The organism is Paraburkholderia piptadeniae, assembly GCF_900007165.1.
GTDB lineage: Bacteria > Pseudomonadota > Gammaproteobacteria > Burkholderiales > Burkholderiaceae > Paraburkholderia > Paraburkholderia piptadeniae.
The window spans coordinates 113,631-171,301 of the sequence record NZ_CYGY02000017.1 but is presented as its reverse complement, the minus strand read 5'-3'; the positions used below and the strand labels follow the sequence as shown (position 1 = coordinate 171,301).

The following is a 57,671-nucleotide window of genomic DNA, read 5'->3' as shown; positions in this document are numbered from 1 at the left end:
TCCGTCGCGTATCCGGAACTGCCCACGCACCCGGACCATGCGCTCGCTCAACGTCTGCTGCCGCGCGGCGCAGGCGCCGTGTTCAGCTTCAACCTGCGCGGCGACCGGGCCGCCGGCCGCTCGTTCATCGAAGCGCTCTCGCTGTTCTCGCATCTGGCGAATGTCGGCGATGCCCGCTCGCTCGTCATCCACCCGGCATCGACGACGCATTTCCGCATGGACGCCGCCGCCCTCGCCGCGGCCGGCATCGCGGAGGGCACGATCCGTCTGTCGATCGGCCTCGAAGACCCCGACGATCTGATCGACGACCTCAAGCGCGCGCTGAAGGCCGCGCAGAAGTCCGCGGGCGGCTCCCCCGGTCAATCCGCCCCGCGATCCGCCAACAAGCCGGCGGGCGCCGGACGCAAGGAGTCCGCATGATCGTCGACGTGAACGGCAAACCGGCCTATGCATACACGGGCGGCAAGGCATTCGATGCCGCACTGCCCACGGCCGTCTTCATACATGGCGCCGAGCACGACCACAGCGTGTGGGCGCTGCAGACGCGCTACTTCGCGCACCACGGCTTCGGCGTGCTCGCCGTCGATCTGCCCGGCCATCATCGCAGCGCCGGCCCCGCGCTGACCAGCATCGGCGCGATGGCCGACTGGCTGGCCGCGTTGCTCGACGCGCTGGGCGTCGCGCGCGCGTTCGTCGCCGGACACAGTATGGGTTCGCTCGTTGCGCTAGATTTCGCGGCCCGTTACCCGTCGCGCGCGACGCACCTTGCCCTCGTCGCGACGGCCGTGCCGATGGCCGTCTCCGACACACTGCTCGACGCCGCCCGCGAGCGCGAGCCGGACGCGATCGAAATGGTGAACCAGTGGTCGCATTCGACCATCACCGCGAAGCCCTCGTGCCCCGCACCCGGCTTCTGGCTGCACGGCATGAACCAGCGGTTGATGGAGCGCGTGTCGGCTACGGGCGAGCCGCAGCTCTTTCACACCGACTTCAGCGTCTGCAACGCATACACGGATGGCCTCGTCCGCGCTGCGCAAGTGACGTGCCCAGTGCGCCTGATCGTCGGCCGGCGCGACCTGATGACGCCGCCGCGCGCAGCCAGGGCGCTCGCCGACGCGCTGCGCGAAGCGAACGTGCCCGTCGACACGATCACGCTCGACGCCGGCCACGCGCTGATGTCCGAGCAGCCCGACGCGACGCTCGACGCGCTCTATACGTTTGCGGCCGCACGCGCTTCGAAACGTCCACCTGCGTCACATTAGCCGCGCCGGAAAGCGCGCACCATATGCCGGATGGCCAGGTTGCACGTGCCTTGCGATAGCAGCACAATGAATCCATGCCTGCGCGGGTCGGCGGCACCTGCGCCGGCGCGGGCAGGCAATGGAGGCGATCATGAGCCATCAGACAACGCACGACGCGCACTTCGCGAGCTTCGCGGAGTTCTACCCGTACTATCTGACCGAGCATCGCAACACGATGTCGCGCCGGCTGCATTTCATCGGATCGCTGGGCGTGATCGGCTGCGTCGCGATGGCCGTCGCGACGGGCGACTGGCTATGGCTGCCCGTTGCCGTCGTGTGCGGCTATGGGTTCGCCTGGGTCGGGCATTTCTTCTTCGAGAAGAACAGGCCCGCGACATTCCGGCATCCCGTCTACAGCCTGATGGGCGACTGGGTGATGTTCAAGGACATCTGCACGGGGCGAATTTCGCTCTAGCGTCGGCGCCGGATGAAATGCGCAAGATAGTGCGGACGAGTCAAAGGCAAGGAGTTAAAAGCAGGCGTTGAACGCAAGCAGCTTCAAGCCGTCTGCTGCGGCAGCGCGGGCGTGCCGTTTGCGCCCGCCTGAGGAGGCTGCGCAATTCCCCGAGAAGCCTCCCGCGCCGCCAGCAAGCTCGCAAGCGACACGTTGAGCCGCTCGGTATCGAGCGCGGCGAGCAGCATCGTGCTATCGACGCGCGTCGAATCGAGTTTCAGCTGATAAGCTAGCTCGTCACGGTCTATCACGAACAGGTCGAAGAGCCGCTTGACCGTGATCTGATTCGGATTCGCGACCAGCAGGAAATGCGGCCGCTGGCCGTTCTCGTCGAGCTGGACGATCCAGTCGATCGCCTCTAGTTGCTGCAACAGCCGCACGGTCGTCGCGAGATCGCGCCGCAGTGCGCGAGCGAGTTCGGGCACCGTGTAGCCGTGCGTGCCCGCGTCGCGCGCTTCGGCGAGGCGCGCAAGCAGTTCGAGCGAATCGAGCAGGTCGCTGCCCGGAAAGTCCCGGCGATGAAACTGCCCGATGCGTATCGCGGGCAGCGCCGACGCGATCATCGCGCCCGCAAGCGTGATGAACCAGCTGAGATACATCCACAGCAGAAAGAGCGGCACGACGGCAAACGCGCCATACACGGCCGTATAAGTGGGAATGCGCCGGATATAGAAACCGAAGCCGCGCTTCGCGAACTCGAACGCGATCGCAGCCGTCACGCCGCCGACAATCGCGTCGCGCCACTCGACGCGGCAGTTCGGCAAAAACACGTAGAGCATCGTGAACGCAAGCACCGTCAACGGCAGCGCCGCGCCGGCCAGTGCCCATTCGATCAGCGGCGTGATGCGCTGCGCGGCCGTATAGCTCATCGACTGCGTGAACAGATACGACGAGATCGACAGGCTCACGCCGATCAGAATCGGCCCGAGCGTCAGGATCGCCCAGTAGACCAGCACGCGCTGCGCGAACGGCCGCGCCTTGCGCACGCGCCAGATCACGTTGAATGCGGATTCGACCGTCATCATCGTCATCACGGACGTGACGAACAGCACGATCATCCCCAGCGTCGTCAGCCCCTTCGCCTTCGACGCGAACTGATTCAGATACTTGAAGATCTGGCTGCTGACCTGATCGGGCATCAGGTGTTCGGCGAGAAAGGTCTGCAGCGACGCCTGGAATTGCGCAAAGATCGGGAACGCCGTAAAGAGCGCGAACGCGACCGTCGCGAGCGGCACCAGCGACAGCATCGTCGTGAACGTCAGACTGCCAGCCACCTGCGGGATGCGATCCTCGCCGCTGCGCTTCGCGGCGAATTCCGCGAGACGCTTGAGCGCGTCGAGATCGAGACGCAACCTGGACAACAAGACAACCTCCTCCGACTTTCGACTTTCGACTTCGATACACGCGCCCGCATGCGCGTGACGGCCGACGCATCATCAGGCGTTCGACGAACCCACGGTTGATTCATCCGAAAGCAGTCACCCGAAAGCGGACCGCAAGCAAGAGAGATGAACGCCGACGGACTCGCAGCACCGTCAGTGGACCCACCCCTATAATACCCGTTCACTGCAAATGCCTATGAAAGACATCCTCGTGCTTTACTACAGCCGGCACGGCGCCACGCGCGAACTCGCGCTGGCGATCGCGCATGGCATCGACAGCGTTCCCGGCATGCAGGCGCGCGTGCGCACGGTGCCGCCCGTCTCGACCGTCTGCGAGGCCACGCAGCCCGATATTCCGGAAGAAGGCCCGCCCTACGCGGAACTGCGCGATCTCGAAGAATGCGCGGGCCTCGCGCTCGGCTCGCCGACCCGCTTCGGCAACATGGCGGCGCCCCTCAAATACTTTCTCGACGGCACCACGCCGCAGTGGCTCTCGGGCGCGCTCGCGGGCAAGCCCGCTTGCGTGTTCACGTCGACGGGCAGTCTGCACGGCGGCCAGGAGACGACGCTGCTGTCGATGATGCTGCCGCTCCTGCATCACGGCATGATGATCCTCGGCATTCCGTACACCGAAAGCACGCTGACCACGACGCTCACGGGCGGCACGCCGTACGGAGCGTCGCATTTCGCGCGCGCGGATTCGGCGGGCCACGGCATTTCCGCCGACGAGAAGACGCTCGCGATCGCGCTGGGCGCGCGCATCGCCCGCGCGGCGGCGTCGATGCGCGAGCGGCCGTGAACATGCCGCGCGACGCAGCCATCACGGGCACGCAGGGCAATCGCGCCGCAGCAGCGGGCGCGGCGCTTGCGCTCATTGCATTGATCGCGCTGTGCGTCGCGTGGGAATGGTGGCTCGCGCCGTTGCGCGCGGGCGGCTCGCTGCTGGTGCTCAAGGCCGTGCCGCTGCTGCTCGCTCTGCCGGGCGTGTTCCGCAAGCGGCTCTATACGCTGCAATGGGCGTCGATGCTGAGCCTGCTGTATCTGATGGAAGGCATCGTGCGCGGCATGTCCGACCGCGGCCTGAGCGCTCGCCTCGGCTGGTGCGAAGTGCTGCTTTCCGCGACGTTCTTCGTCTGTGCGCTCGTCTATGTCGCGCCGTTCAAGCGGGCTGCGAAACGGCATGCGCGCGAGAATGGACCTGCAAGCGGACCAGCAAGCGGTTCGACCTGAATTGCCCGCCGCCGCGCGACGCCAGCCCCGCCGCGCAGCGCTCCGACGACCCGGTGGCCACCATAGCCACAGCCGCCCAACCCGCGCGAGCGCGATTCGCGCACGAGCCGACCCCGCCCTACCCGTTCTGACCGACCAACATGAATTCCGCCGCTACTTCGCCCTTCGTCGCCGCGTGCATCGATGCCATCGGCGCCGCGCACGTCCTCACCGATCCGCACGACACCGCGCCTTTTCTGACCGACTGGCGCCGCCGCTACACGGGCATCGCGTGCGCGGTGCTGTGCCCGTCGACGGCTGAGGAGGTCGCCGCGCTCGTGCGGCTCGCGAACGAGCACCGCGTCGCGATCGTGCCGCAAGGCGGCAATACGGGCCTCGCCGGCGGCGCCACGCCCGATGCGAGCGGCGCACAAGCCGTGCTGAGTCTCAAGCGCCTGAACCGCGTGCGCGACGTCGATCCGCACAACAACACGATCACCGTCGAAGCGGGTGTCGTGCTCGCGGACATGCAGGCGCGCGCCGAAGCGGCGGGACGCCTGTTCCCGCTGAGCCTCGCGGCGGAAGGCAGTTGCTCGATCGGCGGCAATCTGTCCACGAACGCGGGCGGCACGGGCGTGCTGCGCTACGGCAACACACGCGAGCTGTGTCTCGGCCTCGAAGTGGTGACGCCGCAAGGCGAGCTGTGGGACGGGCTGCGCGGACTGCGCAAGGACAATACGGGCTACGATCTGCGCGATCTCTTCATCGGCGCGGAAGGCACGCTCGGCATCATCACGGCTGCCGTGATGAAGCTGCATCCGCAACCGGCCGCGCGCGTGACCGCGCTCGCCGCGCTGCCGTCGCCGCATGCCGCGCTGGATTTTCTGTCGCTCGCGCAGCGTCACGCCGGGCCGCTGCTGACGGGCTTCGAGCTGATGTCGGATTTCTGCCTGCAACTCGTGGGCAAGCATTTCCCGCAGATGCGCTATCCGTTCGCGCAACGGCACGCGCAGATCGTGCTGCTCGAACTGTCGGACAGCGAGAGCGAGGAGCACGCGCGCGCCCTCTTCGAGCGGCTGATGGAAACGGCGCTCGAAGACAATCTCGTCGAAGATGCCATCGTCGCGGAAAATCTCGCGCAGTCGAAGGCATTCTGGAATCTGCGCGAGCACATTCCCCTTGCGCAGGCCGAAGAAGGATTGAACATCAAGCACGATATCGCCGTGCCGATTTCGCGCATCGGCCACTTCATCGACGAAACCGACGCCGCGATCGCGAAGGCCGTGCCGGGCGCGCGCATGGTCACGTTCGGCCATCTCGGCGACGGCAATCTGCACTACAACGTGCAGGCGCCGGAAGGCGTCGATGCGAAAGCGTTTCTTGCCCAGTACCAGAGCACGATGAATCAGATCGTCTACGACAGCGTGCATCGGCATCGCGGCAGCATCAGCGCGGAGCACGGAGTCGGACAGCTGAAAATCGACGAAGCCGCGCATTACAAGTCGGACGTCGAAGTGCGTCTGATGAAGACACTGAAAACAGCATTCGATCCGCTCAACCTGATGAATCCCGGCAAGGTGCTACGCTAACGGCATCGGTATCGACGAGAGGCGTTTATGAAGATTCGCGTGCTGTCCGACCTGCATCTCGAGTGCGACGAGCCGGAAGTGATCCCGCATGCCAACGCCGATCTCGTCGTGCTGGCAGGCGATATTCACAACCACGCCGAAGGGTTGCGCTGGGCTGCTGAAACATTCGACGGCACGGTACCCGTCGTCTACGTGCCGGGCAATCACGAGTATTACGACGGCGAGTTCGGCGCGCTCGAAGCGGCGATGCACGACGCGGCCGCGAGCGTCGACAACGTGCACTTCCTCAACAACGCGACGCTCGTCGATCCGGATGGCGGCTGGCGTGTGCTCGGCACGACGCTGTGGACCGACTTCGACCTGTATGGCGCCGATGAAGACTCGCGCGCAACATCGATCGCGGCCGCCGAGCGCGTGATGCTCGACTATCGGGGATTGATTCAGGTGACGTGGACGGCGGGCAGCGATGCCGACGATGCGCCGGCCCCGCGCCGCGAGAACGGCGTACAGGACAACACGCCGCGCAACCTGACCGCCGCCGACACGCTCGCGCTTCATCGGCAGGCGCGCGCGTGGCTCGAAGCGGAACTGGCCAAACCGTTCGACGGCAAGACGATCGTCGTCACGCATCACGCGCCGCATCGGCGCAGTCTCGCCGAGCGTTACGCGGACGATCGCGTTTCGGCGGGCTTCGTGAATCACCTGCCGTCGCTCGTGCGCGCGCCTGTCGCGCTGTGGGTCCACGGACACACGCACACGGCCTTCGATTACGTGGAGAACGGCACGCGCGTTGTCTGCAATCCGCGCGGCTATATCGACCGCCGCACGCGTCAGCGCGAAAACACCGAGTTCGCGTGGGACAAGGTCGTGGAACTCTGAAGGTCTGCCTGAAAACTGCCTAAAGGTCTGTTATCTGCCGACTACATGCTGCTGGCATCGCGCCGGCGCTGCGCGGACTGATCGGCACGCACGGGCGCAAGCCGCGGCTGCGGCCGCAGCCGTCTGAGAATGTCGCGCGACGCCGCGATTCCAATCAGTCCGAGCATGACGGCGACGCCGATCATCAGATGCGTATCCATGATTTCCTCTTCGTTTCAGATGTGCCTGCGTGCCGGAAGATCTCGGCCTTGACGAAACGTTAGCAAACCCGCTGCCGCGAGGAAGTAAGGAAGTGTTGCGGCGCAACGGCGGGATGTAACAGAGCGTCAAAGGTCTTTGCTGCATCACGCAGTACATCGCATGGCCGCGGCCAGCCGGTTTTACGTCCGCGCGAATTTGCGCAGTTCGGCCTGATCGGCGGCAAGCGTCGCGGGCAGTTCGTCGCGCAGGAATTCGACCCACGTGCGGATCTTCGCGTCCAGATACTGCCGCGACGGATACAGCGCGTACACGTTCATCTCCTGCGAGATGTACTCGGGGAGAATCCACACGAGCTGGCCGCTGCGCAAGCCCGCAATCGCCGAATAGATCGGCAGCACCGCGACGCCCATCCCTTCGCGCACAGCCACGGCCATCGCTTCCGCGACGTTGATCTGGAACGTGGTCGCGCCGAGATGCAGCGTTTCCTGGCCGTTCGGACCGTCGAACGTCCATTCGTCGGCGGGCATGACAGGCGTGATCATCTGCAGGCAGGTATGGCCGCGCAGATCGGCAAGCGTCTGCGGCACGCCGTTGCGCTCCAGATAATCGGGCGATGCGCACGCGATGCTGAACGCGCTGCCGAGGCGCTGTGACACGAGCCCCGAGTCCGGCAGGCTCTGCGCGAGCACGAGCGCGACGTCATAGCCTTCGTCGAGCAGATCGGGCATGCGCTGCGCGAGCGTCAGTTCGAGATGGACGTCCGGATAACGCTGCTGATAGCGGCCGACGGCGGGCACCACGTAGTGCTGGCCGAAGCTCGTCATCGCATGGACTTTCAGCTTGCCGGAGGGACGCGCGTGCGCGTCGCTGGCTTCCGCTTCCGCCTGATCGACGTACGCGAGGATCTGCTCGCAGCGCTGCAGATAGCGCTCGCCCGCTTCCGTCAGCGCGATGCGGCGCGTCGTGCGGTTCAACAGACGCGTGCGCAGATGCGCCTCCAGATCGGATACGGCACGCGACGCATAGGCCGTCGTCGTGTTGAGGTGCTGTGCCGCGCCCGTAAAGCTGCCCGCTTCGACGACGCGGACAAATACGCGCATGTTCTGAAGCGTATCCATAATTCGAATCCAGTCTCTGTGTACAGATGGATTGTTGCACGATTTGGAAAGACGATTATCTCATTCTCCGTAAGTATGCGTTGCGCCCTTACGGGTTATTCCTTAATTATCCGAAAAATATAATGACACCCTAAGTTATATAGTCTCTTGGAGAGCAAATCGTGCAGTTTCCGGTAAGAAAAGGGATCGCCGCACTGTCGGTTCTTACGATCTCGTTGATAATCGCCGGCTGTGCGAGCACTGGGCACATTGCTCCCGAATCCGCCCGCACCGATCCCGCCACGCTCGACGCCGGCGCCGCGATCCGCGCCGCCAATGCCGACGCCCAATGGCCCGCCGCCGACTGGTGGCGCGCCTATAACGATCCGCAGCTGAACGCGTGGATCGAAGCGGCGCAGGCGGGCAATCCGTCACTCGCCGCCGCGCAGGCACGCGTGCGCGAGGCGCAGTCGATGGCGGGCGTCGCCAAGTCCGCGCTGCTGCCGCAGGTCAACGGCGGCATGCAGATCCAGCGCAAGCAATGGCCGGACAACGTCTTTTACGGCCCCGGGCCGCTCGCCGGCCAGGAATCGTGGAACAACACGGCCGAACTCGGCCTGTCGTACCACCTCGACCTGTGGGGCAAGGACAAGAACGCCGCCGAACAGGCACTCGATGTCGCGCACGCCCGCGCCGCCGAATACCGCGCCGCGCGGCTCGAACTCGAATCGAACATCGTGCGCGCCTATATCGGGATGTCGCTGAACTACGCGCTGCTCGATATCGCGAAGTCGACGCTCGAACAGCAGCAGCAGGTCGCCGCGCTGGCGAACCGCCGTCTGAAGGGCAGCATCGGCACGCAGCTCGAAGTGGCGCAGGCGGAAGCGCCGCTGCCCGAATACGAACGCCAGATCGACGCGATCGAGGAATCGATCGCACTCGGCCGCAACCAGCTTGCCGCGCTCGCGGGCAAGGGTCCCGGCGCGGGCGACTCGATCACGCGCCCGCAGCTGTCGCTATCCGCGTTCGCCGGCCTGCCGTCGACGCTGCCCGCCGAGCTGATCGGCCATCGCCCCGACATCGTCGCCGCGCGCTGGACGGTCGCCGCGCAGGCACGCGGCATCGACGTCGCGAAGGCCGACTTCTATCCGAACATCGACCTGCTCGCGTCCGTCGGCGGCTATGCGGCGATGGGGCCGCTGTTCGGCTTTCTGAAGTCGGCGTCGGGCGGCTGGACGGCGGGCCCCGCGCTGTCGCTGCCCATCTTCACGGGAGGACGTCTGCGCTCGCAACTGGGCGCGGCATCGGCGGGCTACGACGTGGCCGTCGAGCAATACAACCAGACGATCGTCACCGCGCTCAAGGAAATCGCCGACGAGGTCGTGCGCATGCGCTCGCTCGATACGCAGCTGAAGGACGCGCAGCGTTCCGTCGCGACGGCGAGCAAGAGCTACCAGCTCGCGCGCGAAGGCTACCGGCGCGGCCTGACCGACTACGTGAACGTGCTGATCGCGCAGACGCAATTGTTGCGCGCGCAGGAAGGCGTCGCGAAGGTGCAGGCCGAGCAGCTGTCGGCGCACGCGACGCTCGTCACCGCGCTCGGCGGCGGCCTGATCGATCCCGCCGATGGCCCGACGGAAAAGGACGTGCTGCCCGCGCACGGCAAGGGCAAGGGCAAGGACAGGACAGCGGACGGCAAGGCCGCCTCCACGGCTGACGGGTCGAAGGGTGCATTGAAGGGTGCATCGAATGGCGCGACGACGGGCGCGTCCGCCGTCCGCTAACGGGAGAAGCCGCCGATGTCCACCAACCATTCTGTTTCCCGCACGCCCCAGGCGCCCGGCGTGCTCTACGCCGCGTTCGTCGACTGGGCGCGCACCGACGGCCGCACGTGGATCTACCTCTTGAAGGCGCTCGCCGCGTGTTTCCTCGCGCTAGGCATCGCGATGAAGCTCGACCTGCCGCAGCCGCGCACCGCGATGACGACCGTTTTCATCGTGATGCAGCCGCAAAGCGGGATGGTGTTCGCCAAGAGCTTCTACCGGATCTGCGGCACGCTGATCGGTCTCGTCGTGATGCTCGCGCTGATCGGCCTGTTCGCGCAGCAGCCGGAACTTTTCATCGTGTCGACGGCGATCTGGGTCGGCATCTGCACGGCGGGCGCTGCGCGCAACCGCAACTTCCGCTCGTACGGCTTCGTGCTGGCGGGCTACACGGCGGCGCTGATCGGCATTCCCGCCTCGCAGCATCCCGATGGCGCGTTCATGACGGCGCTCACGCGGGTCGCGGAAGTCGTGGTCGGCATCATCTGTTCGGGCGTCGTGAGCGCGCTCGTGTTTCCGGAGCACGCGGGCGAGCAGATGCGCGGCACGGTGCGCGCGCGCTTCTCGTCGTTCGTCGACTATGTGTGCGCGGCGCTGTCGGGCAAGGCCGATCGCGCGCGCATCGAGGACACCAATGCGAAGTTCGTCGCCGACATCGTGGGCTTCGAAGCCGTGCGCAGCGTCGCCGTGTTCGAGAGCCCCGATTCGCGGATGCGCAACGGCCGCCTGTCGCGTCTGAACAGCGAGTTCATGACGGCATCGACGCGCTTTCACGCGCTGCATCAGCTGATGAACCGACTGCGCGCGGCGGGTGCGACGGCTGCCGTGGCCGCGCTCGAACCGTACTTCCGCGAGATCGCGCCGTTGCTGAGCAAATCGGGCGAGCCCGTGCTCACGGCCGCCGACGCCGCGCACGCCGCCGCGCAGCTCGAAACCTACAAGGCCGAACTGCCGAAGCGCGTGCGGGCGACGCGCGCCGAACTCGAAGGCGACGCCGATGTGCCCTTGCTCGATTTCGACACGGGCGCGGAACTGCTGTACCGCTTCGTCGACGATCTGCACGCGTATGCGGCGACCTACGCGTCGCTCGCCGTCGCGACGCATGAACGCGAGCGCTGGATCGAGCGCTACGAGCCGAAGACGAATGGCATCGCGGCGGGCGTCGCGGGTCTGCGCGCGGCGATCGTGATGTCGATACTCGGCGCCTTCTGGATCGCCACCGCCTGGCCGAGCGGCGCGACGCTCACGCTGGACGCGGCCGCCGTCTGCGCGCTCGCGTCGTCGTCGCCGAATCCGACGCGCACCGTGTTCCAGATGGCGGCCGGCACGACGCTGTCGTCGCTGCTGGCGATGGTGCTGACGTTCGGCATCTATCCGCATATCGACGGCTTTCCGCTGCTGTGCGTGGCGCTCACGCCATTCCTCGCGCTCGGCGTGTGGATGACGACGCGCCCGAAGCTGGCCGGCTATGGCGTCGGCTATTGCATTTTCTTCTGCTACCTTGCGGGCCCCGACAACGTGATTCATTACGACCCGAGCAGCGTCATCAACGATGCGCTCGCGCTCGTGATCTCGATGCTGGTCGCGTCGATCGCGTTCGCCGTGCTGTTGCCGCCGTCGACGCCATGGCTGCGCAACCGTCTGCTGAACGACCTGCGCGCTCAGGTGGTGCTCGCGTGCCGTGGTCACATCGGGCCCCGGTGGGAACGTCTTTGGCGTCTGCGCACGCGCTTCGAGAGCGGCACGCGCGACCTGATGCACCAGATCAACGCGCTCGCGCCGAACGAGCCCGACGTGAAGCGCGACACGATGCGCTGGATGTTCGCGGTGCTGGAAACCGGCAACGCGGCGATCGACTTGCGCAGCGAAATCGCGACGCTGCCGCGCGATGCGCGCTACGGGCCGTCGATGCCGTGGCGCGTGACGCTGCGCGCGACGTGCGACGCAATTGCGCGTCTCTTCGCGCGGCCGCGCCCCGAGCGCCTCGACCACGCGCTCGCCGCGACGGCCGATGCGATCGCCGCCGTCCAGCAGACGCTCGCGACGTTCAAGCCACCGCGCGAAGAGCGTCATCAGTTGCAACGCATCTTGAGTCATCTGCATTTCATCCGAAGCGCGCTGCTCGATCCGCAATCGCCGCTGGGGCAACTCGGCACCGATGCAGACGCGAGCGGCGACGCGTCACAAGGAGTTCGCCATGCCACGTGAGATCGCCGTCCTCGACGCGTACATGCCCGCGATCGTGCTGCTGTTCATTGCGGGCGCCGCGATCACGTGGGTGCTGGACCGCGTGATCGCCTATACGGGCGTGTATCGCGTCGTATGGCACCCGTCCCTGTTCCGCGCGAGCCTGCTCGTGTGTGTGTGCGGCGTATTGGGCCTCGCCGTTTATCGTTGACCAGAGTCGAATCATGACTATCAGAAACATCATTGGGTTTATCGCGACGCTCGTTGTGTTCATCATCGCGATCTTGATCGGGCGTACGCTGTGGGTGCACTACATGGACGAGCCGTGGACGCGCGACGGCCGCGTGCGCGCCGAGGTCGTGAACATCGCGCCCGACGTGTCGGGCGCCGTCGTCGAGTTGCCGGTGCGCGACAACCAGTTCGTGCACAAGGGCGACCTGCTGATGCAGATCGATCCGTCGCACTATCAGATCGCCGTCGAGCAGGCCCAGGCGGCCGTCGCCGCGCGCAAGGCCGAGTTGCAGATGCGCCGTGACGATGCACAGCGTCGCGCGGATATGGACAGCCTCGTCGTATCGAAGGAAAGCCGCGAGAACGCGACGCACACCGCAACGGCCGCCGAGGCGCAGTATCAGCAGGCGCTCGCCGCGCTCGATGCGGCGAAGCTCAACCTCGAGCGGACTCGCGTCGTGTCGCCCGTCGATGGTTACGTCACCAACCTGAACGTCTATCGCGGCGACTATGCGGTTGCGGGATCAGCGAAGCTCGCCATCGTCGATAGCCACTCGTTCTGGGTCTATGGATACTTCGAGGAGACGAAGCTGCCTCACGTGAAGGTCGGCGACAAGGCCGATATCCGGCTGATGAGCGGCGGCACGCTGAAAGGCCACGTCGAGAGCATCTCGCGAGGGATTTACGACCGGGACAATCCGGAAAGCCGTGAATTGCTGGCCGATGTGAATCCGACGTTCAACTGGGTAAGGCTGGCGCAGCGCGTGCCCGTGCGGGTGAAGATCGATTCCGTGCCGGACGGTGTGCTGCTTTCCGCGGGAACGACCTGTACCGTGGTGGTGACCCCTTCCTTGTGAGCCATGCCCCTTCAAGGCTCGGCCATGAAACCGTCACGGAACGCCTCGACGTCTGTCTCCAGCTTGTCTGCAAAGCCCTCTTCGAATGGCACGGCGGCCGCGCGTGCCAGGAGGTCTCTCACAAGCGTCTGGTAGGTGCGTTCGTCACCGAGCAGCGAGCGAATCTTGTCACGCGTCGACGGCAACGCAAGATTGCGCGCATCGCGTCCGAGCAGGGCGCATGAAGCGGTCGAGTCGTTAAACGCATAGGCTTCCATCAGATCGGCTGCCTCGGTCCACACGCGCTCTTCGTTACCCGCCCACAGATAACTTCGCAGAATGAGCAGCAGGTCGGAGGCGTCCTTGTTTTCCTGTCGTCTGCGGTCTTCCCAGGCCAGCAGTTTCAGCAGCGTCAGTGCCGGGAGCGTGACGACGGGCACCACCAGGCCGGCGTCGATCTCGATCTGGGACGCCGTGTCGACGGCCTCGCTGAAGCCGAGCACGGTGAGGACGAACTCCCCCTCGGGCGGCCACGCGATCGAACCCTTCGGGACTTCGATGTCGCCGAAAGGCACCAGGTCGAGCGGGATCGTCATGCCCGTGTCGGCGTGCGCGAACAACAGGCGCTGCGGAGCGCGAGGGTCCTGACGGAAGCCCTCCACGTTCACGAGTTCGCCGATCAGCACCTCGTACGATGCCCAGCTGACTGCGCAGACGGCCACATCGACGTCTCGCGTGGCTCGCCCGGCTCGAATGCCGTACACATGCCAGAGAACGATGTCGCGCGCCGTTGCCCCCGCTACGACGAACGGCGTGCCCAAGCGCTTCGTCGCTTCGCAGACTCGCCTGAGCAGCGCCGAAGTCGCGGGGTGCATGGGACGTTCTTCGCTGACTCTAAGCATGAAGATTTCCGATGTAGCGCTCGTACAGCTGTTTCGCGACGGACAGATTCCGGCTATCTCCTGACGCGATCAGATCGGCGTACACAAGCAATGGATGCACGACGGGGAGTGACGGCGACGTGTCCCACCCATAATCGGCCGGTTCGCGCCAGAAGGATGCAAGAACCTCCACTTCGCCGTCGGGACTCGGGCGCAGCCGCGCCTCCTTCAGGAAGTCCGCACCCGGGTTCTGACGTGCGTAGATCGTCACACGAGCAGCCTTGAGCTGTTGCGTGACGAGATCCGCCGCGGCCTCGCCGCCAAGCCGGGCGTCGAACTTGAGGAAGTCGAACGCACGCCACCAGTCCGGCGACGTGGCCGTGTACGTCGACAATGCCAGCTTCGGCCTCAGGCGCGTCGGGTACAGGCTCACCCATTCATCGACATATTTCCGCCAGTCAGGGAATATCCGCTCGCCGTTTCGGCGCGTGACGAGCAGACCACGCGCCAGCAGATCGTCGACGACCTGATTCACCGTGCTCAAGGCCGCGCCGGAAGCTTCCGCGACCTTGCGGTATGGCTCGCTCGCGAGACCCGGTTGCGTGGCAAGCGCGAACATGACCTGCAAGCCTTTGCTGGTCGTGGACCGGGAAGTCTGTGTGCCAGGCGACCATGTCAGTCGAGGGCGACCCACGATCATGATCGTGGCCTCGGGCTCGCGGATGAACGTGTTACCGACCGCATCGAGAAAGGGGATGTTGCGATCGATCAGATCCATCGCGAGGTCGGGATCGACATAGGGCGCGACCAGCATGAGCGGACGGCCGTCGACACTGGCGGATTGCAGGCGGCCGGAGACGAGAAGAACGTTGGCGCGGTTGGCACGGGATGCCACATGAACGGGCATCACCAGCTTCTTGCCGTCAATATCGAACTGGATGGCGCCGTCGGCCTCCAGGCTGATTCTGGAGGCGGCAACCGGTTTAGCCTTGTAAATGCGCGTCGAGGACTGGAACGCACTACACGCTCCAGCCAGAATTTGCTGCCCTGTTATCGACAGAACGTCGGGTCGCGAAATCATCCGGCACCTTTTGTACGATTTCTGAGTAGTGTACGAAAAAATCGTACAGAGTCAAGAAATCGTACAAAACGGATGTAGCTCATTGAAAAGAAAATATATTTAAAATTACTTGTATGTTTTTCTGACTCTGTACGAAAAAATCATACCCTGTGTTTTTTCCGTACACACCGCTTCGGCGTCACTCCCGCAGTGAAAACTTCGCCACCGCCGCCTTCAACGCCTGCGCCTGATCATCGAGCGCCCGAGCCGCCGCCGTCGCCTGCTCGACGAGCGCGGCATTCTGCTGGGTTCCCGCATCCATTTGCGAAACGGCGAGATTAATCTCTTCAATTCCGGAACTCTGCTCGGCAGAAGCCGCTGAGATTTCCCCCATGATGTCGGTGACGCGCTTCACGGCCTTGACGACTTCGTCCATCGTCTGCCCCGCGTCCTGCGCAAGCTGCGAGCCGTTGCTCGCGCGCTCGACCGACGTGCTGATCAAGCCCTTGATCTCCTTCGCCGCGGCGGCGCTGCGCTGCGCGAGGTTGCGCACTTCGCCCGCCACCACCGAGAACCCGCGGCCTTCTTCGCCGGCGCGCGCCGCTTCGACGGCGGCATTGAGCGCGAGGATGTTCGTCTGGAACGCGATCCCTTCGATCACGCCGATGATGTCGCCGATGCTCTTCGCGCTGTCGTTGATCTCGCCCATCGTCGACACGACGCGGCTCACCACTTCGCCGCCCTTCTCCGCGATCGCCGATGCATTGTCGGCCAGCGTGCGCGCCTGCTTCGCGTTGTCCGCGTTCTGACGCACCGTCGACGTCAGCTCTTCCATGCTGCTCGCCGTGCGCTCGAGCGCCATCGCCTGCTGCTCGGTACGCTGCGACAGATCGAGATTGCCCATCGAAATCTCACCCGATGCGGACGCAATCGCCTCCGCGCTCGCCGCGATATGCGCGACCGTCGACGAAAGGCCGTCCTGCATGTCGCGCAACGCGAACAGCATGCTCGACTTGTCACGCTTGCCGAGCACGATGTCGTTCGACAGATCGCCCGCCGCGATGCGGCTCGCGATCTCCTTCGCGTACACAGGCTCGCCGCCCAGCTGGCGCGCGAGACGCCGCACCACCCATTCGCTGATCACGAACGCGAGCACGATCAGCGCGACCGTCATCACGGCCATCATCACGAACGAGGATTGATAGATGAACGACGACGCGTCGATGGTCGCCTTCGCCGCCTTGCCGCGCTGCGCGACGAGTTCGTCGACGAGCTTTTCGAGCTTGCCCGTCTCGACGAGCAGCGACACATCCTGCGTGCCGACCTGCCAGTTCATCTGCGACAGGTCGAGCGGCTGCGCCTTCACGAGCGTCACGAAATCGCGCAGATGTCCGCTCCAGGCGCCGATCGCGTCGGCGAACTTCTTCTGCTGCGCGGCGACGTCGGCGGAATCGGCATATTGCTGGAGCGTGTCGAGTTCGGCCGACAGACCCGCCAGGCCCTTGTCGATGTCGGCGCCGAGCTCGTCGCGTTCCTTCGCGGTCGTCGCCGTCAGCAGCATCTTCTGGGCGCGGCTCGCGCGCAGCAGGTAGCCGCGCGCTTCCTCGGCGGCCCGGCTCGCGACGTGGCCCTGCTCGTAGATCGAGCGCATCTGGCCGTTGAGCCGGCTGATCTGCGTCAGCGAGAACACGCCGATCGCCAGTGTGCCGACGAGCAGCACGGCAAAGGCGAAGCGCAACGTCGTCTTCACGGACCATCCGCGCGGCTTGCCACCCGCTGCCCGCTGCCCCGAACGCGCCGGCCCACCCGCCGCTTCGCCATCCGGTGCGAACCCCACGCCCGGCTGGCCACCCAGCGAAACTGCTTTCATATTTCCTGCCCCCACATGACTAACAACAGCCGGAAAGGTCGGTTCCGGCATGCCTTCTTATCTCTCCGGGTTGACGGCATCGTCGGCGGTGTTCTTGAGGCCCGCCGTCCCGCATCCCCCGGTCCCCGGCGCGCCGCTTCGTGGGCCGCGCGCCGCGCCGGATTTATACACGGTCAAAATTCGCCCGGCGCGCTTTCCGACGCTTTGCGAAGACCTCGCTCATCGGCTGATGCCAGTATCGGCGCCTTGAATGGCGCTCCGCGATAGTGCTCCACGGAAGCCGCCCGCACCGGAAGCATGCATCCTCACCCGCATTGCGCGTCCGATTCGCGACAAAACTTGGCCGGACAATTGGCGGGAGACACACTACACTTCATCAAACGCTAAAAACATCAGCCGCCACCGACGGTTCCCCCCGACCGCCGGCGCTGGCATCCCGAGTCACTCTCTCCAGACCGACCACATGGAATCCAGCCTCGACAAAGGCGCCCTGGCTGGCGCCGCCGGCGCTTCCGGCGCCACCGCTTCAGCTTCCGCCGCGGCAGGCAAGCCGCAGGCGCGCACCGTCTATTCGATTCTCGGCGCGATCAGCTTCTCGCATCTGATGAACGACATGATCCAGTCGTTGATCCTCGCGATCTATCCGATGCTGAAGGACAACTTCTCGCTGTCGTTCGGACAGATCGGCCTGATCACGCTCACCTATCAGATCACGGCGTCGCTGCTGCAGCCGCTCGTCGGCATCTATACGGACAAACATCCGAAGCCTTACTCGCTGCCCGTCGGCATGGGCTTCACGCTGTCGGGCTTGCTGCTGATGTCGGTCGCGCCGAATTTCGGCGTGCTGCTCGTCGCCGCGGCGCTGGTCGGCTGCGGGTCGTCGGTATTCCATCCGGAGTCGTCGCGCGTCGCGCGGATGGCGTCGGGCGGCAAGCATGGTCTCGCGCAGTCGCTGTTCCAGGTGGGCGGCAACGCGGGCTCGTCGCTCGGGCCGCTGCTCGCCGCGCTGATCGTGATTCCGCACGGACAGCGCAGCATCGCGTGGTTCTCGGCGGCGGCGCTCGTCGGCATTTTCGTGCTCACGCACATCGGCCGCTGGTACAAGCAGCATCCAGCGACGAAGAAAGCGCGCGCGGGCCACGTTCCGCACGCGACGCTCTCGCGCGGCAAGGTTGCGTTCGCGATGGGCATCCTCGTGCTGCTGGTGTTCTCGAAGTACTTCTACCTGACGAGCATCAACAGCTACTTCACGTTCTATCTGATCGACAGGTTCCACGTGCCCGTGCAGGCCGCGCAGGTGCATCTGTTCGTGTTCCTCGCGGCCGTCGCGGCGGGCACGGTGATCGGCGGCCCCGTCGGCGACCGGATCGGCCGCAAGTATGTGATCTGGGTATCGATTCTCGGTGTCGCGCCGTTCACGCTGCTACTGCCGTACGCGAACCTGTTCTGGACGGGCGTGCTGACGGTGATCATCGGCATCGTGCTCGCGTCGGCGTTCTCGGCGATCCTCGTCTACGCGCAGGAGCTGATTCCGGGCAAGGTCGGCATGGTGGCCGGATTGTTCTTTGGCTTTGCGTTCGGCCTGGGCGGCATCGGCGCTGCAGTGCTCGGCCAGCTCGCCGACTCGACGAGCATCGCGTATGTGTACAAGGTCTGCTCGTTCCTGCCGCTGCTGGGCATCCTCACGGTGTTTCTGCCGGATATCGAGGGGAAGCGGGTGAAGGGCTAGTGGGCGCGGACTGCCACGCACACCCAGAAACCGGTGTGCGTGGCCAACGCAACACGCGTGCCGCCGGAAGTTGCGGCTCAGTCGTTTGCAGGTGGCATCAAATTGGTCATCGTCGGAACAGGCTGCGCAAGCGTAGCGAAGATATTCGCGAGGTCGGGATAGTCGAGCGCGCCCTGTGCCACATCGACCATGACCTCCTCCAACGCGGGCGTACGCTGCACCTGAAACCCTTCCACAGATAGGAGAGCGCTGAAACAAGCGCAGTACTCTTGTTCGCGTCGGAAAACGCATGCCCTCTCGCTATCGCTTCCGCTTACATTCCCGCAATTTCGAAGATGTCGTCGAGCTCCTGGTAATAGCGACGACTCTCAATACGACCAAGGGCGCCCTCAAGAGCGCCCCTGTTGATGCCCGCCAGGCCGGGCTCGTTCTGAAGAATGAAGTCGTGAATCAGGACGACCAGATCCGGGTCGAGCTTCATCGATTCGCCAGTGCGCGGATGACATCCTTGTGCTGTTCGTAGACCTTCTTCGCCGCGCGCAGCAATTCGCTTCGATCAGTGGCAGACGCCGTCAGTATCTGCACCGTCGGCTCCTGAACGTGGTCGCGCGGCTTGACCTCGATTCCATGAATTTTGCCTGTCTTGCCCTTGCCGATCATTTGGCGCGCCATTGATGCAAAAGTGCTGGATGTTCGACGGGATTTTAACCGGGGAATTCCGCCGAGCCGAAATACCCGCGCCCATTCTGTAACGGGCGCGACGGCCATTGCATAGTTTGAAGCGCTCATGGAGAACCCGCGTTGTCCGCCAAGGCATGGCTGCTCTATCCTGCGGACGTACGCACGTACAGGCCAGCCGTGTCACCCCCACAGCCGTTCATTCGCCCGCTCACCCACGCAGTCCGAAGGATCGCCGCCGATGACCACCTACCGCGAATTCCACCGCCGCTCGATCGAGGCCCCCGAAGACTTCTGGCGCGACGAAGCGCGGCGCATCCATTGGGAAACGCCGTTCGATACCGTGCTCGACCGCTCGAATCCGCCGTTTGCGCGCTGGTTCGTCGGCGGACGGACGAACCTCTGCCACAATGCGGTCGACCGGCATCTCGCGCAGCGCGCGCAGCAGAACGCGCTGATCTACGTGTCGACGGAAACGGGCATCGAGCGTCGCTACACGTATGCCGACCTGCACGCGGAAGTGAACCGGATGGCGGCCGTGATGCGCTCGCTCGGCGTCGGGCGCAGCGACCGCGTGCTGATCTATCTGCCCATGATTCCCGAAGCCGTGTTCGCGATGCTCGCGTGCGCGCGGCTCGGCGCGATCCACTCGGTCGTGTTCGGCGGCTTCGCCGCGCCGAATCTCGCCGCGCGCATCGACGACGCGAAGCCCGTGCTAATCGTGACGGCCGACGCCGGCGCGCGCGCAGGCAAGGTGATCGACTACACGCCGCTCGTCGACGAAGCGCTGGCGCGCGCGACGCACAAGACGCCGAAGGTGCTGCTGATCGACCGGCAACTCACGCCCGAGAAGCTCAACGCGCCCTATCTCGTCGCGTACGAGCCGCTGCGCGAGCAGTTCTTCAATGCGCACGTGCAATGCGAATGGCTCGAATCGACGGAACCTTCGTATGTGCTGTACACGTCGGGCACGACGGGCAAGCCGAAGGGCGTGCAGCGCGATGTCGGCGGCTATGCGGTGGCGCTCGCGTCATCGATGGAATACATCTTCGAAGGCAAGGCCGGCGACACAATGTTCACGGCGTCCGACGTCGGCTGGGTGGTCGGCCACAGCTATATCGTCTACGCGCCGCTGATCGCGGGCCTCACGACCGTGATGTACGAAGGCACGCCGATCCGTCCCGACGGCGGCATCTGGTGGCGGCTCGTCGAGCAGTACAAGATCAACCTGATGTTCACCGCGCCGACCGCGATCCGCGTGCTCAAGAAGCAGGACCCGGCATTGCTGAAGCAGGCCGATCTGTCGAGCCTGCGCACGCTCTTCCTGGCAGGCGAGCCGCTCGACGAACCGACGGCCGCATGGATCGCCGATTCGCTCGGCAAGCCCGTCGTCGACAACTTCTGGCAGACGGAAACCGGCTGGCCGATTCTCGCGATCCAGCGCGGCGTCGAGGCGCTGCCGCAAAAGCTCGGCTCGCCTGGCGTGCCCTGCTACGGCTATAACCTGACGCTGCGCAACGAGCACACGGGCGAGCCCTGCGCGACGGGCGAGAAAGGCGTGATCACGCTCGGCTATCCGCTGCCGCCCGGCTGCATGTCGACGGTATGGGGCGACGACACGCGCTTCGTGAAGACGTACTGGGAAAGCGTGCCGAACCAGCAGGTGTACTCGACGTTCGACTGGGGCATTCAGGACGAGGACGGCTACGTGACGATCCTCGGCCGCACCGACGACGTGATCAACGTCGCGGGCCATCGCCTCGGCACGCGCGAAATCGAAGAGGCCTTGTCGAGCCACAAGGCTGTCGCGGAAGTCGCCGTTGTCGGCGTAACGGATCAGGTGAAGGGACAGGCCGCGATTGCGTTCGTCGTCGTACGCGATGCGCCCGCGTACGAGTCCGACGATGCGCGCGCGAAGCTCTCAGCCGAGCTGTGCGCGACCGTCGATCGCCATCTCGGCGCGATCGCGCGGCCGGCTCATGTCGTGCTCGTATCGATGCTGCCGAAGACGCGCTCCGGCAAGCTGCTGCGCCGCGCGATTGCGGCGCTCGCCGAAGGCCGCGACCCGGGCGATCTGCCGACGATCGAAGATCCGTCGGCGTTGCAGCAGATCCGCGATGCCGTCGTCCTCGGTGGATTTAGCGTGCGGGGAGGCTGAGCGTCGCGAGAAAGACGGCTCGGGTTTTGTTAACCGCGAGCCGAGAGAAACCGCCTGAGAATCCCGCTCGAATACGTGCCCGCGATCTCGGTGAGGAACGACACGAACGACGTGGGCGCATGCGCGTCCGCGGTGTCGGAAATCGTTCGCACGATCGCGCACGGCACGCCGTATTCGTAGCAGACTTGCGCGATCGCCGCGCCTTCCATCTCGACGGCGAGCGCGTCGGGCAACGCGGCGCGCAGCAGATCGACGGAAGTCGCGCTCGCAACGAACTGGTCGCCGCTGATGATCAGGCCGCGATGCACGGTCGGCAGCGCCTCGGTCAGGAAACGCTGCGACAGCGCGGCGCCCTCTTCGTCGATGAAATGCTCGCACGCGGCCGCCAGCTCGGTCGTCAAAGGCGCATCGGCGGCGAAGCGCGACATGCCGAGCAGCGGCACCTCGAAGCGTGGAAACAGCGGCGACGCATCCATATCGTGTTGCATCAGCGATTCGGCCACGACGATATCGCCGATCCGCACCGCCCGCCCGACGCCGCCCGCGACGCCCGTGAACAGGACGGCTTCGACATCGAACGCATGAATCAGCGCGCTTACGGTGGCGGCCGCCGCGACCTTGCCGACGCGCGCAAGCGTCACGACGCACGGCGCGCCGTGCACCGTGCCGATGTGATAGTCGCGCTTGCCGTGCGTGACGGTTTCGACGGCGCCTTCAGCGCGCATCGCCGCGACGAGATCGCCGAGTTCCTGGGGCAGCGCCGCCATCACGGCGAGCGGACGGCGCGGAACCGTCGCTTCGAAAGCCAGCGCGCTCATTCGACCGCCTGCAGCTTTGCAACGGCCAGCGCGAGCCATTTCTCGCCGTGCCGCTTGAACTTGACCTGCGCCTTCGCGTCTGCGCCGCCGCCTTCGAGCGCCGTGATCGTGCCTTCGCCGAACTTGGTGTGGAACACCTGCTGGCCGATCCGGAAGCCCGCTTCCGCCGCGCGTTGCTGGTTCGCGAACGCGGGCAGCGGCGCGCTCGATGCCGTCGATGCGCCGCCGCCATAACCTTGCTGACGGTCGGGCCGCGCGAACCAGTCGCGTCCCCAGCCTGCGTTGTCGGAGCGGCCGCCCCAGCGCGCGCCCGCTTCGACTTTCGGCGTGAGCCACTTGAGCGTCTCTTGCGGCAGTTCGTCGAAGAAACGCGAGCGGATGTTGTAGCGCGTCTGACCATGCAGCATCCGGCTCTGCGCGAACGACAGATACAGGCGCTCCTTCGCGCGCGTGATCGCGACGTACATCAGGCGTCGCTCTTCTTCGAGCCCGTCCGCTTCGATCGCGCTGTTCTCATGCGGAAAGAGCCCCTCTTCGAGACCGGTGATGAAGACCGCGGTGAATTCGAGGCCCTTCGCCGCGTGCACCGTCATCAGTTGCACCGCTTCCTGGCCGGCCTGCGCCTGGTTGTCGCCCGCTTCGAGCGACGCGTGCGACAGGAAGCCTGCGAGCGGCGTCATCGTGTCCGGGTTCTGCGCGGGGTCGGCGGGATTCGCGGCGCCGAGCACGTCGACGCCGGGATCGTCGGTTGCGACCACGAGCTCCGGTGAGGCCGTCGCGCCCGGACGCAGCGGAATCGAGCGCGCGGGCGTGTCAAGCCCGTAGCCTTCCTCGCTGACGAAGGCCGTGGCCGCGTTCACCAGTTCCTGCAGGTTCTCCAGCCGCTCCTGCCCTTCGCGCTCGTTCTGATAGAACTCGGACAGCCCGCTTGCGCGCACCACGTGCTCGACCGTTTCAGGCAGGCTCATCTGCGCCGTTTCGGCGCGCATCCTCGCAATCAGGTTCGCGAATCCGCCGAGGCTCGTGCCCGCCTTGCCCGTCACGTATGGAATCGCCGCCGCCATCGAGCAGTTGTACAGGCGCGACGCGTCCGCCAGCTGTTCGATCGAGCGCGCGCCGATGCCGCGCGCCGGGAAATTGACGACGCGCGCGAACGCGGTGTCGTCGTTCGGGTTGTCGATCAGGCGCAGATACGCAAGCGCGTGCTTCACTTCCTGGCGCTCGAAGAATCGCAGGCCGCCATACACGCGATACGGAATGCCGACGTTCACGAGCGTATGTTCGATCGTGCGCGACTGCGCGTTGCTTCGATACAGCACGGCGATCTCGCTGCGCGACAGGCCCGTGTTGATCAGCGCGCGAATCTCTTCGACGATCCAGCCTGCTTCCTGCGAATCCGTCGCGGCTTCGTAGACGCGCACGGGTTCGCCATGGCCCGCATCCGTTCGCAGGTTCTTGCCGAGACGCCGCGCGTTGTGCGCGATCAGCTGGTTCGCCGCATCGAGAATATGGCCATGCGAACGGTAGTTCTGCTCGAGCTTGATCAGATGCCTGACCTTGAACTCGTGCTCGAAGTCGCGCATGTTGCCGACGTTCGCGCCGCGAAACGCGTAGATCGACTGGTCGTCGTCGCCGACCGCGAAGATCGCGTTGTGCTCGCCCGCGAGCAGCTTCAGCCACGCGTATTGCAGCTTGTTCGTGTCCTGGAACTCGTCGACGAGAATGTGGCGGAAGCGCGCCTGATAGTGCGCGCGCAGCGGCGGGTTGTACGACAGCAGTTCGTAGCAGCGCAACAGCAGTTCCGGAAAATCGACGACGCCTTCGCGCTGGCATTGCTGGTCGTACGCTTCGTACAGTTCGACGAACTTGCGGTTGAAGTTGTCGGAAGCGTCGACATCCTTCGGACGCAGCCCCTGCTCCTTCGCGTTGTTGATGAAGTACTGCAGGTTCTTCGCCGGATATTTCTCGTCATCGATATTCAGGCCCTTCATCAGGCGCTTGATCGCCGAGAGCTGATCCGACGTGTCGAGAATCTGGAACGTCTGCGGCAGGCCCGCGTCGCGGTGATGCGCGCGCAGCATCCGGTTGCACAGACCGTGGAATGTGCCGATCCACATGCCGCGCGTATCGATCGGCAACAGCGCCGACAGGCGCGACATCATTTCGCGCGCGGCCTTGTTCGTGAAGGTGACGCCGAGCAGGGTCGCAGGCGTCGCGAGACCGTGCTGAATCAGCCACGCGATCCGCGTGATCAGCACGCGTGTCTTGCCGCTGCCTGCCCCCGCCAGAATGAGCGCCGGTTCGTTCGGCAGCGTGACGGCGGCGTGTTGTTCGGGGTTCAGGTTCGCGAGCAGTTCGGGCATGGATGACGAGAAGAAACTACGATTGCGGCGGGTGGTCCGTCATTATAAGACCGCGACGCCCGGAGCCTGGTGCGCCGCTGACGCGCGTGGGACTGTCGATCCCCGATTCCGCCGGGATCGCGCGCTGTCTCGCTCGATGTCTTACGTGCTGTCTTGCGCCCCACCCCGCGCCCGTCTTGCCTCGACTTGCGCGCGAGCAACGGCCGGCGCGGACCGCCGCCTCGCGCCACACTTTATAATTCAAGGTTTCGAGCATCTTTCCACGTATTTTCCGGCAGATTTTGACGATGACGACAAGCGACAGCACGCTGGCCAAGAGTTTCGAGCCGCAGACGATCGAGGCCCAGTGGGGCCCCGAATGGGAAAAACGCGGCTACGCCGCTCCGCCGTTCGAACCGGGCCGCAAGAACTTCTCGATTCAACTGCCGCCGCCCAACGTCACGGGCACGCTGCACATGGGCCATGCGTTCAACCAGACGATCATGGACGGCCTGACCCGCTATCACCGCATGCTCGGCGAAAACACGCTGTGGGTGCCGGGCACGGACCACGCGGGCATCGCGACGCAGATCGTCGTCGAACGGCAACTGGACGCGCAAGGCATTTCGCGTCACGACCTCGGCCGCGAGAAGTTCGTCGAGCGCGTGTGGGAATGGAAGCAGCAGTCCGGCTCGACGATCACGAACCAGGTGCGGCGCCTCGGCGCATCGATCGACTGGTCGCGCGAATACTTCACGATGGACGACAAGATGTCGGCCGCCGTGCGCGACGTGTTCGTGCGCCTGTATGAACAGGGCCTGATCTATCGCGGCAAGCGCCTCGTCAACTGGGACCCGGTGCTGCTCACGGCCGTGTCCGACCTCGAAGTGGTCAGCGAGGAAGAGAACGGCCATCTGTGGCACATCCAGTACCCGCTCGCCGACGGCTCGGGCCATCTGACCGTCGCGACGACGCGTCCCGAAACGATGCTCGGCGACGTCGCCGCGATGGTGCATCCGGAAGACGAGCGCTACGCGCACCTGATCGGCAAGACCGTCAGGCTGCCGCTGACGGACCGCGAAATTCCCATCATCGCCGACGACTACGTGGACCGCGAATTCGGCACGGGCGTCGTGAAGGTCACGCCCGCGCACGATTTCAACGACTATCAGATCGGCCAGCGCCACAAGCTGCCGCAGATCGAAATCCTCACGCTCGACGCAAAGATCAACGACAACGCGCCCGAAAAATATCGCGGCATGGATCGTTTCGATGCGCGCAAGCAGGTCGTCGCGGATCTCGAAGCACTCGGGCTGCTCGAATCGGTGAAGCCGCACAAGCTGATGGTGCCGCGCGGCGACCGCACGGGCGTCGTGATCGAGCCGATGCTCACCGACCAGTGGTTCGTCGCGATGAGCAAGCCGGCCCCCGAAGGCACGTTCAATCCGGGCAAGTCGATCGCCGACACGGCGCTCGACGTGGTCCGCAACGGCCAGATCAAATTCGTGCCGGAAAACTGGACGACCACGTACTACCAGTGGCTCGAAAACATCCAGGACTGGTGCATCTCGCGTCAATTGTGGTGGGGTCATCAGATTCCCGCGTGGTACGGCGAGAACGGCGAGATATTCGTCGCGAAGACGGAAGAGGACGCACGCGCGCAAGCCGATGCGAAGGGCTACAAGGGCGCGCTCAAGCGCGACGAAGACGTGCTCGATACATGGTTCTCGTCGGCGCTCGTGCCGTTCTCGTCGCTCGGATGGCCCAACGAGACACCGGAGCTGGAAGCGTTTCTGCCGTCGTCGGTGCTCGTCACCGGCTTCGACATCATCTTCTTCTGGGTCGCGCGCATGGTCATGATGACCACGCACTTCACCGGCAAGGTGCCGTTCGACACCGTTTATGTGCACGGTCTCGTGCGCGATGCCGAGGGTCAGAAGATGTCGAAGAGCAAGGGCAATACGCTCGACCCGATCGACATCGTCGACGGCATCGGCCTCGACGCGCTGGTCGCGAAGCGCACCACAGGGCTGATGAATCCGAAGCAGGCCGCGTCGATTGAAAAGAAGACGCGCAAGGAATTCCCCGAAGGCATCCCCGCGTTCGGCACGGATGCGCTGCGCTTCACGATGGCGTCGATGGCGACGCTCGGCCGCAACGTGAACTTCGACCTCGCGCGCTGCGAAGGCTATCGCAACTTCTGCAACAAGCTGTGGAACGCAACGCGCTTCGTGCTGATGAACTGCGAAGGCCACGACTGCGGCTTCTCGAAGCCGGGCCCGTGCGAACCTGGCGATTGCGGACCGGGCGGCTACACGGACTTCTCGCAGGCCGACCGCTGGATCGTGTCGCTGCTTCAGCGCGTCGAAGCCGAAATCGAAAAAGGCTTCGCGGATTATCGTTTTGACAATGTGGCGAACGCCCTATACAAGTTCGTGTGGGACGAATACTGTGACTGGTATCTCGAACTCGCGAAGGTGCAGATCCAGACGGGCACGCCGGAACAGCAGCGCGCCACGCGACGCACGCTGTTGCGTGTGCTCGAGACGGTGCTGCGCCTCGCGCATCCTGTGATTCCTTTCATCACGGAAGCGCTGTGGCAGAAGGTGGCGCCGCTTACGGAGAAGTACCCTGAAGGCAAGGCGGAAGGCGAGGCATCGATCATGACGCAGCCCTACCCGATCGCGGAGCCGCGCAAGATCGACGAAAAGGCCGAGCAGTGGGCCGCCGATCTGAAGGCCGTGATCGACGCATGCCGTAATCTGCGTGGCGAGATGAACCTGTCGCCGGCGACGAAGGTGCCGCTGCTCGTGACGGGCAATGCCGGGCGGCTCACGTCGTTCGCGCCCTACGCTCAGGCGTTGGCGCGTTTGTCCGAGGTGCAGATCATCGCGGACGAGGCAACGCTCGATGCACAGGCACATGGCGCGCCGATTGCTATCGTAGGAACGGACAAGCTCGTGTTGAAGGTGGAAATCGATGTCGCCGCCGAACGCGAACGCCTGTCAAAGGAAATCGCCAGATTGAATGCAGAGGTTTTGAAATGTAACGCCAAGCTCCAGAACGAGAGCTTTGTTGCAAAAGCACCGCCGGCGGTCGTTGAGCAGGAGCAAAGAAGGCTGGCAGAATACCAGACCACGATTGGCAAGCTGACGGCACAACTGTCGCGCTTGCCGGCCTGATTTACGCCCCATGCGTGACGCGCCACGCGGCGCCTCCACGCATTCCAAACCAGAGGACGTAGGGTACACACATGCTAAAAGTTACTAAGGCAGTTTTTCCGGTCGCGGGTCTCGGTACGCGCTTTCTTCCTGCCACGAAGGCGAGCCCGAAGGAGATGCTGCCTATCGTGGACAAGCCGCTGATCCAGTACGCAGTCGAAGAGGCAATGGCGGCGGGCATCACCGAAATGATCTTCGTGACGGGCCGCAGCAAGCGCGCGATCGAAGACCATTTCGACAAGTCGTACGAAATCGAAGCCGAGCTGGAAGCGCGCGGCAAGGCGAAGCTGCTCGAACTGGTTCGCAGCATCAAGCCGAGCCACGTCGACTGCTTCTACGTGCGTCAGCCGGAGGCGCTGGGTCTGGGCCACGCGGTGCTGTGCGCGGAAAAGCTGGTCGGCGACAACCCGTTCGCCGTGATCCTCGCGGACGACCTGCTGTACGGCAAGCCGCCCGTCATGCAGCAGATGATCGAGGTGTTCGATCACTATCACAGCTCGGTGATCGGCGTCGAAGAGATTCCGCCGTCGGAGACGAAGTCGTACGGTATCGTCGACGGCAAGGAGTGGGAAGAAGCGATCATCAAGATGTCGGGCATCGTCGAGAAGCCGGCGCCCGAAGTCGCGCCGTCGAATCTCGGCGTGGTCGGCCGTTATGTGCTGAAGCCGCGCATCTTCGATCACATCCGCGCGCTGAAACCGGGCGCGGGCGGCGAACTGCAACTGACCGACGCGATCCAGTCGCTGCTCGCCGACGAGCAGGTGCTCGCATACAGGTATCACGGCACGCGTTTCGACTGCGGCAGCAAGCTCGGCTATCTGAAGGCGACCGTCGAATTCGCGCTGCGCCACCCGGAAGTGGCCGCTGACTTCGAAGAGTATCTGCGTACGCGTTCGCCCGTGCTGGAAGGCTGATCGAACGTTCGGCCCGCGTGTGCGAGAGCACTGCGGGCCGTCATGTAAGCAAAAAGCAAAAAGGCGCTGCACCCCGTCGAGGGCGCAGCGCCTTTTTTATTTAACTTGCGACGCAGCCGCAAAACCTCAGCGCCGCCGCATCAGGAACACGAACACTTTGTCCGGTAGTGTCGACGACTCGACGATCTCGTTGCCCGTCTGCTTCGAGAACGCGGCGAAATCGCGCTGCGAGCCGGGATCGGTGGCGAGCACCTTGAGAATCTGGCCGCTTTCCATATCGGCCAGTGCTTTCTTCGCGCGCAGAATGGGCAGCGGGCACTTCAAGCCGCGCGCATCGACTTCCTTGTGAATCTGAATTTCCATCGACGATGACCTTCGTGAGGCGGCACCCGTGTTCCGCTCGAATAATCACGGAAAGCGGCGCCATGCAGAGGGTCAAATTCTAACGCATGCGCTTCGAGCGCGCCCGGGCCGCGACAGTCCGGACGCGCGCTTCGCTTACAGATCGACAGCCTGTCCGCTTGCGAGCGATTCGCGCAGCGCATAGCCGATGCGCGTCGCCTCCATCGCGTCCGCGAGCGTCGCCCCGCTCTGCCGCCCTTCTTTCACAGCAGCGACGAACGCCTGAGCTTCGCACAGGAACGCCTCTTCGAAGCGATCGAAGAAAGTCGGCGCGCACTCGTTGCGGATGCCGCTTGCGTCGGCGATCTCGACGCGGTTCGCGCGCGGATTGCGCCCGATATACAACGCGCCCGCCGTGCCGATCACTTCGCTGCCTGTGTCGTTGCCGTGCGCAAGCGTGCGCGACGCGTAGAACATCGCGATGCGTCCGCCTTCGAACTCGCAGATCGCCACGCCGTTATCGACGTCGCCGAATTCACGCAGGCCCTCGTGCAGCGCAACCACGCCGCTCGCATAGACTCGCTTCGCTTTCGGCATGCCGAGCAGCCAGCGCGCGACGTCGATGTCGTGCACCGTGCAGTCGAGAAAGATACCGCCCGAGGTCGGCGCAAAGCGCACGAAGAAGCCCTCGGGATCGTTCTGATCGCAGGTCTGCGAGCGCACCATGAACGGCCGCCCAATCGCGCCCGCCTCGATCTTCTCGAACGCATTGCGATAGCTCGGATCGAAGCGGCGCATGAAGCCGATCGTCGCCTGCAACTGCGGATGACGCTGCGCCTCTTCAATCACGCGCTCGCATTCGGCGAGATCGAGCGACAGCGGCTTTTCGCAGAACACGTGCTTGCCCGCGCGCAACGCATCGATGATCTGCTGCGCGTGCAGCGCGGACGGCGTGACGAGCCACACGGCATCGACGTCGGAATCGTCGAGCAACGCGTGATAGTCGTCGTAGACGCGCGGCGCGGGTAGCGCCTCGCGCGCCCACGTCCGCTCTGCTTCGACGGGACTGCACGCGGCCACGAGCGCCGCGCCCGACACGCGATACGCGAGATTCTCCGCGTGCCGCTTGCCGAGCCGGCCCAGACCGACGACACCAATGCGCAACGGCCCCGCGCTCATCACAGCGCCTCATTGAGCTTGACAGCGCGCCCTTCGCGCCACGAACGCGTCGCGGCCTCCGCGAGTTCGAGCGCCTTCATGCCGTCGGCGACCGTCGTGCGCACCGGCTTGCCTTGCGTGACGGCCTCGAAGAAATGCGCGATTTCGAGCGCATACGCGGCGCGATAGCGCTCGAGGAAAAAGTGCTCGGGCACGTCGCTGGAGACGGCGGTCTTCGAGTACGCGGACACTTGCGTCGGACGCACGTTGCCTGCCTGCAGCATGCCGTCGCTGCCGAGCACTTCGAAGCGCTGGTCATAACCATACGCGGCGCGCCGCGCCGTATTGATCTGGCACAGACGCCCGCGCTTCGTGCGGATCGTCACGGCCGTCGAATCGATATCGCCTGCATCGGCGATCGCGGGATCGGACAGACAGCTGCCCGTCGCGTGCAGCGTGTCGGCTTCGTCGTCGAGAATCCAGCGGAAGATGTCGAAGTCGTGAATCAGCATGTCCTTGAAGATGCCGCCCGAGTGCCTGATGTACTCGACGGGCGGCGCGCCCGGATCGCGGCTCGTCACGACGAGCATTTCGGGCGTGCCGATCTCGCCCGCATCGAGGCGCGCCTTCAGCGCGGCGAACGTCGGATCGAAGCGCCGCTGAAAGCCGATCATGCACACGACGCCCGCTTTCGCGACGGCATCGGCACAGGCGCGCGCGCGTTCCAGCGTCAGGTCGACGGGCTTTTCGCAGAACACGTGCTTCTTTTGCGCGGCCGATTGCAGAATCAGCTCGGCGTGCGTATCGGTGCTCGAACAGATGACAGTCGCGCCGACCGATGCATCGCCCATCGCGCCGTCGACATCCGCGACCTGCGCGCCGAATTGCGCGGCAAGCGCGGCCGCCGCGTCGCGATTCACGTCGACCACATACTTGAGCCGCACGCCCGGCTGCCGCGCGAGATTCGACGCATGAATCTTGCCGATGCGTCCCGCGCCGAACACGGCCACGTCGATCGTCTTGCCTGCCACATCAGTCATCGTATCCTCCAGTGTCTGTCGACTCTTCTACGTTCAGTTCCAGCTTGTACGCGAGCGCGATGAACAGCGCCTGGCACAGGCAGATCGTGCTGGTCAGCGAGCGGAATGCGAACGCGCTGCCCTCTTTCACATACAGCTGCGTCGTCGCATAGCGCGCGAGCGGCGACAGCTGGCTATCCGAAATCACGAGTGTCTTCGCCTGATGGTGATGCGCGACGCGCAGGCAGTACTGCGTCTCCTTGCCATAGGGCGCGAAGCTGATCGCGATCACGACGTCGCCCTTCTTCACGCTGCGAATCTGCTCGCGATACATCCCGCCGAAACCCGATACGAGATGCACGCGCTTCGGCGTGTGCTGCAACGCATAGACGATGTAGCTCGCGACGGGAAACGAGCGCCGCACGCCGACCACGTAGATGTTCTCGGCCTGTTGCAGCATCTTCACGGCGGCGTCGAACTGCGCGTCGTCGAGCGAGCGTTCCAGTTCGTCGAGACCGTCGCGGCACGCGGCCATGAATTCACGCGCGACGCTGCCGCCCGACAGCCGCCCCGGCTTCTCGTCGATCAGCTTGCGAATGCGTTGCTGATAGCTCTGCGACGACGCGCCCTGCGTCGTGTACGCCTGGCGGAACACCGCCTGCAGATCGGAGAAACCCGAAAACCCGAAACGCTGCGCAAAGCGCACGACGGCAGACGGATGCACGCCGCAACTCAACGCGATGTCACTCGTGCGATCGACCATCACGCTCGACCGGTGCTGCTCGATATACGTCGCCACGCTCTTCAACTGCCGCGGCAGCGACTCGTAGTTCTCCGCGATGCGTTGCATCAATTCATCGACGCTCGGCAATTCTTCTGTGCTGTCTTCCGCCATGGTCCCGACCTCTGTGCTTTTTGCAGCGCAAAACCGCGTGCCGCAAGCGTTCACGTCGACGTCGACGCGCTGTCCCGACGATGCCGAGTATAGGCATAACCGAAAGCAAATGGAATGGATTTTCCATTTTTCTTTGACATGAAATTTTCATTGCAACTCTCGAAAAGTTGGCCTACTCTTGGTCCTGAGCGATGACGCTACGGCGAGCCGGCATCACCTCGCAAAGCGTCAGACGCTCACCTCAAAAACGAACAGACCGAGAAAGGTGGAGACAATGAGACTTTGCAAGGGCAAGGCTTCGTTCAAGGTTCTGGCAGCCGCCATCACGCTGGCGGCGGGTATCGGCGCGATGACGGCGCCGGCGGCACAGGCGGCCGACGCACACTTCGTGCTGATCAGCCACGCGCCGGATTCCGATTCGTGGTGGAACACGATCAAGAATGCGATCAAGCAGGCCGACGAGGATTTCAACGTCGAAACCGACTACCGCAATCCCCCCAACGGCGACATCGCCGACATGTCGCGTCTGATCGAGCAATCGGCGGCGCGCAACTACGACGGCGTGATCGTCACCATCGCCGACTTCGACGTGTTGAAGAGCTCGATCGGCAAGGTCACGGCGAAGAAGATCCCCCTCGTCACGATCAACTCCGGAACGGAAGAGCAAAGCGAGAAGCTCGGCGCGATCATGCACATCGGCCAGCCCGAATACGTGGCGGGCAAGGCGGCGGGCGAGAAGGCGAAGGCAGCGGGCGTGAAGTCGTTCCTGTGCGTGAACCACTTCGCGACCAACGCCGTTTCGTTCGAGCGCTGCCGTGGCTTTGCCGATGCGCTCGGCGTGAACTACAAGACATCGACGATCGATTCCGGCCAGGACCCGACCGAAATCCAGTCGAAGGTGAGCGCGTATCTGCGCAACCATCCGAACACGGGCGCGATCCTGACGCTCGGCCCGACGCCCGCGTCGGCGTCGCTGAAGGCGGTGCAGCAGATGGGCCTCGCGGGCAAGATCTACTTCTGCACGTTCGACTTCTCGGATGACATCGCGAAGGGCATCCAGGACGGCACGATTGCATTTGCGATCGACCAGCAACCGTATCTGCAGGGCTATATCCCCGTCGCCGTACTCGCGATCGTGAAGAAGGAACACACGACCGACCCGGCGAAGATCAAGCAGATTCTGGAGGCCAATCCGAAGTTCAAGGCGCGCATGCAAACGTACGGCCTCGAGCCGTCGTATGGACCGAAGAACATCCGTTCCGGCCCGGGTTTCATCACGAAGGCGAATATCGACACGGTCGTCAAGTACGCGGGCCAGTACCGCTAACCGACTGACCTTTTTATCTGGTCATACGCGGTACCGGGCGCGCCAGCCAATGCGCGACCCCGGCGGCGTACTGCATTCGCGCTTTCGCGTGCGAGCAGCAGCCGCCATCGTCGGGCGCCCGACCGCGAGATTGACCGGCCTTCTGCGCACCTCTCGCCACTCTCACGAGTGAACCGCGCAGCGAGGCCGGGCGTCAGCAACTATCGTGCATGTGACGGGAGCAGGCGCTCACGCTCCGACTCCCGTCCCGCAATTGCTTGCATGGAACCTGGGCAACGCGCGAAAGCGCCGACTCGGGTCCGCAAAGGAGACATCATGGGCGTAGCCGGCAAACACTTTCCTTCGCATGGTCACGACGCGGCGGGCAACGACACACAATCGTCGCAGTCGTCACAGTCGGTCCAGGCGCCGGCAGGCGACGAGCGAATCAGAAAGGAATCGTTCTTCGGACATCTGCTGAACAGGCCGGAATTCGCCGCGATTTCCGGCACCGTGCTCGTGTTCCTCGTGTTCGCGATCGGTGCGAGCGGCTCGGGCATGTTCAACCTCGATGGCGTGATGAACTGGTCGCAGGTGTCCGCGTATCTGGGCATTCTCGCCGTCGGCGCCTGTCTGCTGATGATCGCGGGCGAGTTCGATCTGTCCATCGGTTCGATGATCGGTTTCGCCGGCATGATGGTTGCGATACCCGCTGTCTATTTTCACTGGCCAATCTGGGCCGCGATTATCTTCGCGTTCGCCGGATCGATGGCGCTCGGCGCATTGAACGGCTACCTGGTGATGCGCACGCGACTGCCGTCGTTCATCGTGACGCTCGCGTTCCTGTTCATCCTGCGCGGCCTGACACTAGCGCTGTCGATCATGGTCGCGGACCGCACGATCATCTCTGGCGTCGGCGATCTTGCGCAGGCCGACCCTGTGACGAACTTCCTGTTCCATGGCGTCGCACTGCACGGCCTCTTCACGAATCTCGCGCACATGGGCATCGGCTCGCTGCTCGACAACGGCCAGCCGCTCGTGCCGGGCATTCCGAAAGTGCTGCTGTGGTGGTTCGGGCTCGCTGCCATCTGCGCATTCGTGCTCGCGAAAACGCGTTACGGCAACTGGATGCTCGCAGTCGGCGGCGATGCGAACGCCGCGAAGAATGTCGGTGTCCCCGTGCGCCGCGTGAAGATTTCGCTGTTCGTGCTGACGGCCTTCTGCTCGTGCCTGTTCGCCGTGCTGCAAGTGTGCGACATCGGCTCGGCCGCCGCCGACCGAGGTCTGCAAAAGGAATTCGAAGCGATCATCGCCGCGGTGATCGGCGGCACGCTGCTGACGGGCGGCTACGGCTCGGTGGTGGGCGCCTGCTTCGGCGCGCTGATCTTCGGCGTCGTGCAGATCGGCATCACCTATACGAATGTCAGTTCCGACTGGTTCCGCGTGTTCCTCGGCGTGATGCTGCTGATCGCGGTGCTGTTCAACCACTATGTGCGCCGCCGCGTATCACAATCGTGACCCGGCCGTGACCTTGTAATCGTAATCACGCCATCGCATCAGACACGAGGAAACGGCCATGTCCGACACTCTCCAGCAAGACGACACCATCCTCTCGCTCGAAAACGTCAGCAAGTATTTCGGCAAGGTGATCGCGCTCTCGGGCGTCACGCTGCGGTTGAAGCGCGGCGAAGTGCACTGCCTGCTCGGCGACAACGGCGCAGGGAAGTCGACGCTCATCAAGACGCTCGCGGGCGTGCATCAGCCCTCTTCCGGCGACTACCTGGTGGACGGCAAGAAGGTGGTGTTCGAATCGCCGAGCGACGCGCTCGACCTCGGCATCGCGACCGTGTATCAGGACCTCGCGCTTGTGCCGCTGCTCTCGGTGGCGCGCAACTTCTTCATGGGACGCGAGCCGCAGAAGAAACTCTTCGGCCTCGTCAACGTGATGGACCTCGACACGAGCGCGCGCATCGCACGCGACAAGCTCGCCGAAATGGGCATCATGGTGCGCGACCCGCATCAGCCGATCGGCACGATGTCGGGCGGCGAGCGGCAATGCCTGGCGATTGCGCGCGCGATTCACTTCGGCGCGCGCGTGCTGATTCTCGACGAACCGACCGCGGCGCTCGGCGTGAAGCAGAGCTTCAATGTACTGAAGCTGATCCACAAGGCGCGCGCGAAAGGCATCTCTGTGATCTTCATCACTCACAACGTGCACCACGCGTATCCGATCGGCGATTCGTTCACGCTGCTCAATCGCGGCAAGTCGATGGGCACCTTCACGAAGGAAACCATCACGAAGGACCAGGTGCTCGACATGATGGCAGGCGGCGCCGAAATGCAGAAGATGATCAGCGAGCTCGAAGGCGCGACGATCTGATTCACGCGGCTTGCCGCTGCATCCCTACGCCCTTCTCGCTGTGTGCAGCATACTCAGGACATACCTATGGCTCTCACCAGCAAACCCAACGCTAACAGCGCGAGCCGCTTCGCGGCGTGCCGCAGCCGCGACATCGTCTGCCTCGGTCGGCTCGCCGTCGATCTGTACGCGCAGCAGGTCGGCGCGCGGCTCGAAGATGTCGCGAGCTTCGCGAAATATCTGGGCGGCTCGTCGGCGAACATCGCGTTCGGCTGCGCGCGGCTCGGCCTGAACGCATCGATGCTCGCGCGCGTCGGCAACGACCACATGGGCCGCTTTCTCACCGAAACACTCACAAAGGAAGGCTGCGACGTCAGCCACGTGCGCGTCGATCAAGAGCGGCTCACCGCGCTCGTGCTGCTCGGCCTGAAGGACCGCGACACGTTTCCGCTAATCTTCTATCGCGAGAACTGCGCGGACATGGCCGTCGACGAAGCGGATTTCGACGAGGCGTACATTGCATCGTCGAAAGCGCTGCTCATTACGGGCACGCACTTTTCGACGGAACAGGTGAACCGCACGAGCCGCCGCGCATTGGAGTACGCACGCGGCAACGACGTGCGCACCGTGCTCGACATCGACTATCGGCCTGTGCTGTGGGGCCTGACGGGCAAGGCCGATGGCGAGACGCGCTTCGTCGCGAACGAAGGCGTGAGCGCGCATATTCAAGGCATCCTGCCCCTCTTCGATCTCGTGATCGGCACGGAAGAAGAGTTTCGCATCGCGGGTGGCAAGGAATCGCTGATCGAATCGCTCGCGCAAGTGCGCAACGTGACGCCCGCGACGCTCGTGGTAAAGCGTGGGCCGCTCGGCTGCCAGATCATCGACGCCGATGTGCCCGCTTCGATAGACGAAGCGCCGATTCACGGCGGCGTCGAAGTCGAAGTGTTGAACGTGCTCGGCGCAGGCGATGCGTTCGCATCGGGCTTCCTGTCGGGGTGGCTGCGCGATCAGCCGCTCGACGCGTGCGCGCGCGCCGCGAATGCGAGCGGCGCGCTCGTCGTGTCGCGTCACGGCTGCGCGCCCGCGATGCCGACGCCCGCCGAGCTCGACTACTTCCTGCGCGAAGCGCAAGCGGACCCGGCACGCATGCGCCGCCCCGATCGAGACGCAACGCTCGCTCGCCTGCATCGCGTGACGCCCACGCGCAGGGCCTGGGACGAAGTGCTCGGCTTCGCATTCGATCATCGCAACCAGTTCTTCGAACTCGCACAACAAGCGGGTGCGGACCCGGCGCGCATTTCGAAGTTGAAGCGCCTGTTCGTCGAAGCCGTCAAACAGACGGAAGAAGCGCTCGGTTTGCAAGGCCGTATCGGCGTGCTGATCGACGACCGCTACGGCCACGATGCGCTCAACGAAGCAACGGGACGCGGCTGGTGGATCGGCCGACCCGTCGAACTGCCGGGCTCGGTGCCGCTCGTGTTCGATCATGGGCGCTCGGTCGGCACGACGCTCACGAACTGGCCGCGCGAGCACGTCGTGAAGTGCCTCGTTCAGTACCACCCCGACGAACCGATCGAGCAACGCATCGAACAGGAAGCTCAGCTTCGTTCCCTCTATGACGCCGTGCAGGAATCCGGTCACGAGCTGCTGCTCGAAGTGATTCCGCCGAAGCATCTGCCCGCCGGACCGGACATCGTGTTTCGCGCGTTGAAGCGCCTGTACAACATCGGCATCTATCCGGAGTGGTGGAAGCTCGAACCGATGGAAGCGTCGCAGTGGCAAGCCGTCGATGCCCTCATTCACGAGCGCGATCCGTATTGCCGCGGCGTCGTGCTGCTCGGCCTGTCGGCGCCTGTCGAGCAGATGATCGAAGGCTTCCGCTCGGCTTCGCAATCGACGACATGCAAGGGCTTCACGGTTGGCCGCACGATCTTCCACGAACCGAGCCAGGCGTGGCTCGCGGGCGAGATCGGCGACGACGAAGTCATCGCGCGCGTGCGCCGCACATTCGAAACGCTGATCCAGTCGTGGCGCGACTCGCGTGCAACGGCTGGCGCGGGTGGCACGTCGAATGCGAGGTCGCCACGTAACGTTCATCAGGAGCAGGTGGCATGAATCAGCGCGTGTTGCATCACGATGAAACGGTCTCGTCCGACGCGGACGCGCAAGTGTCGGCGGACGGCACCATTCGTCTGACGGCAGCGCAGGCCGTCGTCCGCTATCTCGCTGCGCAACTCGTCGAGACGGAAGACGGCGAGAGCACCGAGCCGCTCTTCGGCGGCGTGTTTGCGATCTTCGGGCACGGCAACGTCGCGGGCCTCGGCGAAGCGCTCTATCAGCATCGTCACGAACTGCCGACGTATCGCGCGCACAACGAGCAGGCGATGGCGCACAGCGCGATCGCGTTCGCGAAGGCGCATTTCCGCCGACGGATGATGGCCGTCACGACATCGATCGGTCCTGGCGCGACGAACCTCGTCACGGCTGCCGCGCTCGCGCATGTGAACCGCTTGCCCGTGCTGCTGCTGCCCGGCGACATCTTCGTGTCGCGCGCGCCCGACCCGGTGTTGCAGCAGGTCGAAGACTTTCACGACGGCGGCATCTCGGCCAACGATGCGTTCAAGCCCGTGTCGCGCTACTTCGATCGCATCGTGCATCCGGCGCAACTGATCAACGCGTTGCCGCGCGCGATTCGCGTGCTGACGGACGCCGCGCTGTGCGGTCCCGTGACGCTCGCGATGCCGCAAGACGTGCAGGCAACCGCCTACGACTACCCCGCCGCATTCTTCGAACCGCGCGTCGTGAAGTTGCATGCGCCCTCGCCCGTCGCGAGTGAAATCGACGATGCGCTGCTGGTACTGCGCAACGCGAAGCGTCCGATGATCGTCGCGGGCGGCGGCGTGCTGTACGGCCACGCAACGGACACGCTGAAGGCGTTCGCGCACGTGCACGGCATTCCCGTCGCGGAGACGCAGGCGGGCAAGAGCGCGCTCGCATGGGACGATCCGCTCAATCTCGGCGCGCTCGGCGTGACGGGTTCGCCCGGCGCGAACGAACTCGCGCACGAAGCGGATTGCGTGCTCGCCGTCGGCACGCGCTTGCAGGACTTCACGACAGGCTCGAACACGCTCTTCACGCAGGCGCAGGTGATCGGCATCAACGCGAACGCGTTCGATGGCCTCAAGCATCGCGGCTGCATCGTGCAAGCCGACGCACGCCTCGCACTCGAAGCGCTCACGTCGCAACTCGAAGGGTGGCAAGCGGATGCATCGTGGACCGCGCGCGCCCAGCAACGCGCGAACGAATGGCGAGATATCGTGCACCGGCTCACGCACGCGCCACAGCGCGTGGAGGGCCAAAGCGTGCTCCCCTACGATGCCGACGTGATCGGCGCAGTCCAGCGTTCGAGCGAGCGCTCGGCGACGGACGACATCGTCGTCTGCGCGGCGGGTACGCTGCCCGCCGAATTGCACAAGCTGTGGCGCGCGGGCCGGCCTGGCGCGTATCACGTCGAGTATGGCTACTCGTGCATGGGCTATGAGATCGCGGGCGGTCTCGGTGCGAAGCTCGCGAGGCCCGAGCGCGAAGTGATCGTGATGGTCGGCGACGGCAGCTATCTGATGATGAACAGCGAGATCGCGACGTCGGTGATGCTCGGCGCGAAGCTGATCGTCGTCGTGCTCGACAATCGCGGCTATGGCTGCATCAACCGGCTGCAACAGGCGTGCGGCGGCGCGCCGTTCAACAACATGTTCGACGACTGCGTGCAAGGCGCGCCGGGTGCGCCAGACATCGATTTCGCCGCACATGCACGTGCGATGGGCGCGCAGGCCGAGCACGTCGCCAACGTGCAGGAACTCGAAGCCGCGATGCAGCGCGCGCGAGCCGCGGACCGCACGTACCTGATCTGTATCGATACCGACCCCGCGCGCACCACCGACGAAGGCGGCTGGTGGTGGGAAGTCGCCGTGCCGGAAGTGTCGTCGCGCGAAGGCGTGCGCGACGCGCGCGCCGACTACGAAGCGCATATGAGCGCACGCGGCAGGGACAACCAGTGAGGAAGCGCACATGAGTCAGTTCGAAGTACGCATCGGCATCAATCCGCTGTCGTGGATGAACGACGATCTGCCGTCGCTTGGCGGCGAGACGCCGCTCGAAGTCGCGCTCACCGAAGGGCGCGAAATCGGCTATCAGGGGTTCGAGCTCGGCAACAAGTTTCCGCGCGAGCACGAGGCGCTGAAGGCGCTGTTCAAGCAGTACGATCTGTCGCTCGTCTCCGGCTGGTATTCGGGGCGGCTCGCCGACTTCAGCCGCAGCATCGAAGACGAATGCAAGGCCGTCGAGTCGCATCTGGAACTGCTGTCGAAAAACGGCGCGACCGTGATGGTCTACGGCGAAGTGCACAACACGATACAGGGCTCGCCTCTGCCGCTCTATCAGCGTCCGCGCTTCTTCACGGACGAGCAATGGAACACGTACGCGAAGCGCCTCGATGAATTCGCGCGCTACACGTTGAGCAAGGGCGTGCGCGTCGCGTATCACCATCACATGGGCGCGTATGTCGAAACGCCTGCCGACGTCGACCGCCTGATGGCGCTGACGAGCGATGATGTCGGCCTGCTGTTCGACGCGGGCCATATCACGTTCGCGGGCGGCGATGCGCTGACGGTGCTGAACAAACATATCGGTCGCGTCCGTCACGTGCATTGCAAGGACGTGCGCCCGGCCGTGATGAAGCTCGCGCGCAATCGCAACTGGAGCTTTCTCGATTCCGTGATCGCGGGCGCGTTCACGGTGCCGGGCGACGGCGCCATCGATTTCCCCGCGCTCATCGATACGCTCAAGCGGCATGGCTATCGTGGCTGGCTCGTTGTCGAAGCGGAGCAGGACCCCGCCGTCGCGCCGTCGTATGCTTATGCGCAGAAGGGGTATCGCACGTTGCGCACGCTCGTCGATGCGCCCCTCGATGTCGCACAGGAGGCAGCATGAGCTTGCTCGTGAAAGCACAACGTGAAGGTCAGACAATCGCGCGCGTCACGCCCGATACGGCGGGCTGGAAGTATGTCGGCTTCGCCGCGTACCGGATGGAGCCGAACGAAGTCGTGCATGTGCTCGAAGCGTCGCGCGAAGTGTGCATCGTCGTGATGGCGGGCGCCGTCGATGTCGAAACGGATGCGCAAACGTGGACGGCTCTCGGCTCGCGCGACAGCGTGTTCGAAGACAGCGCGCCCGTCGCGGTCTATCTGCCGCCCAACACGCGTGCAACGATCCGCGCGAACCGGCATGCCGAAGTCGGCGTCGCCAGCGCGCCCGCGAAGGGCGACTACGCTGCGCGTCTGATCGAGCCATCGCGGATGAAGCGTTCGGTGCGCGGCAAGGGCGCGAATACGCGCTACGTATGCGACATACTTCCGCAAACGGAGCCTGCGGAATCGCTGCTCGTCGTCGAAGTGCGCACGCCGGGCGGCCACTCGTCGAGCTATCCGCCGCACAAGCACGACACCGACAACATCCCGACGGAAAGCTCGCTCGAAGAGACGTACTATCACCGGCTCAATCCGCCGCAAGGGTTTGCGTTTCAGCGTGTCTATACGGATGAGCGCGATATCGACGAATCGCTCGCCGTCGAGGATCACGATGTCGTGATGGTGCCGCGCGGCTATCATCCCGTCGTCGTGCCGTATGGCTATGACTCGTACTATCTGAATGTGATGGCGGGACCGACGCGCACGTGGCACTTCAAGAACGATCCGAAGCATGAGTGGATCGTGGAGAGGGATTCGAAGGGGTGATGGTTTTTTTGTCTGCGACGCGGGTTGGGTTTTTGTCCGCGACGCTGTTGGTTTTTTTGCTTTTTTCGCTGGCATCCGCGTTAGCGCCTCGCGGCGCGGGCGTTGCCCCTGTGCGGGGCGGCACCTACTTTTCTTTGCCGCCGCAAAGAAAAGTAGGCAAAAGAAAGCGGGCTCACACCGCTAGTGCTTGGCAATTACCCACGGGCTCTCAACGTCCCCATCCTTCGCGCGGCGGCGTGCGGGCTTATGTCCGTTGCCAACGTTCTCGCTAAACGCCTCACACGCTTCATGCGCGTGTGGCACAGCTAAGGGTATCGAAGATTTCAGCGCCGCATGTCGGTAGTGAATGTGGGTTGCTGTGTCGCACAGGACGCCGCCCGCACTCGTAGCCGCATCGCGTAGAAGGTGTCCCGTGCGTCGCGATGCGCGCGTCTATCGTCGTTCACGTCTCCTCCTCTTGCCGCTCGTTCGGCGATGCGCCTTCGACGATCGTCTTTGTTTGTCCGCGCGCTGACGACAAGATTTCTGGAGGACGCTCACCAAGCGCGAGCGCGTGATTAACGCAATAGATCGGCCGCACGACGTTGCCACAAGGTCCTTTGCGCAGCCTTGAACGTATGAGTCAAACAGGAAAGTACGCGCTTCAGCCCACGCCCAGCCATTCGTGCATCACGTCGGGACGCTGGCGAAACATATCGGGCGACCCGTCGAACACGATTTCGCCATGCCCCATCACGGCGACGCGGCTCGCGAGCCGGTCAGCGATCACGAGCCGCTGTTCGATCAGCAGCATCGCGACGCCGCGCTCGCGCAACAGCTTCAACGCGGCCGCAAGCTGCTCGACGACCAGGCCCGCGAGCCCTTCCGTCGGCTCGTCGATCACGACGAGATCGGGATCGCCAAGCAATGCACGCGCAACCGACAGCATCTGCTGCTCGCCGCCCGACAGTGCGCTCGCCTTCGTGCGCGCACGTTCGCGCAACGCGGGAAACAACGCATAGGCATCGTCGGGCGTGAAGCGGGCCGCACGCTGCTTGCCGCGCGGCTTCAGGCCGAGCTGCAGATTCTCGCGCACGGAGAGCGTCGGAAACACATCGCGCTGCTCGGGCACGTAGCCAATGCCGAGCCGCGCGATTTCGAACGCGCGCCGTCCCGCGAGCGATCGACCCGCAAACTCGATCGCGCCCTGCGTACGCACAAAGCCCATGATCGCCTTCGCGAGCGTCGAGCGACCCGAGCCGTTGCGGCCCGCGAGCGCGACGGCCTCGCCCGCTTCGATATGCAGGTTCACGCCACGCAGCACCTGGCTCGCGCCATACCACGCGCACAGGTCGCGCATCGCCAGCAACGCGGTCATCGCGCGCCTCCTGACAGCACGCTGCCGAGGTACGCGGCGCGCACAGCGGAATCGGCGCGGATCGCGTCCGGCGTGCCCGTCGCGATCACCTGCCCTTGCACGAGCACGCTGATGCGATCCGCGAGTCCGAACACGACATCCATGTCGTGCTCAACCATCAGCAGCGTGCGACCCGCCGTCGCGACGCGGATCAGCTCGACAGCGCGCGCTGCCTCCGCGCGATTCATGCCCGCCGTCGGTTCATCGAGCAGCAATATGTGTGCGCCGCTCGCAAGCGCGAGCCCGAGATCGAGCGCGCGCTGTTCCGCGTAGCTCAGCGTGCCCGCGATCGCGTCGCGCCGCGCGCCGAGCGCAACGGCATCGAGCACTTCTTCGGCGTGCGCATCGGCGGCGCGCGTGACGGTGAAGCGCTGCCACCAGCGCGCACGGTCGCGATTCGCGATCTGCGCGGCGCAGCGCAGGTTGTCGAACACGCTGAGCTTCGCGAAGAAACTCGTCGTCTGGAAACTGCGCGCGAGACCGCGCCGGCAGATCGCCGCGGGCGCGAGACGTGTGATGTCGGCGCCGTACAGTTCGATGCGCCCGGCGCTCGGCCGCTTTGCGCCCGCGATCAGATTGAAGAGCGTCGATTTGCCCGCGCCGTTCGGCCCGATCAGCGCATGACGTTCGTGCGGCTCGATCGACAGATCGACGCCGCGCAAAATGCGCGTTGCGCCGAAGCGCTTTTCGATGCCGCACACCGCGATCGCGGGAATCATGTGCGGACTCCTGTGCGGGCATCGGCAGAAGTCCTTCTTTCGAAGCGCTGCGCGATGTTCATCGCGAGCCAGCCGATCGCGGCGAGACACAGCACGCCGATTGCCAGCCACGTGAAATCGATCGTCGAGAAGAACGCCGCCTGTTCTTCCGTGCCGAAGCGTCGCGCGTATGCCCATTGCACGCACAGCACGATCGCGAGCGACCACGCGCATGCGCTCGCCACTCGCACGACGAGGGACGGCAGCGACGCACGCCAGCCGTCTTGCGCGAAACGGGCCGCCTGGCGCTGCAACCATCCCGCGATGCCATCGGGCGCAGCCATCACCACGACGACGAAGAACAGCCCGAGATACAGAAGCCATGCGCGCGTCGCGCTCGCGACGACGACGCTGAAAAACGTCAGCACGACGGCACCCGCGACAGGCCCGAAGAACGCACTGCTGCCGCCGATCACCGTCGCGATCAGCACCGAGCCCGAGCGCAGCATGCCGACGCTTTCCGTCGATACGAGCTCGACATTGATCAGCCCGAGCGTGCCTGCGATGCCCGCGAAGAACGACGACCACACGACGACCTCGTAACGCACGCGCCGCGGAAAGCAGCCGATGGCCGCCGCGCGCACCGGGTTGTCGCGCACGGCATGCGCGAGCCGCATGAACGGCGTGCGCGACAGCGCGTACATCGCGAGCACGGAAAGCGCGCACCATAGCGCAATGAGCGCATACGCTTCCCGCGGGGGTCCGAATGTGAAGCCCTGCACCGCGACGCCTGCCGTGCGATCGATCGCGACGCCCGCTTCGCCGCCGAACCAGTCCGGCAAGGTCCACGCGGCAGCCGCGACGAGTTCGCCGATGCCGAGCGTGATCATCGCGAACGTGGTGCCTGCGCGGCGCGTCGCGACGAGGCCGTACAACGCGCCGAACAGTGCGCCGCCGATGCCGCCCAGCAATGGCAAAACCAGCAAAGGCACGCCGATCCGATTGAACAGATGCGCCGCGATCAGCGCGCCGATGCCCGACGATGCCGCATGCCCGAACGACAGCAGTCCCGCGCCGCCGAGCAGCAGGTTGTACGAGAGCGCGAACACGATCATCGACGCTGTCTGCGCGAGCCACGCGACGAGCCAGCTTTGCGTCGACATGCAAGGCGGCACGACAAGCAGCAACGCGAGCGCGGCCCATGGCACGATGGCGCGCCAACGCAGCACGCGCGGCGAAGAACGTGGCGCATCGTTGACGTTATGCATCGTCTTCGCGCTGTCCGAAGAGTCCGCGCGACCGCACGGCGAGCATCGCGACGAGCAGCAGATACGGCACGAGCGGTGCGAGTCGCGCGACGGTCAGCGCGCTCCATGCGGCGGGCAGCGTGCCGTCATGTTCGCCAGGCCGAACACCAGGCAGAACACCGAGCAGATCGCCGAGCGAAAGGTCGCTCGCGACGGCCAGGGTCTGCACCCAGCCGATCGCGAGCGACGCGACGAGCGCGCCACCGAGCGAGCCCAGTCCACCCATCACGACGACGACGAACACGATCGAGCCGACCGATTCCGCCATCGCCGGCTCGAGCACGAAGAGCGGCGCGCCGATCACGCCCGCCAGCGCCGCGAGCGCGGTGCCCGCCGCGAACACGCCGGTGAACACGCGCGGCACGTCGTGGCCGAGCGCCTCGACGGCATCGGGATGCGTGAGCGCCGCGCGCACGACGAGGCCCGCTTTCGACACGCGCAGCACCGCATGCAACGCGACGAGCATCGCGACGGCCACGGCCATCATGAACGCGCGATAGCGCGAGAATGCAATGCCGTACACGTCGAACAAGGGACCATCGAGCGCCTTGGGCACGACGGCGTTGAACGCCTGCAAGCCCCAGACGAGCTTCACGCCTTCGCCGATCAGATACGCCGCGCCGAAAGTCAGCAGCAGTTCCGCGAGATGTCCGTGCGGCCGCACGCGCCGAAGCAGCCAGCGCTCGAGCGCCGCGCCCATCAGCCCGACGGCGAGCGGCGCCACGACGAGCGCCCACCAGAACCCCGCGCGCGCCGCGACGGAAAAGCCGACATACGCGCCCAGCATGTAGAAGCTCGCATGCGCGAAGTTCAGCACGCCGAGCATGCTGAAGATCAGCGTCAGCCCCGCCGACAGCATGAACAGCAGCAGCCCGTAGCTGATGCCGTTCAGCGCATCGATGACGAACGACTGCACGCGTCAGTCCGCCTGCGCGTTATGCACGTTATGCACGACGGGCACGACGGGCACGACGAGCGGTTCGAGCGCGGCGCGCAGCTTCTCGGGCAGAGCGACGGGTCTACGCGTTTCGCGATCCACGTAGACATGCACGAAATGCCCTTGCGCGGCGGGCGCGTCGTCGCCTTCCCTGAAGAGACCCACTTCGTAGCGCACGCTCGATGTGCCGAGTCGCACGACGCGCAGTCCCGCGTCGACGCGATCCGGAAACGCGAGCGGCGCGAAGTAGTTGCACTGCGTCTCGACGACGAGTCCGATCGTCGTGCTGTGCTCGATATCGAGCGCGCCCGCGCGGATCAGATACTCGTTCACGACGGTATCGAAGTAGCTGTAGTAGACGACGTTGTTCACGTGACCGTAGACGTCGTTGTCCATCCAGCGCGTGCCGATGGCGAGGAAGTGCGGATAGGCGGCGCGCGCCGCGGGAGCCGGTCTGTTCATGTCGTGTGCTTCAGGCGTAAAAGTGGCGCGCTTACATCGACTCGATCAGCATCCGGCGATAGTCGTCGGCCGTCGCTTCGCGCGGGTTCGTCTTATGACAATGATCGGCGAGCGCGCCCTTGATCACCTTGTCGAACACGCTTTCGTCGACGCCCATTTGCCTGAGACCCGTCGGCAGCCCGAGGCGCGCTGTCATGTCGTGCAGCGCCTGCGCGAGATCGGCATTGTCCGGCAGGTTCATCACGCGCCGCATCCGGGCATAGCGCCGATTCGCGACGACCGTCTCCGCACTTTCGTTGAAGCGCAGCACAGCGGGCAGCACGACTGCGTTCAGCGTGCCGTGATGCAGCGACGTGCGCCCGTTCACAGGCACGCCGCCGAGCGGATGCGACAGCGAGTGCACGCAGCCGAGCCCCTTCTGGAAAGCCATCGCACCCTGCATCGACGCGCTCATCATGTGCAGGCGCGCATCGCGGTTCTGGCCGTCGTGCGTCGCGAACTCGATGTTCGCCCACGCGCGCTCCAGCCCGTCGAGCGCGATGCCATCGGCGGGCGGATTGAACGACGGCGCGAGAAACGTCTCGATGCAATGCGCGATCGCGTCCATGCCCGTCGCGGCCGTGAGCGTCGCGGGCAAGCCGAGCGTGAGACCGGGATCGCAGATGGCCGCCTTCGGCAGCAGATGCCATGAGTGAAACCCGAGCTTGCGCCCGTCGTCGAGGATCACGATCGCGCCGCGAGCCACTTCGCTGCCCGTGCCCGCGGTGGTCGGCACGGCGATCAGCGGCGCGGACTTGTCGGTGATCCTGTTGCTGCCGCCTTCGATGGTCGCGTATTCCGTCATCGTGCCCGGATGCGTCGCCATGATCGCCACGCCCTTCGCCAGATCGATCGACGAGCCGCCGCCGATCGCGACCAGTCCGTCGCAACCTTCGTCGCGATAACGCTGCGCGGCCGCCATCACCATCGCTTCCGTCGGGTTCGACGGCGTGTCGTCGAAGACGGGCACGCGAGGCAGCTTCAGCGCGTCGATCGCCTGCTGCGCGACGCCCGCCGCCATCACGCCCTTGTCCGTCACCACGAGCGGCCGTTTGATGCCCGAGCGCTCGCACTCCGCAGGCAACTGCGCGAGCGCGTCGTAGCCGAGATGAATGTGCGTCAGATAGTAGATGTAGGCCATGTCGATGTGTCTCCTTTGTTATCGAAGATAAAGCGGCGCCGCGTTCCATGGAAGCCGCTGCGTGTGACTACGACCAGCGCGGCGAGGGATGCTCGCGTATTGCCCCCGCCGCTCGTTTGTCTCGTCTGCCGGGTTCGACTGGCGGTTTCGTGGGACGCCGCGCGTGCTCGGAACCGCGACGGGCTGGGTTCACGCGCATGCCGAGCATCCTTGCGGCGCGAACGCCGACGCGCCCGCTCACGCGGCACACAGCGCGCGGACGTCGGCGGCGAAGCGCTCGACCGTCTCGGGCTGCGTGTCCCACGCGCACATCAGCCGGCAGCCGCCCGCGCCGATGAACTCATAGAACTTCCAGCCGCTCGTGCGCATCGCCTTCGCGGCGGTCGGCGGCAACTGCGCGAACACCGCATTCGATTCCGTCGGGAACATGATGCTCACGCCCGGAATCTCCGCGAGCCGCGATTCCATCAGCTTCGCCATCGCGTTCGCATGACGAGCGTTGCGCAGCCAGACGTCGTTGTCGAGCAAGCCGAGCCACGGCGCGGAAATGAAGCGCATCTTCGACGCGAGCTGGCCCGCCTGCTTCAGGCGATACGCGAAATCGTCGGCGAGCGCGCGATCAAAGAACACCACCGCCTCGCCGACGGGCAAGCCGTTCTTCGTGCCGCCGAAGCACAGCACGTCGACGCCCGCGCGCCACGTGATCTCGGACGGATGCACGTCGAGCGCGGCGACCGCGTTCGCGAAGCGCGCGCCGTCCATGTGCACCTTCAGATGACGGCGTTTCGCAATCGCCGCGATCGCGCGGATTTCCTCGACGCTGTAGACGGTGCCCACTTCCGTCGATTGCGTGAGCGTGACGACCTTGGGCTTCGGGTAGTGGATGTCGGCGCGGCGCGTGACGACGGCTTCGATCGCGTCCGGCGTGAGCTTGCCGCCGATGCCCGGCGCCGTCAGCAGCTTGGAGCCGTTCGAGAAGAACTCGGGGCCGCCGCATTCGTCGGTTTCGATGTGCGCGAGTTCGTGGCAGATCACCGAGTGATACGACTGGCACAGCGACGCGAGCGCCAGCGAGTTCGCCGCCGTGCCGTTGAAGACGAAGAACACTTCGCAATCGGTCTGGAACAGATTGCGCAGGCGGTCGCAGACCTGCTGCGTCCATGAGTCGTCGCCGTAGGCCGGCTCGTGGCCGCTGTTGTTGGCGGCGATCAGCGCTTCGAGCGCCTCGGGGCAGATGCCGGCGTAGTTGTCCGACGCGAAATGTTGCATGGCAGGCGGCGCGCCCGGCGACAGGCGTGCGGAGATGACAGGAAAGCGGTCATTTTAGTGCGGCGGGTGCTGAATTTGTTTTTGTCGGATGCCGCCACCGGTTTCCTGTGCGCTTGTTTATCCTGTCGCCGCTCCCGTCGCCTCTTTTTTTTGCTCAGGCGTGCGGCCGCGGGCGAACGAGTGCCACCACGACGAGGCCCACCGCACCCGCGAGCAAGGCGCCCGCCGCCAGCAACAACGCGGGCGTGAACGAACCGGTGTGCGCGGCGATCGGCGCCGCGACGAGCGGGCCGGCGATCTGTCCGAGACCATAAGCCGCCGTCGCGTAACCCATCAGGCCCGCCGCATCGTCGCCGTGCAAACGGCGTGCTTCTCGCATCGCGAAGAGCGTAATCGCGGTGAACGGCAAGCCGATCAGCGCGCTACCGATGGCGAAGCCGCCCGCCGTCGGCGACGCGATGCCCGAGACGATGCCGAGCGCCTGCAGCACATAGCAGCCCGCCAAAAGCGTGCGGTTGTCCCAGTGCCCGGGAAGCCGCGCGCCCGCCAGCGCGCCGACAACCAGCGCGCCACCGAGCATCGGCCAGAACAGATCCGGCCACGGCGAGCCTGCCGGAAGGGCCGCGCGGGCGATCACGGGCAGAAACGTCGCCGTGATGATGTAGCCGAAGCCGGGCACGCCGTAGAGGACGATCAGCCACAACGCGTCGGCGCGATGCGGATGTGCGTGATGCGGCTGAGCGGCGCGTGTGCTTTGCGCGGTGTTGCGCATGTTGTGCGATGCGGCCGTCATGGTCGGCGTCGAAGCGAACGCGCGCCACACGAGCGCCGTGAGTACGGCCGACATGAGTCCGAAACCGATCCAGCCCGCCGATGCGCCATATGCACCATGTGCGCCCGCCGCGCTGACGAGCAACCCCGTCGCGGCAATGCCGACGCCCGGCCCCGTGTAGATCACGCCGCCCCACTCGTTTGCGCCGAGTTCGGCGAGCCGCCGCAAGCCCCATTGCGACGCGAACACGAAGGTCCACGCGCTGACGGCGCCCGTGACGAAACGCACGGCCGCCCAGATCCAGAACTGGTCCGTGACGCCCATGGCCAGCACCAGCAACACCGTCAGCGCAAGGCCCGTCTTCACCATGCGCGCGGCATCGACACGCAATGCCGCGCAGGCGATCGCGCCGAGAAAATAGCCCGCGTAGTTCAGCGACGCGAGCCAGCCGCCATGTCTGATATCGAGCGCGCCGCCATGAAGCATCAGCGGCAGGAGCGGCGTGAACGCAAAACGCCCGACGCCGAGCGCGACGGCCAGCGCCGCCATGCAGGCAAGCGCGGCTCGGCGGGCGGCGTGCGGCGACGCATGAGGCTCAAAGGTGTGGGTAGCAAGATCGGTCATCGTTGACAGCGTGATGGTGGCCCGCCGGCCGGATCGGCGGTAGCGTGAAGTCGGCTTTTCAACATCCCATCGTAGCTTGACTGGTCAATCTCATAAAATGAATAATATGGATTGATTGAATCTCACGGAGAGATCAATGGATCTTGCCGCCCTGACCATTTTCCGCGCCGTCGTGCGCGAAAACGGCGTGACGCGTGCCGCCGCGAAGCTCAACCGCGTGCAGTCGAACGTGACGACGCGCATCAAGCAGCTCGAAGAGCAACTGGGCACCGAGCTTTTCATCCGCGACGGACGCCGTCTCGTGCTGACGCCCGCTGGCGAAACGCTTTTGCCCTACGCCGAACGGCTGCTCGCGCTCGCCGACGAGGCGCGGCATGCCATCAAGGATGCGCGGCCGAGCGGACGTCTGCGGCTCGGCGCGATGGAGAGCCTCGCCGCGACGCGGCTGCCCGGTCTGCTCGCGCAATACCATCAGACATGGCCGGACGTCGCGCTCGAACTGGAGACGGGCACGACGGGCAAGCTGATCGAGCGCGTGCGCGAATTCGAGGTGGATGCGGCCATCGTCTCCAGGCCGCCCGATCCCGCAGCGCTCGGCGATCTGTTCGAGATCGTGCCTGTGTATCGTGAGGAACTCGTCATGCTGAGTCCGCGCGGACATCGCCCCATTCGCGATGCGCGCGATATCGCGCTATCGACGCTGGTCGCGTTCGAACAGGGTTGCGCGTATCGGATCTACGTCGAGAACTGGTACATGCAGCGCGGCATCCGGCCGGCGCGTGTGCTGGAGCTCGGGTCGTATCACGCGATCGTCGCGTGTGTCGCGGCGGGCGCGGGCGTGGCCGTCGCGCCGCGCTCGGTGCTCGCGCTGCTGCCCGAATCGAACAACGATATCGCCGTGCATGCGCCCGAAGGACTCGACAACATCGATACGCTGCTGATCTGGCGACGCGGGCATTTTTCGTCGGCATTGAATGCATTGCGCGGGATGCTGGTCGAGAGCAGCAACGCCGACGAAGCCGTGAAGGCGACGATGGCGGTGGCCGTCTAATACCGGGCCAGGACGCCGGACCGCTCTTCTGAAAGCAAAAAAGCCGCGAGTCTCATCGACTCGCGGCTTTTTATCGCTTGATGCGAATGCTGTCTGACGTGCTTACAGCTGCGCTTCGACCCAGCCCTTCACGCCCGCCAGCGCGGCGGGCAGATTGGCGGGCTCGGTGCCGCCTGCCTGCGCCATGTCCGGACGACCGCCGCCCTTGCCGCCGACCTGCTGCGCGACGAAGTTCACCAGTTCGCCCGCCTTCACTTTCTTGCTGGCATCCGCGGTGACGCCCGCGATCAGGCTGACTTTGCCGCCTTCGACGGACGCGAGCACGATGGCTGCGCTCTTGAGCTTGTCCTTCAGCTTGTCGACGGTTTCGCGCAGCGTCTTGACGTCCGCGCCTTCCAGCGTCGCCGCGAGCACCTGCACGCCCGACACGTCGATCGCCTGGCCCGCCAGTTCGTCGCCCTGGCTCGATGCGAGCTTCGACTTCAGCGCGCCCAGTTCTTTTTCCAGCGACTTCACCTGGTCCTGAACCTGCGCGATGCGCTGCGTCAGTTCCGCCGGCTGCGCCTTCAGTGCAGCGGCTGCCGCGTTGATGCGCGCGTCCAGTTCCTGCACGAAACGCACGGCGTTATCGCCCGTGATCGCCTCGACGCGACGGATGCCCGCCGCGACGCCACCTTCCATCACGATCTTGAAAAAGCCGATATCGCCCGTGCGATGCACGTGCGTACCGCCGCACAGTTCGCGCGAGAATCCCAGATCGAGCACGCGCACTTCGTCGCCGTACTTCTCGCCGAAGAGCGCCATCGCGCCGCCCTTCACCGCTTCGTCGTACGGCATCACGCGCACGATACCCGGCGCGTTCGCCAGCACTTCGGCGTTGACGATTTCTTCGACGCGGCGGATTTCGTCGTCCGTCATCGGCGCGTTATGCGCGAAGTCGAAGCGGGTCTTGTCCGCGTCGACGAGCGAGCCCTTCTGCTGCACATGGCCGCCGAGCACTTCGCGCAGCGCCTTGTGCATCAGGTGCGTGGCCGAGTGATTGCGGGCCGTGCGCGCGCGGCGCACTGCGTCGATTTCCGCCTTCACGACGTCGCCGACTTTCAGCGTGCCCTGTTCCAGCGTGCCGTGGTGGCCGACGACGTCCGCCTGCACCTTCAGCGTGTCGGCGACGGCAAAGCGGACGGCCGCATTCGCGAGCACGCCCTGGTCGCCGACCTGGCCGCCCGATTCCGCGTAGAACGGCGTATGGTCGAGCACGACGACAGCCTGCTGGCCCTTCGTCACCTCGCTGACGGACGAGCCGTCGACGTACAGCGCCGTCACCTTCGCGTCGTCGAAGACAATCTCTTCATAGCCGTGGAACGTGGTCTTCGCGCCCGTGTATTCGAGGCCTTGCGCCATCTTGAACTTGCCGGCCGCGCGCGCCTGCTCGCGCTGGCGAGCCATCGCCTCGTCGAACGCCGATTCGTCGACGCTCACGCCGCGCTCCCGGCACACGTCCGCCGTCAGATCGAGCGGGAAGCCATAGGTGTCGTGCAGCTTGAACGCGACTTCGCCGTCGAGCGTCTTGCCGCCCTTGGCTTCGAGATCGGCCAGCGCGCTTTCGAGAATCGACATGCCGTGCTCGATGGTCTCGAAGAAGCGCTCTTCTTCCTGGCGCAGCACGTCGGTCACGCGCCGCTCGGCGTCCTTCAGTTCGGGATACGCACCGCCCATCTGCTCGACGAGGTCCGCGACCAGCTTGTGGAAGAACGAACCCTTGCGGCCCAGCTTGTAGCCGTGGCGGATCGCGCGGCGCACGATACGGCGCAGCACGTAGCCGCGGCCTTCGTTGCCCGGAATCACGCCGTCGACGATCAGGAACGAGCACGCGCGGATGTGATCGGCGATCACCTTCAGCGAGTTGTTCGACAGATCAGCGACGCCCGTTTCGCGCGCGGCGGCCTTGATCAGCGCCTGGAACAGATCGATCTCATAGTTGCTGTGCACGTGCTGCAGCACGGCCGCGATACGCTCGAGGCCCATGCCCGTATCCACGCACTGCTTGGGCAGCGGCGTCATGTTGCCCTGCGCGTCGCGGTTGAACTGCATGAACACGAGGTTCCAGATTTCGATGTAGCGATCTCCGTCTTCTTCCGGCGATCCGGGCGGGCCGCCCCACACGTCCGGGCCGTGGTCGTAGAAAATTTCCGAGCACGGGCCGCACGGGCCCGTGTCGGCCATCTGCCAGAAGTTGTCCGATGCGTAGCGCGCGCCCTTGTTGTCGCCGATGCGGATGATGCGCTCGGTCGGCACGCCCACTTCCTTCGCCCAGATGTCGTGCGCTTCGTCGTCTTCCTTGTAGACCGTGACCCAGAGCTTTTCCTTCGGCAGCTTGTAGACGCCCGTCAGCAGCTCCCACGCGTAGTGAATCGCGTCGCGCTTGAAATAGTCGCCGAACGAGAAGTTGCCCAGCATTTCGAAGAACGTGTGGTGGCGCGCGGTGTAGCCGACGTTTTCCAGATCGTTGTGCTTGCCGCCCGCGCGCACGCTGCGCTGCGCCGTCGTGGCCCGCGAGTACGGACGCGATTCGGCGCCGAGAAACACATCTTTGAACTGCACCATGCCCGAATTGGTGAAGAGCAGCGTCGGGTCGTTGCCGGGTACGAGGCTCGACGAGCGGACGATCGTATGGCCCTTCGATTCGAAGAACTTGAGGAATTTCTCGCGGATTTCGGCGGCTTTCATAGCGTGCTTGGGGACGGTCCTGACTTGAGCCGACGGCTGCGGAAGACTTACCGGCCGTCGCAATAGATTGTTTCCTGAACGGTCGATTATACGGGATCGGCGCCCCTGCGCGACGCCGCGGCGCGGCTTGCGCCCGGCGTTGGCCATCCGGCCAGGTTTTCGCCCGGAAACACTCGGAGCCGGGCATCGCCGGTCATTCGTCCTATGCCGTGAGGCTGAATGGGCGAGCGGCGTCCGATCGCTTAAGATGCATCACATCGATCGAATCGGGCGGCGCCCGTGCGGCGCGCCTCATCACATGGGAGACAGAGACACAACATGGGCGCACTCAGTCATATCCGCGTGCTGGACCTTACCCGCGTGCTCGCCGGTCCGTGGTGCGCGCAAACCCTCGCCGACTTCGGCGCCGACGTGATCAAGGTCGAGCGGCCGGGAGCCGGCGACGACACGCGCCACTGGGGGCCGCCGTACCTGAAGACACCGGACGGCGCGGACACGCGCGAGGCGGCCTATTACCTCGCGGCCAATCGCAACAAGCGCTCGGTGACGATCGACATCTCGACGCCGGAAGGGCAAAAGATCGTCCGCGAGCTGGCGGCGCAAAGCGATGTCGTGCTCGAGAACTACAAGGTCGGGCAGTTGAAGAAGTACGGGCTCGACTACGAGTCGCTGAAGGCTGTGAAGCCGGACATCATCTACTGCTCGGTGACGGGCTTCGGGCAAACAGGTCCGTACGCGCAGCGCGCGGGTTACGACTTCATCATCCAGGGCATCGGCGGCTTCATGAGCGTCACGGGCGAGCGCGACGGGCTGCCAGGCGGCGGCCCGCAGAAGGCCGGCGTCGCCATCGCGGACCTGATGACGGGCATGTACTCGAGCGTCGCCGTGCTGACGGCGCTCGCGCATCGCGAGCGAACGGGCGAAGGCCAGTACATCGACATGGCGCTGCTCGACGTGCAGGTCGCGATGCTCGCCAACATGAACTCGAATTTCCTCGCGAGCGGCAAGCCGCCCGTGCGCTGGGGCAATGCGCACCCGAACATCGTCCCGTACCAGACGTTCCAGACGAGCGATAGCTGGATCATCGTCGCGGTCGGCAACGACGGGCAGTTCCGCAAGTTCGTCGAAGCGGGCCATCGCGTCGATCTCGCCGACGATGACCGCTTTGCGACGAACCCCGCGCGCGTGCGCAATCGCGAGATTCTGGTGCCGATACTCGCGGAGATGGTCCGCACGCGCAGCAAGCACGAATGGATCGGCGCGCTCGAAGCGGCAGGCGTGCCGTGCGGCCCGATCAACGATCTGGACGAAGTGTTCGACAACGAGCAGGTGGTCGCGCGCGGGATGCAAGTGCAGTTGCCGCATCCGTCGGGCGGCACGGTAAAGCTGGTGCGCAATCCGATCCGGATGAGCGCGACGCCGCCGGAAGCGCAAGCCCATCCGCCGACGCTCGGCGAGCATACGGAGGCCATCCTGCGCGACGTGCTCGGCTACGACGACGCGCACATCGAGGCGCTGCGGGATCAGTCGGTGATCTGAGGGGGCGGTGCGCGCGGAGGATGGCGTGGTGGCGAGTCGGCGAGTTGACGGCGCGCGGGAGGAATGATTTCGCGGCGCAGTGCGCTATGCGATCGCCGCATTCGACGCAGGTCAGCGCAAAGCCTCCGGCATCGATCTCAAGCCATCGACGCGAGCCAGCGCTGCCCCTCTTCCCAGTCGCCGAGCCCGCTGTCGGAATTGATGTGGCCGCGCGGGCCGATGCTCTCCCAGCGGCTGCCCCATGCCGCCGCGCAAGCCTGCGAGAACGGCACGCCGCCGTACGGATCATCGGTGCTGGCGACGACGATCGAGCTGAACGGAAGCCTCGCCTGAGGCACGGCATCGAAGCCGCTTGCATCGGCGGGAAATTCAGGCCCCGATGGATCGGGCACCGCGACGAGCAACGCGCCCGCCACTTTCGCCAGCGCATCCTTCGACGCATGGCGCGCCGCCCAGAACGCCAACGTCAGGCAACCGAGGCTATGCGCGGCGAAAAGAACGGGCCCCTTCGACGCTGCAACCGTCGCGTCGAGCGTCTCGCACCACGCGTCGCAAACGGGACGGTCCCAGTCGCGCATCGGCACGCGGATGAAATCCGGATGCCGCGCTTCCCAGCGGGTCTGCCAATGCCTTTCGCCGGAATTCATATAACCCGGCAACACGATCACGTTCTGCTGCTCCAGCGCCATTCTTTTCCCCGTTATTCGTTTCGTTGTCTACAGGCGGCAGCGCGCCGCCTGCGCTATTGAATCACACGGCCCACGCCCGCGCCGCGCGGATCGGCGGCTGGCTGCGGTGTCGTGCCGTCGATGCGGATCATCTGCACGTCGCCGTTGAAGGTCTGGTCCTTCAGCGTATAGCCGCGCGCCTTCAGTTGTTCGGCGAGATCGCCGTCGATCGGGTGATACGGCTCGTAGTAGATTGTCTTCTGCGGCAGCAGCTGATGGTGAAAGCGCATCGCGGCGAGCGCATCGGCGGGCGGCATATTGAAGTCGTACAGGTTCGTCATCACCTGGAAGATCGTCGTGAAGATCCGCGAGGCACCCGGTGTGCCGATCACGAGCGACACCTTGCCGTCCTTGAGAAGGATGGTCGGCGCCATCGATGACAGCGGGCGGCGGTTCGGCGCGACCGTATTGACGTCGCCACTCGTCACGCCCGACTGGTTCGGCACGCCCGCTTTCGCTTCGAAGTCGTCCATCTCGTCGTTCAGCACGAAGCCGCCGCCGTCCACCACCACGCCCGAGCCGAACGGCCCGTTCAGCGTGTACGTGTTCGAGACGGCGTTGCCCCACTTGTCGACGACGGAGAAGTGCGTCGTCTGCGCCTTCTCCGGCATCGAGTCGCCGAGGCCCGGCTTGACGGGCGCGGCGCCCAGCACTTCGTCGGGCGTGATGTCTTCGACACGCTTCGCCAGATAGGCGTCGTCGATCAGCCTGTCGACGGGCACGCGATACGAATCGGGATCGCCCATGTACTGCTGGCGATCGGCGAACACGCGGTCTTCGATCTGCGCGATCAGATGGATGTACGGCTCCGAGTCGAGCGCGAGCCCGTCGAACTGCGGCTTCAGATCCGCCTTCATCTTCAGCATCTGGATCAACCCGACGCCGCCGGAGCTGGGCGGCGGCGCGGTGACGATCCGGTAGCCGTTCCAGTCCGCCGCGAGCGGCTGACGCCAGACGGCCTTGTACTGCATGAGGTCCGTCTTCGTGATCAGACCGTGTCCGTACATCTGCTTCGCGATCAGGTCGGCCGTCTGTCCTTCGTAGAATTCGCGGCCGCCGTCGGCAGCGATCCGCGACAGCGTCTGCGCGAGTTCGGGCTGGCGAAACACGACACCCGTCTTCAGGTTCGAGAAGTACGCGTCGAAATTGGTCTTGCCGGCGAACCCCTTCGCGGCAAGATCGCGGCGCTGCTGCAGCCACGCATCGACGGTGAAGCCGTCGGTCGCGTATTTGATCGCGGGCGCGAG

Annotated in this window: 49 protein-coding genes (2 of these 49 cut by a window edge); 24 read left to right on the top strand and 25 right to left on the bottom strand. The window is 65.0% G+C overall.

Annotated elements, in window-relative coordinates; genetic code table 11:
• The 3 genes from BN2476_RS08265 to BN2476_RS08255 all read left to right on the top strand — a co-directional run.
• Positions 1-420, top strand: the 3' portion of a protein-coding gene (locus BN2476_RS08265) for an O-acetylhomoserine aminocarboxypropyltransferase (protein ID WP_087733661.1). Its footprint begins 942 nt before the window's first position; only the last 420 of its 1,362 coding nucleotides appear in the window; the start codon falls outside the window, past its left edge; the stop codon is at positions 418-420.
• The gene (locus BN2476_RS08260; protein WP_087733660.1) at positions 417-1,262 is read left to right on the top strand and encodes an alpha/beta fold hydrolase; all 846 of its coding nucleotides are present in this window, start codon (positions 417-419) and stop codon (positions 1,260-1,262) included. Before BN2476_RS08265 ends, BN2476_RS08260 begins: the two co-directional genes overlap by 4 nt.
• Positions 1,263-1,392: 130 nt before the next feature.
• Entirely contained in the window at positions 1,393-1,716 is a 324-nt protein-coding gene (locus BN2476_RS08255) for an Mpo1-like protein (RefSeq protein ID WP_087733722.1), read from the top strand.
• Positions 1,717-1,799: 83 nt separating this feature from the next.
• Here BN2476_RS08255 and BN2476_RS08250 read toward each other — a convergent pair whose 3' ends face one another.
• Positions 1,800-3,116: a YihY family inner membrane protein gene (locus tag BN2476_RS08250; RefSeq protein WP_087733721.1), complete on the bottom strand. Its 1,317-nt coding sequence runs from the start codon at positions 3,114-3,116 to the stop codon at positions 1,800-1,802.
• A gap of 217 nt (positions 3,117-3,333) precedes the next feature.
• On the opposite strand from BN2476_RS08250, the gene wrbA reads away from it, so the two are divergent.
• The 4 genes from wrbA (at position 3,334) to BN2476_RS08230 (ending at position 6,814) form a co-directional block, all read left to right on the top strand.
• The gene (wrbA, locus tag BN2476_RS08245; RefSeq protein WP_087733659.1) at positions 3,334-3,936 is read left to right on the top strand and encodes an NAD(P)H:quinone oxidoreductase; all 603 of its coding nucleotides are present in this window, start codon (positions 3,334-3,336) and stop codon (positions 3,934-3,936) included.
• A gap of 2 nt (positions 3,937-3,938) precedes the next feature.
• Positions 3,939-4,367 carry a DUF2069 domain-containing protein gene (locus BN2476_RS08240; RefSeq protein WP_087733720.1) on the top strand — a complete coding sequence of 143 codons (429 nt, stop codon included), beginning with the start codon at positions 3,939-3,941 and terminating at the stop codon, positions 4,365-4,367.
• A gap of 140 nt (positions 4,368-4,507) precedes the next feature.
• Positions 4,508-5,935, top strand: coding sequence for an FAD-binding oxidoreductase (locus BN2476_RS08235; protein ID WP_087733658.1), 1,428 nt, complete (start codon positions 4,508-4,510; stop codon positions 5,933-5,935).
• Between the two features lie 27 nt (positions 5,936-5,962).
• Positions 5,963-6,814: a metallophosphoesterase gene (locus BN2476_RS08230; protein WP_087733657.1), complete on the top strand. Its 852-nt coding sequence runs from the start codon at positions 5,963-5,965 to the stop codon at positions 6,812-6,814.
• A 41-nt stretch (positions 6,815-6,855) separates the two neighbouring features.
• Here the strand turns inward: BN2476_RS08230 and BN2476_RS47175 are convergent, their stop codons facing one another.
• A complete protein-coding gene (locus BN2476_RS47175; RefSeq protein WP_162849236.1) occupies positions 6,856-7,014 on the bottom strand; it encodes a hypothetical protein in 159 nt (52 codons plus the stop codon).
• Positions 7,015-7,194: 180 nt separating this feature from the next.
• Positions 7,195-8,133, bottom strand: coding sequence for a LysR family transcriptional regulator (locus BN2476_RS08225; protein WP_087733656.1), 939 nt, complete (start codon positions 8,131-8,133; stop codon positions 7,195-7,197).
• A gap of 161 nt (positions 8,134-8,294) precedes the next feature.
• Here BN2476_RS08225 and BN2476_RS08220 point away from each other — a divergent pair, with 161 nt between their 5' ends.
• The 4 genes from BN2476_RS08220 to BN2476_RS08205 are packed head-to-tail and all read left to right on the top strand — an operon-like array spanning position 8,295 to position 13,210.
• On the top strand, positions 8,295-9,896 hold the full coding sequence (locus tag BN2476_RS08220; RefSeq protein ID WP_235850757.1) for an efflux transporter outer membrane subunit: 1,602 nt from the start codon (positions 8,295-8,297) through the stop codon (positions 9,894-9,896).
• Positions 9,897-9,911: 15 nt separating this feature from the next.
• Positions 9,912-12,143, top strand: coding sequence for an FUSC family protein (locus BN2476_RS08215; protein ID WP_087733655.1), 2,232 nt, complete (start codon positions 9,912-9,914; stop codon positions 12,141-12,143).
• Complete coding sequence (locus BN2476_RS08210) at positions 12,133-12,333, top strand: DUF1656 domain-containing protein (protein WP_087733654.1); 201 nt, start codon at positions 12,133-12,135, stop codon at positions 12,331-12,333. The genes BN2476_RS08215 and BN2476_RS08210 overlap by 11 nt, the downstream gene beginning before the upstream one ends.
• A 13-nt stretch (positions 12,334-12,346) precedes the next feature.
• Positions 12,347-13,210 (top strand): efflux RND transporter periplasmic adaptor subunit, encoded by an 864-nt coding sequence (locus BN2476_RS08205; RefSeq protein WP_087733653.1) that lies wholly within the window; start codon positions 12,347-12,349, stop codon positions 13,208-13,210.
• An 11-nt stretch (positions 13,211-13,221) separates the two neighbouring features.
• On the opposite strand, the gene BN2476_RS08200 is transcribed toward BN2476_RS08205, so the two are convergent.
• From BN2476_RS08200 to BN2476_RS08190, 3 genes are all read right to left on the bottom strand, one after another.
• Positions 13,222-14,091 (bottom strand): nucleotidyl transferase AbiEii/AbiGii toxin family protein, encoded by an 870-nt coding sequence (locus tag BN2476_RS08200; RefSeq protein WP_087733652.1) that lies wholly within the window; start codon positions 14,089-14,091, stop codon positions 13,222-13,224.
• Positions 14,084-15,151, bottom strand: coding sequence for a type IV toxin-antitoxin system AbiEi family antitoxin (locus BN2476_RS08195; protein WP_087733651.1), 1,068 nt, complete (start codon positions 15,149-15,151; stop codon positions 14,084-14,086). The genes BN2476_RS08200 and BN2476_RS08195 overlap by 8 nt, the downstream gene beginning before the upstream one ends.
• Before the next feature lie 178 nt (positions 15,152-15,329).
• Positions 15,330-17,000 (bottom strand): methyl-accepting chemotaxis protein, encoded by a 1,671-nt coding sequence (locus BN2476_RS08190; protein WP_087733650.1) that lies wholly within the window; start codon positions 16,998-17,000, stop codon positions 15,330-15,332.
• 463 nt (positions 17,001-17,463) lie between these two features.
• Here BN2476_RS08190 and BN2476_RS08185 point away from each other — a divergent pair, with 463 nt between their 5' ends.
• Positions 17,464-18,729, top strand: coding sequence for an MFS transporter (locus BN2476_RS08185; RefSeq protein WP_087733649.1), 1,266 nt, complete (start codon positions 17,464-17,466; stop codon positions 18,727-18,729).
• A gap of 313 nt (positions 18,730-19,042) precedes the next feature.
• On the opposite strand, the gene BN2476_RS48050 is transcribed toward BN2476_RS08185, so the two are convergent.
• Complete coding sequence (locus BN2476_RS48050) at positions 19,043-19,210, bottom strand: hypothetical protein (protein WP_235850756.1); 168 nt, start codon at positions 19,208-19,210, stop codon at positions 19,043-19,045.
• Positions 19,207-19,518: a hypothetical protein gene (locus BN2476_RS45375; protein ID WP_143810919.1), complete on the bottom strand. Its 312-nt coding sequence runs from the start codon at positions 19,516-19,518 to the stop codon at positions 19,207-19,209. Before BN2476_RS45375 ends, BN2476_RS48050 begins: the two co-directional genes overlap by 4 nt.
• Positions 19,519-19,648: 130 nt before the next feature.
• Here BN2476_RS45375 and BN2476_RS08170 point away from each other — a divergent pair, with 130 nt between their 5' ends.
• A complete protein-coding gene (locus BN2476_RS08170) occupies positions 19,649-21,565 on the top strand; it encodes a propionate--CoA ligase (protein WP_087733647.1) in 1,917 nt (638 codons plus the stop codon).
• Between the two features lie 29 nt (positions 21,566-21,594).
• Here the strand turns inward: BN2476_RS08170 and BN2476_RS08165 are convergent, their stop codons facing one another.
• The gene (locus tag BN2476_RS08165) at positions 21,595-22,383 is read right to left on the bottom strand and encodes a 5'-methylthioadenosine/adenosylhomocysteine nucleosidase (protein ID WP_087733646.1); all 789 of its coding nucleotides are present in this window, start codon (positions 22,381-22,383) and stop codon (positions 21,595-21,597) included.
• Positions 22,380-24,746 (bottom strand): UvrD-helicase domain-containing protein, encoded by a 2,367-nt coding sequence (locus tag BN2476_RS08160; RefSeq protein ID WP_087733645.1) that lies wholly within the window; start codon positions 24,744-24,746, stop codon positions 22,380-22,382. Before BN2476_RS08160 ends, BN2476_RS08165 begins: the two co-directional genes overlap by 4 nt.
• A gap of 287 nt (positions 24,747-25,033) precedes the next feature.
• Here BN2476_RS08160 and BN2476_RS08155 point away from each other — a divergent pair, with 287 nt between their 5' ends.
• Positions 25,034-27,907 (top strand): valine--tRNA ligase, encoded by a 2,874-nt coding sequence (locus tag BN2476_RS08155; protein ID WP_087733719.1) that lies wholly within the window; start codon positions 25,034-25,036, stop codon positions 27,905-27,907.
• 71 nt (positions 27,908-27,978) lie between these two features.
• Entirely contained in the window at positions 27,979-28,860 is an 882-nt protein-coding gene (galU, locus tag BN2476_RS08150; protein WP_087733644.1) for a UTP--glucose-1-phosphate uridylyltransferase GalU, read from the top strand.
• 126 nt (positions 28,861-28,986) lie between these two features.
• Here the strand turns inward: galU and BN2476_RS08145 are convergent, their stop codons facing one another.
• From BN2476_RS08145 to BN2476_RS08130, 4 genes are all read right to left on the bottom strand, one after another.
• Complete coding sequence (locus BN2476_RS08145; RefSeq protein WP_087733718.1) at positions 28,987-29,217, bottom strand: sulfurtransferase TusA family protein; 231 nt, start codon at positions 29,215-29,217, stop codon at positions 28,987-28,989.
• 141 nt (positions 29,218-29,358) lie between these two features.
• Entirely contained in the window at positions 29,359-30,381 is a 1,023-nt protein-coding gene (locus BN2476_RS08140; protein ID WP_087733643.1) for a Gfo/Idh/MocA family oxidoreductase, read from the bottom strand.
• Positions 30,381-31,400: an inositol 2-dehydrogenase gene (gene iolG, locus BN2476_RS08135; protein ID WP_087733642.1), complete on the bottom strand. Its 1,020-nt coding sequence runs from the start codon at positions 31,398-31,400 to the stop codon at positions 30,381-30,383. The genes BN2476_RS08140 and iolG overlap by 1 nt, the downstream gene beginning before the upstream one ends.
• Positions 31,393-32,274 carry a MurR/RpiR family transcriptional regulator gene (locus BN2476_RS08130; protein ID WP_087733641.1) on the bottom strand — a complete coding sequence of 294 codons (882 nt, stop codon included), beginning with the start codon at positions 32,272-32,274 and terminating at the stop codon, positions 31,393-31,395. Before BN2476_RS08130 ends, iolG begins: the two co-directional genes overlap by 8 nt.
• 274 nt (positions 32,275-32,548) lie before the next feature.
• Between BN2476_RS08130 and BN2476_RS08125 the strand changes: the two genes are divergently transcribed.
• From BN2476_RS08125 to iolB, 7 genes are all read left to right on the top strand, one after another.
• Complete coding sequence (locus BN2476_RS08125; RefSeq protein ID WP_087733640.1) at positions 32,549-33,601, top strand: sugar ABC transporter substrate-binding protein; 1,053 nt, start codon at positions 32,549-32,551, stop codon at positions 33,599-33,601.
• A 315-nt stretch (positions 33,602-33,916) separates the two neighbouring features.
• The gene (locus BN2476_RS08120; RefSeq protein ID WP_087733639.1) at positions 33,917-35,098 is read left to right on the top strand and encodes an ABC transporter permease; all 1,182 of its coding nucleotides are present in this window, start codon (positions 33,917-33,919) and stop codon (positions 35,096-35,098) included.
• Between the two features lie 58 nt (positions 35,099-35,156).
• Positions 35,157-35,960, top strand: a complete 804-nt coding sequence (locus BN2476_RS08115) for an ATP-binding cassette domain-containing protein (protein WP_087733638.1) — start codon at positions 35,157-35,159, stop codon at positions 35,958-35,960.
• A gap of 66 nt (positions 35,961-36,026) precedes the next feature.
• A complete protein-coding gene (locus BN2476_RS08110; protein ID WP_087733637.1) occupies positions 36,027-38,057 on the top strand; it encodes a bifunctional 5-dehydro-2-deoxygluconokinase/5-dehydro-2-deoxyphosphogluconate aldolase in 2,031 nt (676 codons plus the stop codon).
• Positions 38,054-40,000, top strand: coding sequence for a 3D-(3,5/4)-trihydroxycyclohexane-1,2-dione acylhydrolase (decyclizing) (gene iolD, locus BN2476_RS08105; protein ID WP_087733636.1), 1,947 nt, complete (start codon positions 38,054-38,056; stop codon positions 39,998-40,000). The genes BN2476_RS08110 and iolD overlap by 4 nt, the downstream gene beginning before the upstream one ends.
• A gap of 10 nt (positions 40,001-40,010) precedes the next feature.
• Positions 40,011-40,931: a myo-inosose-2 dehydratase gene (iolE, locus tag BN2476_RS08100; protein ID WP_087733635.1), complete on the top strand. Its 921-nt coding sequence runs from the start codon at positions 40,011-40,013 to the stop codon at positions 40,929-40,931.
• Entirely contained in the window at positions 40,928-41,734 is an 807-nt protein-coding gene (gene iolB / locus BN2476_RS08095; RefSeq protein ID WP_087733634.1) for a 5-deoxy-glucuronate isomerase, read from the top strand. Before iolE ends, iolB begins: the two co-directional genes overlap by 4 nt.
• 643 nt (positions 41,735-42,377) lie before the next feature.
• Here iolB and BN2476_RS08090 read toward each other — a convergent pair.
• The 8 genes from BN2476_RS08090 to BN2476_RS08055 form a co-directional block, all read right to left on the bottom strand.
• Positions 42,378-43,091, bottom strand: a complete 714-nt coding sequence (locus BN2476_RS08090) for an ABC transporter ATP-binding protein (RefSeq protein ID WP_087733633.1) — start codon at positions 43,089-43,091, stop codon at positions 42,378-42,380.
• Positions 43,088-43,849 (bottom strand): ABC transporter ATP-binding protein, encoded by a 762-nt coding sequence (locus tag BN2476_RS08085; RefSeq protein WP_087733632.1) that lies wholly within the window; start codon positions 43,847-43,849, stop codon positions 43,088-43,090. The genes BN2476_RS08090 and BN2476_RS08085 overlap by 4 nt, the downstream gene beginning before the upstream one ends.
• On the bottom strand, positions 43,846-45,096 hold the full coding sequence (locus tag BN2476_RS08080; RefSeq protein ID WP_087733631.1) for a branched-chain amino acid ABC transporter permease: 1,251 nt from the start codon (positions 45,094-45,096) through the stop codon (positions 43,846-43,848). The genes BN2476_RS08085 and BN2476_RS08080 overlap by 4 nt, the downstream gene beginning before the upstream one ends.
• On the bottom strand, positions 45,089-46,051 hold the full coding sequence (locus tag BN2476_RS08075; protein ID WP_087733630.1) for a branched-chain amino acid ABC transporter permease: 963 nt from the start codon (positions 46,049-46,051) through the stop codon (positions 45,089-45,091). Before BN2476_RS08075 ends, BN2476_RS08080 begins: the two co-directional genes overlap by 8 nt.
• Positions 46,052-46,054: 3 nt before the next feature.
• Positions 46,055-46,534 carry an acyl-CoA thioesterase gene (locus BN2476_RS08070; RefSeq protein ID WP_087733629.1) on the bottom strand — a complete coding sequence of 160 codons (480 nt, stop codon included), beginning with the start codon at positions 46,532-46,534 and terminating at the stop codon, positions 46,055-46,057.
• A gap of 31 nt (positions 46,535-46,565) precedes the next feature.
• Entirely contained in the window at positions 46,566-47,714 is a 1,149-nt protein-coding gene (gene gbd, locus BN2476_RS08065; RefSeq protein ID WP_087733628.1) for a 4-hydroxybutyrate dehydrogenase, read from the bottom strand.
• Positions 47,715-47,951: 237 nt separating this feature from the next.
• Positions 47,952-48,983 carry a threonine aldolase family protein gene (locus tag BN2476_RS08060; protein ID WP_087733627.1) on the bottom strand — a complete coding sequence of 344 codons (1,032 nt, stop codon included), beginning with the start codon at positions 48,981-48,983 and terminating at the stop codon, positions 47,952-47,954.
• 154 nt (positions 48,984-49,137) lie between these two features.
• A complete protein-coding gene (locus BN2476_RS08055; protein WP_087733626.1) occupies positions 49,138-50,379 on the bottom strand; it encodes a YbfB/YjiJ family MFS transporter in 1,242 nt (413 codons plus the stop codon).
• A 136-nt stretch (positions 50,380-50,515) separates the two neighbouring features.
• Between BN2476_RS08055 and BN2476_RS08050 the strand changes: the two genes are divergently transcribed.
• On the top strand, positions 50,516-51,430 hold the full coding sequence (locus BN2476_RS08050; protein WP_087733625.1) for a LysR family transcriptional regulator: 915 nt from the start codon (positions 50,516-50,518) through the stop codon (positions 51,428-51,430).
• Positions 51,431-51,532: 102 nt separating this feature from the next.
• Here BN2476_RS08050 and alaS read toward each other — a convergent pair whose 3' ends face one another.
• Positions 51,533-54,157, bottom strand: a complete 2,625-nt coding sequence (gene alaS, locus BN2476_RS08045) for an alanine--tRNA ligase (RefSeq protein WP_087733624.1) — start codon at positions 54,155-54,157, stop codon at positions 51,533-51,535.
• 318 nt (positions 54,158-54,475) lie between these two features.
• Here alaS and BN2476_RS08040 point away from each other — a divergent pair, with 318 nt between their 5' ends.
• Positions 54,476-55,696, top strand: coding sequence for a CaiB/BaiF CoA transferase family protein (locus tag BN2476_RS08040; RefSeq protein ID WP_087733623.1), 1,221 nt, complete (start codon positions 54,476-54,478; stop codon positions 55,694-55,696).
• Between the two features lie 137 nt (positions 55,697-55,833).
• Here the strand turns inward: BN2476_RS08040 and BN2476_RS08035 are convergent, their stop codons facing one another.
• Both BN2476_RS08035 and ggt read right to left on the bottom strand, forming a co-directional pair.
• A complete protein-coding gene (locus BN2476_RS08035; protein ID WP_087733622.1) occupies positions 55,834-56,385 on the bottom strand; it encodes an RBBP9/YdeN family alpha/beta hydrolase in 552 nt (183 codons plus the stop codon).
• 53 nt (positions 56,386-56,438) lie between these two features.
• A protein-coding gene (ggt, locus tag BN2476_RS08030; RefSeq protein WP_087733621.1) for a gamma-glutamyltransferase crosses the window boundary here: on the bottom strand, positions 56,439-57,671 show its 3' portion. The gene runs 621 nt beyond the window's last position; the window shows 1,233 of its 1,854 coding nt (coding positions 622-1,854); its start codon lies beyond the right edge, outside the window — the gene reads right to left on this strand; the stop codon is at positions 56,439-56,441.

Bases quoted from the DNA above. Each gene is read 5' to 3' on its own strand.
- BN2476_RS08260 (WP_087733660.1), top strand. From the start codon at position 417: ATGATCGTCGACGTGAACGGCAAACCGGCCTATGCATACACGGGCGGC.
- BN2476_RS08255 (WP_087733722.1), top strand. From the start codon at position 1,393: ATGAGCCATCAGACAACGCACGACGCGCACTTCGCGAGCTTCGCGGAG.
- wrbA (WP_087733659.1), top strand. From the start codon at position 3,334: ATGAAAGACATCCTCGTGCTTTACTACAGCCGGCACGGCGCCACGCGC.
- BN2476_RS08240 (WP_087733720.1), top strand. From the start codon at position 3,939: ATGCCGCGCGACGCAGCCATCACGGGCACGCAGGGCAATCGCGCCGCA.
- BN2476_RS08235 (WP_087733658.1), top strand. From the start codon at position 4,508: ATGAATTCCGCCGCTACTTCGCCCTTCGTCGCCGCGTGCATCGATGCC.
- BN2476_RS08230 (WP_087733657.1), top strand. From the start codon at position 5,963: ATGAAGATTCGCGTGCTGTCCGACCTGCATCTCGAGTGCGACGAGCCG.
- BN2476_RS47175 (WP_162849236.1), bottom strand. From the start codon at position 7,014: ATGGATACGCATCTGATGATCGGCGTCGCCGTCATGCTCGGACTGATT.
- BN2476_RS08225 (WP_087733656.1), bottom strand. From the start codon at position 8,133: ATGGATACGCTTCAGAACATGCGCGTATTTGTCCGCGTCGTCGAAGCG.
- BN2476_RS08215 (WP_087733655.1), top strand. From the start codon at position 9,912: ATGTCCACCAACCATTCTGTTTCCCGCACGCCCCAGGCGCCCGGCGTG.
- BN2476_RS08210 (WP_087733654.1), top strand. From the start codon at position 12,133: ATGCCACGTGAGATCGCCGTCCTCGACGCGTACATGCCCGCGATCGTG.
- BN2476_RS08205 (WP_087733653.1), top strand. From the start codon at position 12,347: ATGACTATCAGAAACATCATTGGGTTTATCGCGACGCTCGTTGTGTTC.
- BN2476_RS08200 (WP_087733652.1), bottom strand. From the start codon at position 14,091: ATGCTTAGAGTCAGCGAAGAACGTCCCATGCACCCCGCGACTTCGGCG.
- BN2476_RS08195 (WP_087733651.1), bottom strand. From the start codon at position 15,151: ATGATTTCGCGACCCGACGTTCTGTCGATAACAGGGCAGCAAATTCTG.
- BN2476_RS08190 (WP_087733650.1), bottom strand. From the start codon at position 17,000: ATGAAAGCAGTTTCGCTGGGTGGCCAGCCGGGCGTGGGGTTCGCACCG.
- BN2476_RS08185 (WP_087733649.1), top strand. From the start codon at position 17,464: ATGGAATCCAGCCTCGACAAAGGCGCCCTGGCTGGCGCCGCCGGCGCT.
- BN2476_RS48050 (WP_235850756.1), bottom strand. From the start codon at position 19,210: ATGAAGCTCGACCCGGATCTGGTCGTCCTGATTCACGACTTCATTCTT.
- BN2476_RS45375 (WP_143810919.1), bottom strand. From the start codon at position 19,518: ATGAGCGCTTCAAACTATGCAATGGCCGTCGCGCCCGTTACAGAATGG.
- BN2476_RS08170 (WP_087733647.1), top strand. From the start codon at position 19,649: ATGACCACCTACCGCGAATTCCACCGCCGCTCGATCGAGGCCCCCGAA.
- BN2476_RS08165 (WP_087733646.1), bottom strand. From the start codon at position 22,383: ATGAGCGCGCTGGCTTTCGAAGCGACGGTTCCGCGCCGTCCGCTCGCC.
- BN2476_RS08160 (WP_087733645.1), bottom strand. From the start codon at position 24,746: ATGCCCGAACTGCTCGCGAACCTGAACCCCGAACAACACGCCGCCGTC.
- BN2476_RS08155 (WP_087733719.1), top strand. From the start codon at position 25,034: ATGACGACAAGCGACAGCACGCTGGCCAAGAGTTTCGAGCCGCAGACG.
- galU (WP_087733644.1), top strand. From the start codon at position 27,979: ATGCTAAAAGTTACTAAGGCAGTTTTTCCGGTCGCGGGTCTCGGTACG.
- BN2476_RS08140 (WP_087733643.1), bottom strand. From the start codon at position 30,381: ATGAGCGCGGGGCCGTTGCGCATTGGTGTCGTCGGTCTGGGCCGGCTC.
- iolG (WP_087733642.1), bottom strand. From the start codon at position 31,400: ATGACTGATGTGGCAGGCAAGACGATCGACGTGGCCGTGTTCGGCGCG.
- BN2476_RS08130 (WP_087733641.1), bottom strand. From the start codon at position 32,274: ATGGCGGAAGACAGCACAGAAGAATTGCCGAGCGTCGATGAATTGATG.
- BN2476_RS08125 (WP_087733640.1), top strand. From the start codon at position 32,549: ATGAGACTTTGCAAGGGCAAGGCTTCGTTCAAGGTTCTGGCAGCCGCC.
- BN2476_RS08120 (WP_087733639.1), top strand. From the start codon at position 33,917: ATGGGCGTAGCCGGCAAACACTTTCCTTCGCATGGTCACGACGCGGCG.
- BN2476_RS08115 (WP_087733638.1), top strand. From the start codon at position 35,157: ATGTCCGACACTCTCCAGCAAGACGACACCATCCTCTCGCTCGAAAAC.
- BN2476_RS08110 (WP_087733637.1), top strand. From the start codon at position 36,027: ATGGCTCTCACCAGCAAACCCAACGCTAACAGCGCGAGCCGCTTCGCG.
- iolD (WP_087733636.1), top strand. From the start codon at position 38,054: ATGAATCAGCGCGTGTTGCATCACGATGAAACGGTCTCGTCCGACGCG.
- iolE (WP_087733635.1), top strand. From the start codon at position 40,011: ATGAGTCAGTTCGAAGTACGCATCGGCATCAATCCGCTGTCGTGGATG.
- iolB (WP_087733634.1), top strand. From the start codon at position 40,928: ATGAGCTTGCTCGTGAAAGCACAACGTGAAGGTCAGACAATCGCGCGC.
- BN2476_RS08090 (WP_087733633.1), bottom strand. From the start codon at position 43,091: ATGACCGCGTTGCTGGCGATGCGCGACCTGTGCGCGTGGTATGGCGCG.
- BN2476_RS08085 (WP_087733632.1), bottom strand. From the start codon at position 43,849: ATGATTCCCGCGATCGCGGTGTGCGGCATCGAAAAGCGCTTCGGCGCA.
- BN2476_RS08080 (WP_087733631.1), bottom strand. From the start codon at position 45,096: ATGCATAACGTCAACGATGCGCCACGTTCTTCGCCGCGCGTGCTGCGT.
- BN2476_RS08070 (WP_087733629.1), bottom strand. From the start codon at position 46,534: ATGAACAGACCGGCTCCCGCGGCGCGCGCCGCCTATCCGCACTTCCTC.
- gbd (WP_087733628.1), bottom strand. From the start codon at position 47,714: ATGGCCTACATCTACTATCTGACGCACATTCATCTCGGCTACGACGCG.
- BN2476_RS08060 (WP_087733627.1), bottom strand. From the start codon at position 48,983: ATGCAACATTTCGCGTCGGACAACTACGCCGGCATCTGCCCCGAGGCG.
- BN2476_RS08055 (WP_087733626.1), bottom strand. From the start codon at position 50,379: ATGACCGATCTTGCTACCCACACCTTTGAGCCTCATGCGTCGCCGCAC.
- BN2476_RS08050 (WP_087733625.1), top strand. From the start codon at position 50,516: ATGGATCTTGCCGCCCTGACCATTTTCCGCGCCGTCGTGCGCGAAAAC.
- alaS (WP_087733624.1), bottom strand. From the start codon at position 54,157: ATGAAAGCCGCCGAAATCCGCGAGAAATTCCTCAAGTTCTTCGAATCG.
- BN2476_RS08040 (WP_087733623.1), top strand. From the start codon at position 54,476: ATGGGCGCACTCAGTCATATCCGCGTGCTGGACCTTACCCGCGTGCTC.
- BN2476_RS08035 (WP_087733622.1), bottom strand. From the start codon at position 56,385: ATGGCGCTGGAGCAGCAGAACGTGATCGTGTTGCCGGGTTATATGAAT.